The sequence below is a fragment of the Echinicola vietnamensis DSM 17526 genome (assembly GCF_000325705.1).
Lineage (GTDB): Bacteria > Bacteroidota > Bacteroidia > Cytophagales > Cyclobacteriaceae > Echinicola > Echinicola vietnamensis.
The window spans coordinates 2,684,979-2,742,649 of sequence record NC_019904.1 but is presented as its reverse complement, the minus strand read 5'-3'; the positions used below and the strand labels follow the sequence as shown (position 1 = coordinate 2,742,649).

The following is a 57,671-nucleotide window of genomic DNA, read 5'->3' as shown; positions in this document are numbered from 1 at the left end:
GGTATTGGATTTAACCCAAAGCGATTTCGATTTGATTATGCAGTGGCCCAAAACCACCAACTGGGATTCACCCATCATTTTTCTTTGAACTATACGATTGGATCGCTATGAAAGTATGGTTTACTTTTCTCCTTATCTTCATCCTCACTTGCTTCGGAACGTCTCAAGCTCAGACCGAGTTTGATGTGGAAGCATTCGCTGAAGAACTTTTCTCACTTCAGGAAGAAGACCTGAATTATGAGCAGCTATACGAAAACCTTTTACAGCGCTACTTAAACCCTATTGACCTTAACCGTTGTTCTCCGGATGACCTCCAATCGCTTTACATCCTCACTCCGTTACAAGTGAGTAACTTTTTCACATATCAGCAAATTTATGGGAAACTGCTATCCATCTATGAGCTCCAATCCATTCCTGGCTTCGATCGGGAAACCATCAAGAAGCTTGTGCCATTTGTCACCTTGGGGGAAAACACCAAAAAATACGCCCATAAACTGCCCAAACGGATATTAAGTGAAAAAACGGCTTACCTCATTTACCGACACCGTATTTACCTGGAAGAGCGCAAGGGATTCACTCCTCCAGATACCTTGAAAAACGGCTCGCTTACCAGCAGGTACCAAGGAACTCCAGGCACGCAGTACCTCAGGCTAAGAAGCCAGCACACGGGAGACTTTAGCATTGGCATTACCATGGATCGGGATGCAGGAGAAGTATTTACTTGGGATCCTTCCTCAAAAAGATACGGGTTTAACTTCCTGAGCTATCACCTCACCCTTTACGATAAAGGCCCTTGGAAGCAAATTACCGTCGGTGATTACCAAGCACAATACGGACAAGGACTGATCTTCGGGGCGGGCTTTTCGGTAGGCAAGGGAGCCGAAACCATCACCACTACCCGAAGAAGTTCGACAGGCATCAAGCCCTACACCTCTTCCATGGAAACGGGATATTTCAGAGGGATCTCCGCCACGTACCAAAAGGGGCGGCTTGAAGGATCCATCATGGCTTCTTCGGTCGCCAGAGACGCCAATATTGACTCCAGTGCTGTCCCATATCGCATCACCTCACTCCCCTCAAGTGGCTACCACAGGACCGCCTCCGAAATCAGCAAGAAAGCTGCTGCTCACGAAAAAAACATCGGCATAAACCTTAACTATTCTTCTAATGACCGAAACCTTCAAATTGGCCTAAATAGCTTGCTAACCCATTTTGAATGGCCTTACATCAGGGATCTCCGAAATTATAATGGCTTCGAATTCAGGGGCCAAACCAACCATCTGCACAGTGCTTATTTCTCCTACAATTACCAAAATCATTTCTTTTTTGGAGAAACAGCGATATCAAAAAGCAAAGGTGTGGCCTATGTGGCGGGAATCATGAGCAGTTTAAGCAAGCAATTGGATATGGTATTGCATATCAGGAATTACGACCGAAATTTTCACAGCTTCTACGGAAATGCTTTTGGGGAAGGTTCTCGACCGATCAATGAAAAGGGGATTTACCTTGGGCTAAGCTACCATCCCACCAAGCAACTCCAATGGAGTGGATACTATGACCAGTTTAAATTTCCATGGATGCGGTACCGCGTATATGCGCCTTCCTCTGGTCATGAATGGCTCCAACGCATCAGCTATACGCCCAACAAATCAATGGAATTATACTTTCAAATTCGTGAAGAAGTAAAAGACCGTAATGTCACTGCCTCACAAAATGACCTGACTACTTATCAGATCCAAACCGGCAAAAAACACAACTACCTGCTTAACCTTGACATGAAAATCAGCGAACATTTTTCCATGCGTTCGAGGATCCAGATGAGTTCTTTTGATTACCACCAAGACCTTACTAAGGGCTATACCATCGTCCAAGATTTGAATGTTGCTTTCAAAAAGTGGAAATGGAGTGGCAGGATCGCCTTATTTGACACAGACGATTACGACAATCGTCAATATGTCTATGAGAAAAACGTCCTTTGGGCATTTTCCATACCAAGCTACTATGGTCAAGGTATGCGCTATTATCTCCTAACCCAATTTAAACCCATAAGAAAACTAAGCCTCTGGCTTCGGTGGGCCAGGACGGTCTACACGGACAGAGAGACCATCAGCAGTGGTCTTCAACAAGTGGAAAACACTCACCTGACTGAACTGACATTTCAGGTCCGCTATCAATTTAACCGATAGACAGCGTGGTCAAAGCTATAGCAGAAATGACCACATCGAACTTCCCATTTATGAGACCGCCTTATCGGACCCTATTTAACACCTTACTTGGCCTTCAGGATATCCCTTATTTCGGTAAGCAGGGTTTCCTCTTTTGAAGGTGCAGGAGGAGGTGTAGGCTTGGCTTCTTCTTTCTTTTTGAGCTTATTCATGGTGCGAATAGCCATGAAAATCACAAAGGCAATGATCAAAAAATCCACAATGGTATTGATGAATGCGCCATACTTAATGGCAACTGCCGCCACTTCCACTCCATCAGCAGTGACCGAAGGTTCCTTCAGGACCACCATCAGTTCCTTAAAATTCACGCCACCAAGAGCCAATCCTATTGGAGGCATGATCACGTCATTGACCAAGGAGGTAACGATTTTCCCAAAAGCACCTCCAATGATGACCGCTACAGCGAGATCAACAACATTGCCTCTTAAGGCAAACTTTTTAAATTCCTGTACGAAACCCATATGATATACTTTATAAAACCCTTAAATATAATTTGTTTTTGAATAATCAATCATTTACATCATAAAATTTTAAATACATTTTTACTATTCCATTCCGGACAGGCCTCACTTCCGATCAATTTAGAGGATGGATAGGTTTATTTTTTCATAGACAGTACCTTTGCTCCGAATTACAATGAAAGATCATCTATGAAAGCTATAAAAGCCCCTAAGGCTCCCATTAAAATACAGGACATCACTTACCATGAGCATACACGGAGAGATCCTTACTACTGGATGAATGAAAGGGAAAATCCTGAAGTCATCCAATACCTGAATGAGGAAAATGCCTTCCTAAAAGCCAGTTTGGCCCATACGGAGCCACTTCAGGAAAAGCTCTATCAGGAGATGAAAAACCGCATCAAAGAGGACGATGAAAGTGTCCCCTATTTTAGGGACGGCTATTATTACTATACGAAATTTGTCAAGGGAGGGGAATACCCTGTCTTTTGCCGAAAAGAAGGCTCGCTACAACACCCGGAAGAAATTTTATTGGACGTCAACTTATTGGCAAAAGAACATGATTATTTTAACGTCAATGCGGTAACCCTTTCCTATAACCAACAACTGCTTGCCCATGCAGAGGATCATGTCGGCAGGAGGGTCTATAATATAAAGATTAAGGATCTCAGCACCGGCTCGGCACTCCCAGATCAAATCACCGAAGTAACCGGAAATATGGTCTGGGCCAATGATAACAAAACCCTCTTTTATTCAAAACAGGACCCCAACACCTTAAGGGCATATCAAATTTACCAACACACCCTCGGGACACCTCAGGAAGAGGACATTTTGGTTTACGAAGAGGCTGATGAGACGTTCACCTGTCATGTGGCCAAGTCTAAATCCAAAGACTATATCTTTATTGTCAGCGAAAGCACCGTCTCTTCGGAAATCCGCTACCTGGATGCGCATCATCCGACGTCTCCCTTCCACCTTATCCAAGAAAGGGAACGTGACCTGGAATACAGTGTGGAGCATTTTGAAGATCACTTTTTAATCCTGACAAATCACCAACATGCCAAAAACTATAAACTGGTCAAAGCACCCACTAAAAATCCGGACAAGAGCCAATGGGTAGACATCATCGCTCATCGAGATGACACGTTACTGGAAGGATTTGAGGTATTTGGTCAATTCCTAGTGCTTGAAGAACGCTCTAATGGCCTGACTAAAATCCAAATCATCCCTTTGGACGGTTCTGACCATCATTATATCACCTTTGATGATCCGACTTATGCCGCTTGGTTAGGCTATAATCCTCAATTTGACACCACTACGTTACGCTTTGGCTATAATTCCCTGACAACGCCCTCTTCTACTTATGACTATGATATGGTAAGACGGGAAAAAGTGCTCCTCAAGCAACAAGAAGTACAGGGAGGTTTTGATCCATCACTTTACCAATCTGAAAGGATTTGGGCCACTGCACAAGATGGGACCAAAATCCCTATCTCTTTGGTCTACAAGACGGCTACCTTCAAAAAAGACGGCAGCAATCCTCTGCTTCAATACGCCTATGGATCCTATGGATTCAGTACTGATCCCGTATTCAGTTCAAGCCGCCTAAGCCTACTAGACAGAGGTTTTGTATTTGCAATTGCCCATATTCGGGGTGGCCAGGAATTGGGAAGGCACTGGTATGATGACGGGAAAATGCTCAAAAAGAGGAATACCTTTACCGATTTCATCACCTGCTCCGAGCATCTCCTCAGAGAAAGCTACACTTCCCTTGGAAAGCTATTCGCCATGGGCGGAAGTGCAGGAGGCATGCTGATGGGGACAATCATCAACATGCGGCCCGATCTGTATGAGGGCGTCATTGCAGCGGTACCGTTTGTGGATGTGGTCACTACCATGCTTGATGAAAGCATTCCGCTCACGACTGGGGAATTTGACGAGTGGGGCAATCCGAAAAACAAGGAATATTATGATTACATGCTGTCCTACTCCCCTTATGATAATGTCGAAAAAAAGGAATATCCTCACTTGCTGGTTACTTCAGGATTACACGATAGCCAAGTCCAATACTGGGAACCTACCAAATGGGTTGCAAAACTAAGGGTCGAAAAGACAGACAAAAACATGCTTTTACTCTATACGAACATGGATGCTGGACACGGTGGGGCTTCAGGAAGATTTCATGCGCTCAAGGAAACCGCCATGGAGTACGCCTTCCTTTTAGACCTGGCAGAAAAAGGCCAAAATCAACCACCGGAGTGACTGAACAGCTCCAAGGGCATCTTATGTCATCAGTAGAATGTCCCTGTGCACAGGGCAATCATAAGGCGTATTTCTGCTAATGATCTACCGGTATTCTAGCCCAATCGTCATTGGCTGGAATTAACGATTACCTTCGCCATGAAAGGCTGATCACTGGATACGGATGACGGTAAAATTTACTCATTCCCCTTCCGCGGACTGGATTTCTTCTGCGAAGAAGCTTTCCAGTTCCCGGAGTGTGGCATCGGATGTTTTAGTATCCCGAACCACTTTCCCTTTATTCAGCACCACAATGCGCTGACAGACTTCAGTGACATGAAGCAAATCATGGCTACTGATCAACAAGGTCACTTCTGGATCATCCTTGTATTGGGCAATGATCTTCTTAAGGCGAATTTGGGTCGTAGGATCTAAGTTGGCAAAAGGTTCATCGAGGATGATTACTTTAGGCCTGCCCAAAAAAGAAGCAATGATCCCGACCTTCTTTTGATTCCCCTTGGATAGGTCCCGCAAGTATTTTTTACCTCCAAGGATCTCACCATGGAAGAAATCTTCAAAGGGTAAGAGAAACTCACTGACATCCTGCTTGTTCATGCCTCGAAGTTCCCCTATGAAATAAAAATATTCCTCGGGAGTCAAGTAGCCAATCAAAAAGCTTTCATCGATAAATGCCGCGGTATAAGGCTTCCAGTCCTCACTGATGTTTACTTGTACTTCATGGTTTAATACCTTCCCGGTGGTTGGCATGATAAGATCCAACAGCAAGCTAAAGAGCGTGGTCTTCCCTGCTCCATTATTTCCAACAAGGCCAAAAATCTCTCCAGCGGGGATTTCTAAGGCATCAATATCCAGAACTGAATCTTCTGCATATCGTTTCGATAGATTTTCTATTTTAATCATATTCTCAAATTAGCTTTTTTGCTTGTACGCTGCTAGGGTTTTGTACTTCTCGGTTTTATAGTTTTTTTCGATCAAATTGAACACCTTTTCCTTGAAAGCAAACCCAAGGATTGCTGATATCGCCACGAGCAAATACCCCAAATAAGGGCCTACAGTAAAGTGGCCGATGACATATAACACCATGGGCAATAATAGCTTTGGGATCGTCAGCAACAAAGTTTTGGCATTAAATGCTTGGGAACTGCCCAAGGCGCCCTTATTGCTGGAAAGGTCAATGGGTGTCCGTACGTAAACCCCTCCCCAAAGTACCATATAGGAATTCACCCCGATGTTATAGATCCCTGCCACCAAAATGGCCAAGTAAACTTCCCATCCAAAGTATGCATAGAAAGAAGCCAGGATGGTCGACACGACCGTTGCTATCACCATCAACCACCATTTGGCATTAAGGTAATCGCGGTAACGGATGTTTTGGCTCATCATCAAGGGATAATAGGAGCTATCCCAACTGGGAACATACTGTCCAAAGCTGAACAAAAATCCTCCTGTCACAAATAGCGCCGCGAAAATCCTCCATGCCGGCCCTTGGTATGCTTCAATGGAATTGGTAAAAAACAACAACCCATAAAACAGGAACATGACACTCATCAACACAGTGGTCTTCGAGCGTTTGTTTCTCTTGATGAGCTTAATATCATTTTTCAAGAACACAGCGATGCTTCCAAAGCGATCCAGCCAGGCTAAATTTTCAGATTTCGCTTCCTTCACTTTGCTGGATAATCCTGCATCCAAATAGAGTCGTTCCCTGAAATATTTAAATGCTACCCAATACACGGTCAGCATAAAAAGCACAGGAATGAATGCCAACAACGGCAGGTCATAAAAAGACTGGAAAACAGGACCTGTATAGATGGACAAATCAAATACCCCGTAATACTGGATCAATCCTAAAGATGCCAGCAATCCCAGTACCGAAAAAAGGACAGCATCCACGCCATTCAGGAAAATATTAATAAAGTTATTGGCCAACAACAACGCATAAATCCCCACCATCCACAGCAAAACAGGTACTGCCTCATATCCATTGATCACAAGGACAACCGCAAAAGGAATAAAGAAAAATGCATGGATAATATTAAAAAAAGAAAGGATGGTTTTCCAAATACTATACTGGACGATGGTAGACTTTTTAATGGGCAAAAACAGCATGGGCTTTATCTGGACGACAGGCATTTTCTGCAACATATACCTGACCACCAAGTCAAAAACCAAATAATAAACCATAAACCTATTGACTGTCTCAAAGGCATTCAGCTCCATCTTCTCAAGCATGTAAAAGGTAGCCACTCCCATGAAGCCAAAACTCAGCATCATATAAAGTGCCGCAAACCCCATCAAAATCTTGATTGCCAAATTGGAAGAAAAGGCTGCCGACCTAAAAAACGATTTCCACTGAAGTATGACGAGATGTTTTATCATGATGGATCCCTTTTGGGTTTTGGAAACTTATCTATACAAATAAACTTAATGCTTTCAGCGCTTAAAAAGCCTAATAAAAAACGCGAATCTGGTAGTTAAAACAATAAAACGGTCAGATTACACATTAGCCATTTAATATACGAAATAAAATTTCAAAACAAAGGGTAGCGTTATAGGAACACTATTCGGTAACCCGCTACTTCCCCTCATGTTTCCATCATGATCACCACTCCCTTTTACATCCCTAAGCCACAGGTAATTAACAAAAACATAACGCGTAACCCCTGAAGAAATCACCAATTTTTCACCATAAAATATCATAACCAAACAGTTATTGTTTTTTATCAACAAAAAATCAGGTATCATATATATACAATCGATATTTACAACTAAACAAGCTTACAAAAAAATAATCATTATTCGTTTTTAATAATTCAAAATACATTTTTATTTGTGTAAAATTATTTAATTTTATAAAAAGAACACTACTACAATTTCCTACTTCACGCTAAATGCGTTTCAGGAATATACTCCTTAGCTATGTATACCACTAACCCTATACCCGAAATGACCATCGTGGACCTATTTAAAGAGCAAGCAATCATTGCTTCCTCGAAACCTGCCATCTCTTATGGAGGGGATCAAATATCCTATCAAAGGTTAGAGGACAACAGCAACCAACTTGCTCATTTAATGATAGAAAAAGGGGTGTCTCCCCAGGACACCGTTGGTCTCTGTGTGCACAGGTCAACTGAAATGATGGTGGCGATCCTAGCCATCTTAAAATGTGGGGCGGCCTATGTCCCCATTGCACCAGAATTCCCCGAAGAACGTAAGAAGTTTATCTGTGAAGCAGCAGAAGTCAAACTGATGATCACTGACCAGGGAGATCTTCTGGAAACCCTGGCAGGAATCCCACTGCTGGACATCAGAGAAAATATATCATCAGCGTACCCCATCCTCTCTCCTTCGGTCAATTTTTCGACCGATAATACTGCCTACATCTTATTTACTTCAGGATCGACCGGTGAGCCTAAAGGGGTTTGTATGCCCCATAAAGCCCTGGTAAACCTGCTTTTGTGGCAGAAAAAGCAATTTAACAAGCATGTGGGCGTGAATACGCTCCAATTTTCAAAGTTCACCTTCGATGTATCTTTTCAGGAAATCTTCAGCACCTTGACGACTGGAGGAATCCTCCATTTATTGGATGAAGAAACCGTAAAGGATCCATTTGCACTGCTTCAGCTGATGGAAGAAAAACAGATCAACCGGCTTTTCCTTCCCTTTGTTAGCTTACAATCTTTGGCTCATACTGCCGTGGCACACCAACTGTATCCAAAAACCCTAGAGGCAGTAATTACGGCCGGGGAGCAGCTTAAAATCACTGAACAGATCACTGCTTTTTTCTCCCAACTTGACCGCGCCACGCTCTACAACCAATATGGCCCCACCGAAGCCCACGTGGTTTCTCAGTTGACCCTTAACCCTGAAAACACCTCCTCTTGGCCTGCTTTACCATCCATTGGCTACGCTATTGACAACACTGAATTATACGTTTTGGACCAAAACGAGCAACCTGTGCCACAGGGCTCGGAAGGTGAACTGTACATTACGGGGGATTGCCTTGCTTCAGGTTACCTCAAGCAACCTGCCCTTACCCAAGAAAAATTCAAATTCCTCGACAGCATCAAAGGGAAACCTTCACTACGTGCTTACAAAACCGGAGACATCGCCAAGATCAGTGCAGCAGGAGAAGTCATTTTCCTTGGTCGCCGTGATGACCAAGTGAAAATCCGTGGTCACCGGATCGAACTTGGAGAGGTGGAAGCAGTCCTTGGTAAATATCCAGCCATTTATCAAGTGGCCGTTCAAGCAAAAATGTACGAGGATGGTCAAAAATACTTGGTGGCCTATTATATCCCCGCACCAAACCAACAGCCCACTCAAAAGCAGTTGATCGAGCATTTGGCACAAAGCCTACCGGAATACATGATTCCAGCCATCTTTTTCCAAATGGAAGCTTTCCCCAAAACATCCAGTGGAAAAATTGACCGCAAGTCGCTGCCTGATCCGATCAATAAACGTGAAAAGATCGAAGCGCCGATAGTACCTGCTAAAACCACTCTGGAGAAAAAGCTGGCCAAATATTTTCAGCAAGTACTCCACTTCGATAGAATCGGCATTTCTGACAATTTCTTCGAATTTGGCGGCAACTCCCTCTTGGCCCAAAAACTATCAAACGATATACGTTTGGCCCTTGGACTTACCGTTCCGGTCACCAGCATCTACCAACATCCAACCATCCAAGCCCTGACCGCTCATCTCTCTCAGGACGGATCCACTGCTCCAGGCACAAATGTGGCTACCAGAACTCCTGCACAAAAGGCAGTGGCCATTGTAGGCATGACCGGCAGATTCCCCGGCGCTGACGATATCGACACCTTCTGGAAAAATCTGGTGGAAGGAAAGGAAACCGTCACCACCTTCGAAGAAGCAGCGCTGGACCCATGGATCGCTGAGGCCGTTAAAAAGGATGAAAATTATGTAAAAGCCAGGGGTATTCTCAAAGATGCGGATAAATTTGACCCAAATTTCTTTGGCATTACTCCGCATCAAGCAGCCTTGATGGATCCACAGCAACGCCTTTTCTTGGAGCTGGCTTGGGAGCTTTTGGAGAAAACCTCACCGCTCCATCCAACCCCTTCTTACAAAACAGGGGTTTTTGCAGGCACCAACAACAACACCTATTACCAAAAGAATCTTTTAAGCAATCCTGACCTGATCGAACAAAACGGGGCACTACAGGTCATGACCTTGAATGAAAAAGACTATATCGCCACGCGTACGGCCTACCAGTTTGACCTCAAAGGCCCTGCGATTAGCGTGTATTCCGCCTGTTCTACCTCTCTATTGGCCATAGCCCAAGCAGTACAGAGCATCCGTACCGGCCAATGCCAAATGGCCATCGCTGGGGGCAGCACCATCACCTCTCCCATCAACAGCGGCCATCTTTACCAAGAAGGAGCGATCTTCAGTAAAGACAGCCACTGCAAACCTTTTGATGCCTCCGCTTCAGGCACCCTTTTTAGTGACGGAGCAGCAGCCATCATGCTAAAAGACTTGGACATGGCCATCCAAGACGGGGATAGAATCTATGCTACCATCAAGGGCATCGGTATCAACAATGACGGCAATGCCAAAGGCAGCTTTTCCGCCCCAAGCATCCAAGGGCAGGCAGATGTCATCAAGGCAGCCTTGGAGGACGGGGAGCTCCACCCCTCTTCTATCAGTTATGTGGAAGCCCATGGCACGGCCACACCGCTAGGTGATCCCATCGAAATCGAAGGGTTAAAATTGGCTTTCGGCAAGCATGAGAAGCACCGTTTTTGCGGCATTGGCTCGGTCAAAAGCAACTTCGGTCACCTTACCGCCGCAGCAGGGGTCACGGGACTTATCAAAACCGTCCTGTCCATCTATCACCAAAAAATCCCCGCCACGGTAGGCTTTCGAGAGTTAAATCCGCAAATCGACTTAAAAGACACGCCTTTTTACATCAATGGAGCCACCACCGCATGGCAGGCTGAATTTCCGCGCAGGGCCGGGGTCAGTTCATTCGGCATCGGAGGCACTAATGTGCATGTGATCCTAGAAGAATACCCACAGGTGCAGGAAACATCAGATGCTCCCACCTCTCCCTATCACCTGCTTTGCTTCTCTGCGAAAACAGCAAACAGCCTTGAATTGTACAAGGATAAATTACTCCAGCTGGTTCGATCAAACCCAACGATGAACCTGGCTGATCTTTGCTATTCCATAAACCTGAAGCCACACCAATTTATCCATAGAGCATACCTCACCTTCAAGGATAGCGCCGATCTTCTTTCCCAGCTGGTCCGTAAAAACAACACTACCACCAGACAAAAGACCGTCAAGCAGTTACCTCAAAACACGGTATTTGTTTTTCCGGGCCAAGGTGCACAGTACCTGAACATGGGCAAAGACCTGTTCGAATCGGCTCCGGCCTTTCGGGAGGCGTTAACGCAATGTGCCAATTTGTTCGATAAATTATTGGACAGGCCACTCTTGGACATCATCTGCCCAGCAGCGGAAACAGCAGAAGCCGAAGCCCTCTTAAAAAATACCCGGTACACCCAGCCCGCCATATTTGCCATAGAGTATGCCCTTGCCAAGCTATGGATGGCATGGGGAATCTCCCCTTCAGCCATGGTCGGACACAGCATTGGGGAGTTTGTAGCGGCGCATTTGGCAGGCGTATTTTCCTTGGAGGATGTCACGCGGCTAGTAGCCAAAAGAGGACAATTGGTAGCGGCCCTACCCGGTGGGGACATGCTCTCCGTTCGAGCTCCCCATAGTAAAATAGAGCACCTCATCGAAGGTGATATTTCGCTGGCCGCGATAAACTCACCCAACTTATGCGTACTTGCCGGCCCATCAGAAGCGATAGCCCACATCAGTTCCCTGCTTGACCAAGAGAACATCTTGCACAAGAAACTGTTCACAAGTCATGCCTTTCATTCTTCCATGATGGATCCTGTACTCGACGACTTTGGCAAAGAGGTGGCAAAGACCAACATGAGTGCTCCATCGATCCCCATCGTCTCTACCGTCACGACCAAACCATTGACCGATCAGGAGGCCACTTCGGTACCGTACTGGACCGCACACCTGCGCAAGGCCGTTTGCTTTTCGCCGGCCATGGAGCACTTACTGGAAGAAGATCCGAACACTATTTTCGTGGAAATTGGCCCAGGAAATGTCCTTAGCACACTTATCAAACAACATCAGCAGGCCCGAAATGCCGTAACCGTCCACAGTACCAACCGGCAAAGTGACAAGAACCATTACCAAGAACTTCTCGGGAATCTTGGAGAAATCACCCTGTCAGGCGGAAAACCTGATTGGCACCGATTTTATGCTGGGCAAAAACGGATCCGCCTCGAAGAGGTCCCAACCTATGCTTTCGATAGGAAAAGGTGCTGGATAGATCCTCCAGTAAAAGCGCCCATTTCGCAACAGCCTGCTCAAAACACTCCCATTATTAACGGAAAAAAAACTACTACACCCATGAGAACAGAAGTTCTTCGCAAAAAAGCCGTTGACGTACTTGAGCGTCTCTCCGGTCTGGACATCGACCACCAACCTGGTGACAGTTCATTTCTAGAATTGGGACTGGATTCGCTTTTGCTCACACAATTATCGTTTGCGTTAAAAAAAGAATTTGGCGTACCCCTGTCCTTTAGGCAACTTAATTCCCAGGTCAACACAGTAAATGCCCTCGTGAATTTCTTGGATGAAGCACTTCCAGCGGATCAATTCCAACCTGCTGCCGAGCCTTCTCCCATTCCATCACCAACCACCCCCTTGGCGGAAAACGAAAACAGGCAGGCTGTCCCTTCGCACACTACCTATCCTTCGGCAAATCACCATTCCGCCATCGGGCTTATTGGCCAACAACTTGAACTGCTCTCCAAACAGCTGGCGCTTCTACAAGGCTCCGCCGTGCCCGCTGCTGCCGTTTCCCAGCAGGAACCAAACACCCACCTGAATGGCCATGCTCCCGCAGCACCGCCATCTCCTGCCAAAAAACCAGCAGTGACGCTAAGCAAAGAAGATGCTGAAAACCTGAAAAAGCCATTTGGAGCCACGGCCCGGATCGACAAAAACGGCCAAAGCCTCCCTGAAAAGCAGCAAAACTTTATCGAAGCGTTCACCAAAAAGTACACTTCCAAAACAGCCTCCAGCAAAGCATACACCCAACAAAACAGGAGCCACATGGCAGATCCGCGGGTGGTCAGTGGATTCAACCCAAGCATCAAGGAAACGGTTTACTCCCTTGTGGTAAACCGCTCAAAAGGAAGTCGAATTTGGGACATTGACGGCAATGAATACCTGGACATTTTGAATGGTTTTGGCTCCATTTTATTTGGCCACAAGCCTGACTTTATCGATGAGGCGCTCAAAGAGCAAATAGAAAAAGGTTATGAAATTGGGCCGCAGCATGAGCTATCCGGAGCTGTCTGCAAACTCATCTGTGACATCACCGGCCACGACCGCGCTGCCCTGTGCAACACGGGCTCTGAAGCCGTCATGGGCGCCTTGCGCATTGCCCGCACCATCACCCAACGATCGCTTGTCGTGGCCTTTAACGGGTCTTATCATGGGATATTTGACGAAGTCATCGTCCGGGGAACGAAGAGCTTAAAATCCTTCCCGGCTGCTGCCGGCATCATGGCCGAATCGGTCGAAAACATCCTCATCCTTGACTATGGAACAGCGGAAACCCTGCGGATCATCGAAGAAAGAAAAGATGAAATCGCTGCCGTGCTGGTGGAACCTGTCCAAAGCAGAAGGCCGGAATTCCAACCGGTAGATTTCCTGAAGAAAGTTCGGGAGATCACCGCTGCTGTCGGTTCAGCATTGATTTTTGACGAAGTGATCACCGGATTCAGGATGCATCCACAAGGTGCACAGGGGATCTTTGGCATCAAAGCTGACTTGGCCACCTATGGCAAAGTCGTTGGCGGAGGGCTGCCCATTGGGGTCATCGCAGGAAAAGCGGAATTTATGGATGCGCTGGACGGAGGACATTGGCAGTACGGCGACGCCTCCGTTCCTGAGATAGACGTCACCTATTTTGCCGGAACCTTTGTCCGTCATCCGCTAGCCCTTGCTACAGCCAAAGCTTCCTTAGAGTATATCCAACAGGACGATGGTCAACTCCAACAGAATCTGGCAGCCAAGGTCCAGCGACTTGCCGATGGCCTGAACGGTTTCTTCGAAGAACACAACATCCCGGCCTACGTGGCCAATTTCGGTTCCTTATGGAAAATCAAGTTTAAGCAAGAGCTTCCCTACACAGAATTGCTTTTTGCCACCTTTAGAGAGCAAGGGCTTCACATCTATGATGGCTTCCCCTGCTTTGCTACAGGCGCCTACCAAGACGAAGATACTGACCTTATTCTAACGGTCATCAAAAGCGGTTTCCAACAGCTTGCTTCGGCGACATTCTGGGATGCCCTCGTACCGGGACTTTCTGAAGGCTTCCAAGCCTCTCCCGACGTACTTTCCAAAGATCAACCGCCCGTTCCTGGCGCCAAACTGGGCAAAACACCGGAAGGTAAAGCCGCCTGGTTTGTCCCAGACCCAGAGCGTCCAGGGAAATACCTTGAGCTAGCTTTTAAAACCGCCTAAGTCCATTGTCATGAATACTATGAATGCTGATTTAACCTATAAAGTAGTAGATTACGATCCTTTTGGACTTGCGATCGAGAAAGCCTATGCCAGTATTACCGCTCAACGTGAAATCTGGCTGGCCTGCAAAATCGGCGGAGATGACGCCAACCGGGCCTACAATGAGTCCATTTCTTTGGTTTTGAAGGGGGAATTTGACCAGGCTGCCTTTGAGGAGGCACTGCAAGAAGTGATCAAGCGGCACGAAGCCCTTCGGGCCAACTTTGCTATCGACGGAAAACAGATCCTTATTCAGGAAGAGATGGCCTTTTCCCTACATACTGAGGACATTTCATCCATGGATGCTACGGCAGAAGCCGCCTTTATCGAACAATTTCACCGTGAGGATTCCCTCCAGGCTTTTGATTTGGAAAACGGACCATTGTTCAGGATGGCCCTTCACAAGCTTGTAACGTCAAAGCATTATTTCACCCTCACCATCCACCACCTTATCGGCGACGGATGGTCGCTCGGGGTTTTATTGGAAGACATTTGCAAACTGTACAATGCAAAGGTTTTAAAAATGGCTCCCCAATTGCCCAAGGCCAATCCACTCAGTGAATACTGCCAGCAGATTACTGCCCTGGAAAACACGTCGGAACATGCCGATACCATTTCTTTTTGGCTTGAAAAATACAAGCACCAGAAAAAAGATTTTACATTACCAGTAGACCATCCTCGCCCCGTTGTAAAAAATTACCAAAGTGACCGGCTGGATTTTAAATTACCCAAAGCCCAGATCGATCAAGTGCAAGCTTTGGGAAGGGCTGCTGGAGCCTCCCTCGTCAATACTTTCATTGCTGCGTTTGAACTATTCCTGTCCAAGAAAAGTCATCGAAAGGAAGTGGTCTTGGGCGTACCTGCCGCCGGACAATCTGCCACAGGACTGTTCAACCTGGTCGGCCATTGTGTCAACCTTCTTCCTATGAGGAGCTTGATAGATGAAAGCGTCCCTTTCAGTGCTTTTTTGCGTCAGCGAAACGAAGAAATACTGGATTGCTACGACCATCAACTGTTTACATACAGCAGTCTCCTAAACGAACTTAAGCGTAAAAGAGACCTCTCGAAGACCGCACTGGTCCCGGTGATCTTTAACCTGGACATGGGCATGGACACACAGGTCCACTTTCATGGGCTCGACCATGAACTGATCAGTAACCCCAGGAGCTTTGACAACTTTGAATTGGCCCTGAACCTGACTAACAGCAAAGACAGCTACCAATTTGAGTGGTCCTATAACACCGCGCTTTTCGAGAGGACGACCATCATCCGGATGATGGATGAATTTAACCGGCTATTGCAAACCGTCGTAGCCAATCCTGACATCCACCTGAGCGACATCTACCTATTTGACACGGCAAGACTGAGTGGATTTTACGAAAAATGGAACAACACCCAGCAAGACTACCCCGAGAACATTCCATTCACGAGGTTGGTGCACGCCATAGCCAATCAATTTCCCACTAAAACGGCCATTGAATTTCAAAACCAACATATCACGTACAAGGAGTTGGAAGACCAATCCAACCGGTTTGCAGCGTTTTTAAAGCATAAAAATTTCACAAAAGGAGATCGAATAGGGCTGTTAATGCCGCGATCTGCGGACATGGTCATTGGCCTGTTAGGGATTGTGAAATCCGGATTGACCTACATCCCTATTGATCCTGCATTGCCGCAAGATCGCATTCAGTACATGCTGACAGATGCCAGTGCAAAAGCCATTGTCACCAGTACGGCGCTGGAAGCGTTTCCTATCGCCGCAGAGCAATGTGTTTTCATGGAAGACTTCCATCAGCAATCCGAAAACCTACCTAATACTTACCAGGAGGCTAATATACAAGTAAGTGACCCGGTTTACATCCTTTATACCTCCGGCTCCACAGGTCTTCCCAAGGGAGTGCTGGTCAGCCATCAAAACCTCACCAACCTCCTCTATAGCCTCAGGGACCGACCCGGAATTTCGTATGCCGATCGGATATTGGCGGTGACCACGATTTCCTTTGATGTGGCGGGGATGGAGCTTTTTGGCCCTTTGGTGGCAGGTGCTACCTTAGTCATTGCCGATACCGCTACCCTGAAAGATGGAAGACTGCTTTTAAGGGCTTTGGATGAGAAGAAGATTTCCCGCATATTCTCCACTCCCGCGACCTACCAAATGCTGGTTCAAGTGGGGTGGGATTATCCATTGCCCCTTAAGATCGTTTCCGGGGGAGAGCCCTTCCAAAAAAGCCTCGTCGAAAAACTACTGCCGATCACGGATGAAATCTGGAATGCCTATGGCCCCACCGAAACCACTATCCTTTCCAGCCTCAAGCTCATTGAACAGCCTGAAGATTTTGATTCGATTGGCACCCCGATAAACAACACGGAAATCTACCTACTTGACGACCATGGACAATTGGTCGATTTAGAGGAGACCGGGGAAATTTATATTGGCGGAGCGGGAGTAGCGATAGGCTATTGGCAAAAGGAAGAGCTTTCCGCTGAGCGCTTTATCCCGAACCCGTTTAGTATTGACGAAAAACGCCTTTACAAAACTGGAGATCTGGGCAAGTTTAAGCCCAATGGTGAGCTAATGTGCATAGGAAGGATCGACAACCAAGTCAAAATAAGAGGGCACCGCATTGAACTGGGGGAAATAGAGCAGCAAATCAATCAATTAGAAGGGGTGATGGCCTCCCATGTAGCGGTACAACAATCGCAGCAAGGCCACAAACAACTGGTATCCTATGTTATCAGTGATGACACTGATTTAGCGGAAGCAACCTTACAAGCCTGGAAAGAACGGATCAAAGCAAAATTACCCGAATACATGCTGCCTTCCCACTGGGTAAGGCTAAAACAGTTTCCCCTCACCCCGAACGGGAAAATTGACCACAAAAGTCTTCCCAGACCGGATTCGAGCCCTTTAAAAACCACTTCTTCGGAAAGTTCAGCGTGGTCTCCAAACGAAAAACTCATTGGAGAAATATGGAAAGACAGCCTTAAATTGAGCTACATTCAGTTGGATGATGATTTCTTTGAACTTGGGGGGCACTCTATCCTTGCCGTGGAAGTCATGAGCTCATTGGATAAAAAAATCGACACCCAACTTCCCCTTACCACGATCTTCAAACATCCAACGGTAAGGTCATTTGCCGCATTATTGGAAAACGGTGAAGAAATGGAAGCGGCAAACCCGTCATGGAGCTCCTTGGTCCCTATCAAGCCAGAAGGAAGCAAACCTCCCATATATGTAATTCATGGCGTCGCTGCCAACATCACTAATTATTTCAAACTCATCGATCATGTGGATAAAGACCAACCCATCTATGGTCTACAGGCAAAGGGATTAAACGGATTGGATAGCCCAAACGTGGGGCTGGAAAATATCGCAGCACACTATGTCAATGAAATCCTAGCACACAATCCTGAAGGGCCATACCATATCGGAGGCTATTCCTTTGGCGGGTATGTGGCATTCGAAATGGCTCGACAGCTTATTGCCAAAAACAAGCCTATGGGCAAACTGATTATATTTGATACCAGTGTAGACCCCATGGATGATAACGCGCCCAAAACGGGACTGTTGGAGATGATCTCGAAGGAATTCAACAAAAGAAAAGTGGAGATGCAGCTGTTGGTTGAGGCTCCGAATACGTTCCGAACCACTAAGGGAAGAATGATCAAACGTAAAACTGAAAACCTATTGACCAAGATAGGCCTTCAAAAAGACAAATCGCCCCTTGATCGGAATGCGATCATCAAGAAAATCAAAAACATCAATAAGGATGCTATGATTAACTACACCCTAAAGCCTATTCTTACCGACATGGTACTCTTCAAAGCCCGCATCAAGCTGGCACCAGTAAGTGAAGAGAAGTATTACGGTTGGGCTCCATATGTGAATACCATCCAGGTTATCGATATAGACGGTGACCATAACAGCATGTTTGACCTGCCATTTGTTGGCCCATTTGCCAGCAAACTTCAGGACGTACTTGATGATCATGCCTGAAAATTAAATTGCTGAGCAGTATCAACCTATTAAAGATATTGCTCAGCTTGCTCAAATTAGAACTATCTATTGATAAAAGATAATTTTTTCTTGACGATATACACTATTTACACTGGATTATTGCTGTAATGTATCGTTTCAACTACATTTTATTTAAATTCATTTTTTTTAATTCAAAATACATTTTTATTGATTTAAAAAATAACTAGATTTACTTTTAAATAACACGAGCGGAAGTACGTACTACTTGCTTTCATATTGAATTTCTTAATGCTTGGAGGCAATAAAACACGACACCAAACACTACTTATCGCCTGACTGTTAACACCTTCCATATAATATGGAAAATGCTATTTGAAAAATGAATAATAAAACTACCCTTTCCGCTACTACAACACACCGTACTTTAACATCTCAAGTAATATCAAACAGCACAATCAATAATGAATTTGTTGTTTGCCCTTTAAAAACCAGGAGAATAGAACGCGTCCTATGAACAGCCAACTATATATCAGCAAGATTCATTGCAGCACCGTTTTACTTCCCAACTGGAACCCAAAATCGGATTATTTGATCGATGATCAAATAGACCTATGGAGAGTTTCTGTAAAAGCACTAATGGAGGAATTGGCTCCTCTTCAGCAATACCTTACAGAACAAGAACTCACGACAATGAACAGGTACCAACGGGAAAGTGACCGGATCAGGTATATCATTGGCAAGGGTTACCTAAAGGTGTTATTGTCAAAGTACTTGGATAAAGACCCTGTTGAGATCGAATTCATTGAGGGCATCAATAAGAAACCTATTTTAAAAGGAGACAAGAAGATCCATTTCAACATCTCGCACTCCAAGGATTGGGTGATTTTTGGCTTTTGTCCAGATGAATTGGGAGTAGATATCGAGCATGTCGACAGCGATTTTGACTTTCTATCCCTGATCAATAATTGCTTTACGAAACCGGAAACACACTTTATAGAAAATGCTTATTCACCCCGGCATGAATTCTATAAGCTATGGACCCGTAAAGAATCCTTGCTCAAAGCCACCTCAGTAGGGATGGTGGACAACCTTCACTCAATCAATTGCCTCGATGGCACCCAATATATTCCCTATGAAGTAGGTGGGGGATTTTCAGATTGGAAAATCAAGAGTTTGCTGATGGACGAAACCTATTTTATCAGTTTATCATTTCCTGTCAAATATCGGAAGCTTCGCTTTTTTGATGTTTGATACTGAAGTGCTCAACTTTCATTCATCCAGATTAACATGAAGAAGGGTGAACAATTGCCTTTGTATGCTTTTCACAGCAGCATTCACTTACTTTTACATTCTCAAATTTCTTAGATGCAGCCCTATGTGCTTCTGAGCAGTTATTAAACGGCCCCAAATAACTCAGTTCATTCATTGCCGGCATATCAGGACACCCCAAGGCATGAATGACGTGCAAAGCAGATGGTTCGTAAAAGTTAGTGATGTAAAAGAAAGTCATTTGAAAGTCGATTAGGTTAACGCTACATCAAAACTATCCATTAAATATTTACAAAAAAATACCCCAAATTGGGTATTTTTCAAACCAATTTTACACACCTAATCTTTACTTTATCCAATTATAGGTTCAAATTAACTAATAAAAGTAAAAAATTACTGATTACAATTCTTGCTTCTTTCACTCCATTACCGATTTAGCAGCTCGATTTCACTCCTATCGGAAAAAATTAACAAAACATATATGCAATGTACTTTTTACAATAAAAAGGCTGCCTCAAAAGTAATCCGTCATGACGATCCACTGAAGATCATCGTGACGGATTACTAAAATTAAGGCAGCCTTTTTTCCTAAAACTTGCTAATTATCTTGGCTAGTTGATCGCGGAGCCGGGTGCAGCTGGCCCATTTGGCATCATCAAGCGCAATGATCCATCTTTATCTTCAGCCATTAGGATCATTCCTTCCGATTCGATTCCCATCATTTTCCTAGGGGCTAAATTTATCAGCATGGTCACTTGCTTTCCAATGAGATCTTCTGGTTTATAATATTCAGAAATGCCACTGAGCACCGTACGCTTGCCAAGCCCTGTATCCACCACCAATTTCAATAGCTTTTTGGATTTTTTCATTTTCTCGGCCTCGAGTACCGTGACCACCCGGAGATCCATCTTGGTAAAATCATCAAAAGCTATGGTGTCTTTCACAGGCTCTACTGGAGTATTTGCTGCTTCATTCTGTTTTTTGGTCTCCAACAGCTTATTTACTTGCTGCTCCACCACGCTGTCTTCCACCTTTTCGAAGAGCAAGGTCGCTTTACCGATGGTCTCCCCTCCTTTCAGGATTTCACTATTACCTGCTTCGGTCCAGTTTACACCGGCTGTTCCTAACATATCAGCCAGCTTCTGCGCAGTGAATGGCAAGAAAGGAGCTGACACCACGCCCAAGTTTGCGGCGATATTCAAGGCAATGTTTAGGACAGTACCTGTTCGGTCTTTATCTTCTTTTATGCTCTTCCAAGGTTCTGTATCGGCCAAGTACTTATTGCCCATACGGGCAAAATCCATTACTAACCCAAGTGCCTCTCTAAACCTGAACTTTTCGATAGAAGCCGCTATTTTATCAGGATAAGCCGCCAAGCCTTCCAAAACTTCCTGGTCATAGGCCGACAGTCCAGCCCTCTCGGGAACTATCCCGTCAAAATACTTATGGGTAAGGACCACTGCCCGATTCACAAAGTTACCATATATGGCTACCAGCTCGGAGTTATTTCTTCCCTGATAATCTTTCCAAGTAAAGTCATTATCCTTCGCTTCCGGAGCATTAGCGGTCAACACGTATCGCAATACATCCTGCTTGCCTGGAAATTCCTTCAAATATTCATGCAGCCACACCGCCCAATTTCGAGAAGTAGAAATCTTTTCTCCTTCAAGGTTCAGGAATTCATTTGCGGGCACATTGTCAGGAAGCACATAATCCCCATGGGTCTTTAGGATAGCCGGAAAGATGATACAGTGAAACACAATATTATCTTTTCCAATAAAATGTACCAATTTGGTATCTTCATCTTTCCAATACGGCTCCCATTCTACGCCCTTCTCTGCAGCCCATTCTTTTGTGGAAGAGATATAGCCAATCGGGGCATCAAACCACACGTACAGCACTTTTCCTTCAGCTCCTTCGACAGGAACGGGTACCCCCCAATCCATATCCCTGGTCATAGACCTGGCCTGAAGGCCATCTCCTGTTTCTAACCACGAGCGGCATTGTCCCAGCACGTTATTTTTCCAGTCCTGCTGATGTTCTTCTAAGATCCACTTTCTTAGAAATCCAGCGTATTTTCCAAGGTCCAAGAACCAATGTTTGGTTTCTTTAAGTACCGGAGAATTCCCACTGAGCTTGGACTTGGGATTGATGAGCTCGGTAGGACTCAGTGACGACCCACACTTTTCACATTGGTCACCATAAGCACCTTCATGGCCACACTTAGGACAAGTCCCTTCGATGTATCGGTCAGCTAAAAACTGGCCCGCCTCTTCATCGTAATATTGCTCGGTGGTCTGCTCCAGAAATTCACCTTGGTCGTAAAGGTCCTTAAAAAACTCCGAAGCAGTTTGATGATGGACGGGAGAACTGGTACGGCTATAATGATCAAAGCTGATTCCGAATTCCTCGAAACTGGCCTTCATGATCCCGTGATAGCGGTCCACAATTTCCTGTGCGCTGACCCCTTCTTTCTTGGCCTTTATGGTAATGGCTACGCCGTGTTCATCAGAACCACCTATATACACCACGTCCTTGCCAAGCGACCGAAGGTAACGTACATAAATATCTGATGGAATATAACAACCCGCCAAATGTCCTATATGCAGGGGACCATTGGCATAAGGTAATGCGGAAGTAACGGTATATCTTTTAAAGTCTCTTTTGCTCATAGGCTGCAAAGATAGGGAAATTTGATTTTTTTACGGGAATAAATCCCCAGGTGATTTGCCTCCTTTGGCGAAATGAAGGTTGGCTACTTCCAGACCTTGCCCATCATCCCTGTGCGGCCACCTTTTTATTGGCTGGAACTTTATAGCTGTCAAATATTTGCGTCCTAATGCTCACCAAGAGTGAAATACACATTCCCATCATGGCGATCACCGCAAAGGACACCTGCAGGTCAAACAGCTCCGCTATAAAACCAATCAATGGAGGCCCCAATAAAAAGCCAAAAAAAGAAATCGTCGACACCAACGCCAAGGAAATGCTTGGCGAATACATCTTGGACCTGCCGGCTATGCTATAAGAAAGAGGAATCACCGAGGCGGTCCCGAAACCTACTAATAAAAACCCTGCCACGGCTGTCCAAAAAGAAGGGTAAACTACCGCTATCAACAAGCCCAGGCAAATCAGCGCCCCAGAAATCCGCAGCATCACAATTTTACTCCATCTATTTGCCAAGGTATCCGAAAAAAACCTTCCAGAGGCCATGGCGGCCATAAAGGTCACATAGCCTAGCGGCACTAAATCCGGGCTCGCCACCACTACCTTCTTCAAATACACTCCGCTCCAATCAAACATACATCCTTCACACATCATCCCAAAAAAACCCACCAAGCCTATCCGAAGCAGTAAGGCATCGGGCTTTTTAAGCGTTAAACCTCCACTCCCGGCTCTCTTCTCTTCTTTGAAAAGCAAATTAAAACTGGACACCAAAATCAAAAGCATGATGCCCGCTACCACCCAATAATGCTGCAGCGGTGCCCAGTCTAGCTTGATCATCAAAGCACCGATACCTGCCCCTGCAAAACCTGCTAAACTCCACAGACCATGAAAGGATGCCAAAATACTTCGGTTATACCCATCTTCCACCAACAGCGCCTGCGTGTTCAGGGAAATGTTCATGATGTTTCCCATCATCCCAAAAATCACCACGGCCACTCCCAGCTGGACCGCTGAGCTTGTAAAGCCAAGACTCAATAAGGATACTGCATAGAGCAAGCTTCCGGTCACGATAACTTTACGGCTACCATACTTATCCACTGCCCATCCGGCCAATGGCAAAGCAATCAACGACCCCAAGGGCATTCCGAGTAGTAATGTCCCCAATTGCCCTTCACTTAAATCAAATAGCTGCTGGAAGTCAGGAATTCGAGATGCCCAAGAAGCAAAGCTCAATCCTGCCAGAAAAAAAAGTCCACTCAGTGCAATCCGTCGTTTCCTCAGTAATTTCATAGGTCGTACTAATAGGTTTGAAACACAAAGTAAAGGACTTTTTCAGCATTAAAAACCTTGATTTTCAAACAAAAAGTGAAGCAATCGATTTCGACGAGTATATTTTTTCAGATTTCCATTACTTTTCGCCTGATTTAGATTTAATTTCCAGAAATCAAACCAAGGGCCATGGAATTTGTCATCGCAGGAATCACCATCATCATCGCTATCTTCATCATCAGAACGGTCTATAAAAAGGTTTTTAAATAGCTGTTTCACTTAATGAAGGGCGCGAAGCCTTCTCTTTCTCCTTCGTCAATTAGGTAATTTATCAGCAAGCTTACCATAGACCCATGTCCCTGCCACTGCACTGATAAAGGTTACGATCACCACCGAATAGCCAATTCCTATTTGGGCGAAAATAGGCCCCGGACAGGCTCCTGTAACCGCCCACCCCAAGCCAAATATAAAGCCTCCGAAAATTTGACCTTTTTTAAATTCCTTGTCTTTAATCACCACTTTCTCTCCTGAAATGGTTTTGATGTCAAACTTTTTGATCAAGAACACAGACAGCATCCCTACGGCCACTGCCGCACCGATCACACCATACATATGAAACGACTGGAGCCTGAACATTTCTTGGATCCTGAACCAGGAAATCACCTCAGCCTTTACCAAGACGATCCCAAAAAACATTCCTACAAACAGGTATTTCAGCAGGGCCAATCCCCTTTCAGTTTTTTTAGCACTCATGTTTATTCTTTTTTAATCGATTTGCTACCTTTTAACAAGGCCTAATGCTCAACTCAAAATCCGGCCAAGCGCATTAAAGTTGGTAATATCAAATGGGTCATGGTAAATCCTCCAAGCATGAAGAAGATGGTGGCCACTACGGATGGCCATTGGAGATTACTGATCCCCATAATGGCATGGCCTGAAGTACAGCCTCCTGCATAACGGGTACCAAAACCGACCATAAACCCTCCCAAAACAAAGAAAATCAAGCCCCTCATTGAGAAAAGATGCTCCCAAGAGAATATTTCAGAAGGCAATAGGTTTTCGAATTTTGTAATCCCCAAAGCCATGAGGTCATGCTGTGTGCTTTCTGCCACGACCATATCCGCCGGATCCGAAAAGACCAGGGCGGCGATCACCCCGCCTAATACAATCCCCGTCACAAATAGCAAATTCCATGACTCTGCCTTCCAATCATACGAAAAGAAGGGGATTTTTGCCGGCATACAGGCGGCGCAAACATGTCGTAAGGAGGAAGAAACACCAAATGACTTATTACCGATCAGTAGCAATACCGGAACGGTGAGGCCAAGCATTGGCCCGGCTACATACCAAGGCCAAGGCTGACTGATCCAATCTATTATATTGTTCATGTTCTTAATTCATTATAATTTAGTAGTCGGGCAGACAAAGTCGGTAAGATCAAAGGATTCTGAATCTTTAATGGCCTTGAACCCGCCTGAAATATCCACAAGGTTTTCATATCCCCTGGCACGCATGATGGACGCAAAAATCATGGAACGGTAGCCCCCTGCACAATGCACAAAATATGTTTTGTCCTTATCCACTTGGCCCATATTTTCGTTGATGTAATCCAACGGACTGTTTTCTGCATCTTTTACATGCTCACTGTCAAATTCACTTTGCTTGCGAACATCTAGGATTTTGGCGTTTGGATTATCCTGAATGGCCTTGGCCACCTCTTTGGGGGCTAAGGAAGTGATGGTATCCACCTCATTCCCTTCGGCTCTCCACGCTTCAAATCCTCCTTCTAAATACCCCAAAGCATGGTCATACCCCACCCTGGCCAATCGAGTAATCACTTCTTCTTCTCTACCTTCTTCAGCGATTACCAGAATCTTTTGCTTCACGTCGGGAATCATCGTCCCCACCCAAACGGCAAAGCTCCCATCAATACCTATGTTTATGGCATTGGGAATAAACCCTTTTGCAAAAACCTGGGGACTTCTTGTGTCGAGCAATATGGCCCCGGTCTCATTGGCCACTGCTTCAAATTCAGCCGGTGAAAGCCCCTTCACGCCTCGTTCCAACACCTCATCGATGCTATCATATCCTTGAATGTTCATCTTGACGTTTTGAGGGAAATAGGCTGGTGGAGGGGTAAGTCCATCAATCAGCTTCTTGACAAACTCCTCTTTGCTCATCTCCTGCAATGCATAATTTGTTTTCTTTTGGTTCCCCAAGGTGTCTGAAGTTTCTTTGCTCATATTTTTACCGCAGGCACTTCCTGCACCGTGTGCAGGATACACCACCAAATCATCTGGTAAAGGCATGATCTTATTGCGCAGCGAATCGTATAAATGCCCTGCTTGCTTCTCCTGCGTCAAGTCCGCGGCCACCTTCTGTGCCAAATCCGGACGCCCCACATCTCCTATAAATAAAGTATCTCCGGTAAAGATCGCCTTGGCATTGCCGGATTCATCGTGCAGCAGGTAACAGGAGCTTTCCATGGTATGACCTGGCGTATGCAGCAATTTGATTTTCACATCGCCGATAGTGAATTCTTGCTCATCTTCCCCTACAATCGCTTCAAAACCCAACTCCGCATCAGTAGGACCAAAAACAATCTTTGCACCTGTTTTCTGAGCCAAGTCTTTATGCCCTGACACAAAATCAGCATGAAAATGGGTCTCAAAGACATACTTGATCACGGCATCGTTTCGCTTTGCTTTTTCAATGTACGGCTCCACTTCACGTAGTGGATCGATGATGGCCGCCTCCCCATTGGACTCAATGTAGTAGGCTCCTTGCGCCAAACATCCCGTATAGATTTGTTCGATTTTCATTTCTAGTTCTTAGTTATATTTGCGGTTGATTTCTTTATAATGCTTATTAAGTGCTTACCAGTTCCTAATGGTAAATATTACTACTAAATTAAGGCAACAAAAGTACTTTGTCAGTGACTTCCATCACATAAGCCCCTAGTTAACCGAATGCGAGTTCTCTGATCAAAATATACCCCCCCATCAGCAACACAAACCAGCCAAAGGCCTTTTTCAGTGCAGATTCATTTACTTTTCGGGAAAGCTTTCCACCCATAAAGATCCCGACAATGCTCAATCCTGTAAAGATCAAAAGAAAGCTCCAATCGATATCCTGTGAGATGAGGTCTCCGGTAAAACCCAGCAACGACTTTATCCCAATGATCAACAGGGAAGTTCCTACCGCCATTCGCATGGGAAGTTTGGCGATTAGCACCAATGCCGGAATGATCAAAAAACCACCTCCAGCTCCTACGATACCTGTAATACTGCCCTCCACTAACCCTTGTAGGGCAATGAGAGGATAATTAAGGGTTTTAGCTTTGCTGTCAGGTGTCAGCTTGGTTCCATTCTTGATCATCGAATAAGCCGCCAGCAACATGATTGCGGCAAAGAAAACCATGATCGCCAAATTCTTGGATACGGTAAAGCCTCCCAAGGCAAACAAGACTTCCGGCAAGGCATGTACCACATATTTCCGCATTAGGAAAATGGCCAAGAAGGAAGGCAAAGCAAACACCAAAGCAATTCGGTAGGATACTTTTCCTCGTTTCAGATAGCTCCCAGCACCTACCAAGGAGGTACTTCCGACCACAAAAAGGGAATAAGCCGTCGCCAGGACTGGCTCTATCCCCAACAGGTAAACCAAAATGGGTACCGTCAAGATAGACCCTCCCCCTCCGATCATCCCTAGACTAATGCCAATCAATATCGCCCCTCCAAAGCCTATAAGTGAATTTATTTCCATGCGATTGTTACTCTTTGCTTAAACTTCTACAAAACTAACCTATCCCACCATACTGCGCAGTGACTTTTGTTACATTAAGATTAATCTGCTTCCACTTTCTGTTGAGATTATACTGCAATGTTATTATATTTAGTATGATAGGCTATTAATACCAAAAAATGAAATTACTGGTTGGTACTGACTTTTCTGAAAACGCCCAAAACGCAATGGATTTCGCACTGCAATTGGCCAAAGCCCATAACAGTTCGATTACGCTCCTGTTTGCTTACACCCCTGTGTACGATTTTGCAGCGCAGACGGCTGAGTACATTACCACGGTCGAACAGCAAGCTACAAAGGAATTAAAATCCTTAACGAAGAAATGTAAAAAAGAAGGAATTGAGATCGATTATCTTATCGAGCAAACAACCCCTTCTTCGGCCATATGTTCGGTAGCAGACAGGGAATCGTTTGACTTAATCATTTTGGGCAGCCAAGGAAAAAGTGACTTCCCTTCAAAAATATTTGGCTCTACCACTTCCGAGGTCATTCGGTTGAGCAGCACTCCAGTGCTTACTGTTCCAGCAGGTGCCGCCTTCAAGGCGATGGACAATATTTCCCTGGCCATGGAGCTTAACAGGGAAGACATCGTCTTTTTAGGACAGCTGATTGCCCTCACCCGTCATTATCGGCTCCCTTATCAGATCATTTACATCAAAAAAGACGAAGATTCCCTCCCGGAAATGCCTTTTTCAGAGTTGTCAATGTATTTAAAAGACCGTTTTCCTGAGCTGGTCATTAGCTTTGACACCTTGGCTGCAGACCGGGTGGATGAAGGCCTGAAGCAATACACCCAACAACACCCCAGAACCATGCTATCCATGTTTTCGAAACATCAAGGGTTCTTTGACTATCTTTTCAGGACCAGCCACTGTGCGGACATGGCCCTCCACACTACAGTTCCTTTATTGGTCTTAAAATCAAAAAAATTCTAACCCCTACTGAAGCTTCCTTCACACCTCAGCCAATTCTTCAAAATCATCCCGGATGAAGATCTTGTTCCGGCCCAATTCAATCCACTTTTTCTTTTCCAATTGTTTCAAAAGCCTGGAAATCACTTCCCGTGAAGTCCCTAGCTCGTTGGCTATTTCTTGATGGGTAATGGAAAGGGCTGTCGTATCATTCTTTTTCATTTTGGTCACCAGGTACCTTGCCAGTCGCTGGTCCATTTTCAAAAACGCTACCGAATCCAGGACCTTCAGCATTTCCTGAAAACGCTTTTGATACGTGGCCGTGACAAAATCCTTCCACTGCTTGTACTGCTCATACCACTGCTCATGATACTGCACAGGAACCAGGAGCACTTTGGTATCTTCTTCTACTATTGCCTTGATCTCACTGGCCTTGCCAGCCTCACAACACGTCAACGACAACGCGCACGTCTCCCCAGGATACAAGTAATATAAAAACAACTCTTTGCCCTCGTCGTCCATCCGCAACACCTTAATTGCTCCCTCCAACACAATCGGTACCGTCTTGATAAACTTCCCCGGCTCCATGATCGTCTTACCGGCTGCAATGTTCATTACCGTTCCTTGACGTTCCATTTCATCCAGCAGATGAACATCTGTAATGGTCGGCACTCTTGCATTGATCCTTTTTTCTTCCATGACCCTTTACTTAACGATTCCCCATACTTTTTCACCATCCTGCACATCCCGTAACACCGTGCTCCCTGCGCCTATCACACAATTTTCTCCCACCGTAACACCGGGAAGCAAAGTACTACCTGCTCCTATCAAGGTTCCCTTTCCGACTTGCACATCCCCGCAAAGGCCTGTTTGCGGTCCAATATGCACAAAATCTCCTATCCGACAGTCATGATCCACAGAAGCGCCGGTATTGATGATGGCATGGGCTCCGATTATGGCATCCGGTTGGATTACCGCACCGGCCATCACTGCAGTACCCTCTGCTATCTCAGCATAGTTACTGACCATGGCATTTCGGTGGATTGCCTTGCCGAAAATCACTTCCTTCGCTATCCTGGAGACCACTAGTTCCCGAAGCCTGTTATCCCCAATACTCACCAACACATAATTACTGTCGCGCTTCACTCCACCCCACCGAAACACAGGGTAGCCTAAACACGCCCCTACAGAAGGATCATCGTCAAACAACCCGTGAATCAATTCCCCTTGGCTTTCCAAATTTGAGATCACCACTTTCGCGTGACCAGATGCCCCAAACAAATACATGCTAGCTATAATTCTAATTTAATATCGTTAAAGATAGGAAGTTTTATATTACACCGGGAAGTCTACCAACGTAAAAACCACCACTGATTTTTATTAATTAACACAACAATATTTTCGAAAAAGGAAAGGAAGAGAAAGTTTTTATATTCGATAACCTAACAAACTTTAAATTTACCAAATAACCTGACCGAGCCCCCACTAAAAAACTAATGGCTTTTCTTTCATCTTTTAATCTTATATATTTAAACCTTGTCTAGAAATAAAATCTTTTAAGCTAATAATAAATGTAATCATGAAAAGAAGGGACTTTATGAAAACCGGTGGCGTTGTCTTAGGCGGATCCCTACTCCCTTACCAGCTTGCAAACGCTTTTCGTACCAACACCGACAAAGGCCCCATTAAAATAGGCATCATTGGCTGTGGAGACAGAGGGAAAGGACTGATGCACGTCATGTCTGGAATGCCAGAACAGTTTGAGATAGTGGCCATCTGTGACAACATGGACTTTAGACTTGACCAAACCCGCAAAGCATTCCCAAGCCTTCAAGCCAAATCCTATAAAAACTACCAAGACCTCGTAGACCATCCTGACATTTCAGCGGTGGCCATTGCGACGCCGCTGAACATGCACTTTGCTCCAGCCAAGGCCGCCCTCCAAGCCGGGAAACATGTCTATCTCGAAAAAACGATGACGTATGACATCCCCGAGGCAATGGAACTGATCGAATTGGTAAAAAAGAATCCCGATCTTACCCTGCAAGTGGGCCATCAATACCGGTATACTCCGCTATATTACAAGGTAAAGGACATGATCCAATCAGGCTATATGGGCAAGATTACCCAAATCGACTCCCGCTGGGACAGAAACTGGAACTGGAAACGACCAGTCCCCGAGCCATCATTAGAGCGAATCATCAACTGGAGGATGTACAAGGAATATTCCGGAGGCTTGCCTGCCGAATTGCTATCCCACCAAATAGACTTCATCAACTGGGCATTTGAAACCCATCCAGACACCATCATTGGAACCGGCGGAATTGACAATTACCACGACGGGAGGGAAACCTATGACAATGTACAGTTGCTGCTGAGATATGAGAAAGAAGGCATGATCGGGAATTTTGGTGCCACCTGCAGTAATGCCAGAGAAGGATATTCATTCTCCATCAAGGGCACCCAAGGAACGGTAGAATTATTAATGAACGAGGGTTATTTTTATCCTGAAGAGGAGCGAATGGAAGAACTCCAGATCGTCGACGGCGTTTCTGGTGCCACCAAGCTCACTTGGAAGGAAGGCAAAGGTATTCCGATACTGGAAGAAAAAACCAAAGACGGAACCTGGTATGCATTCAATGACTTTTATAAATCCATCCTAAACAAGGAATACCCCGCCTCCAATGTCATCAGCGGTGCTACCACTGCTACTTGCATTCACCTGGCCAACCATTCCTTATTCCACAAAACCATCGAAGACTGGAAACCGGCATACAATTATGAATAAAATCCCAAGGGCTCTTTAATTGCTATTCCAAAAGCACTCCCAATCAAAGCCATCCACCACAACGGATGGCTTTGGTGTTTTCTATATATTTAACCGTCATGTACAAAAGAGGATCAAGCCATATTTCTAGGGGGGATGAATGTGGACATGTTCTTATGACTGAAAATTTCAAACCGTTAAAAATGATGGTTTTCCTCTATCCGCACGAATGGGTTTTAGCGGAAAGTTGTGGGGAATAGGACAGTCAATGCGGCTAAAACAGAAAACGTTGGATGGGCAAATCTACCAGGGGCCTCACCCATGGCTAAGAATGTGTCGCCCCTTTGGGACGTTGTGGCATGTTTATTTATCCGTGATTTTGCCATTAAGTAAAACTGGCAGTCCCCAACTTTTCCGCTTGGCCCATAAAATATCATCCAATCAATCGGCAATTTTCAGACATCACTTTATACAAAAAAACTATAATCCATGTATTATAAACAGAGTGGAAAATCAGAGGATGTTGTTCATGAGTGATAAGCATTATTTTTTGAGCACCTGGCAGGAGAAATTTTAGCAAAGGAATTTTCATAAGGGGCAAGAATTATCCGTGCCGCTGACATTTTGTAAAAGGATCAATTTTCCTAAGCATCCTGAGACAAATTGAGGCTGTACCCAGGACACTTGGCGCGGACACGCCCTGTCCATACGAAGTTTAATAGGCGAGCAAAACCGCCCGATATTCATCCGCCTTCGATCGAGGCTTCACCGTTCAGATGAATGCCTCCAAACTCCAAAGATGACTCCATGACTTCCAGCGCACCCAAAACAATTTCTTAACAATGGGTTAACAAAAACTTTTTCATGATCATCTACACGCCACCAAACCGATCGAGACGCCAAAAAAAACCTTAAAACACTAAAAAACTGACACTTACACTCAAAAGGGTCAAAACACACGGTATATCAATTAACTAAATTGCAAAAACCAATAAAATCGGTTTAAAAAAAGGTCTATATTTTAACTTTTTATGCATTAAGCAGAAAAACCGGTTTAAAAAAAGACAAAAAAAAGAGGAATCCTTGCAGAGATTCCTCGAATGGGTTTATTTTAACTGACTAACAGCCGTATATATTTTGGAAAAAAGGAACTTAATCCTCGTTTTTAGAACCAAAACTTCTTTAAACTTAGTAAAAATATTTTTGATAACAATAAAAAGCCAAAAATAATTTCCCCGATCAATCGTTCGGTTTCTTAATCTAGAACTCTTTTTTCTTCTGTCGAAATACAACAAAACCTCTTTATACTACACTAAAACGATTAAATTCTTTTTTCACATAAAACGCCATATCATCTTAATCTTCTTTTAACTTTCCCCAAACCATCACACACCATATGCCACTTGCACAAAACACCACTAACCGGCCAAACATTACCCAAATACATCAATAATTTTATTAACTTAATAAAAAACACACTTATTAAACTGATTTTTCGCCAATGTCCTCTTTAGAAGAAGTTATCGCCAGAATGGATTTGATTGTAGCGGATTGCAGCAGCAAAAAAAGCCGGATTGGCTACTTTGCAATTTTGTACAGACAAGTTACCAAAAGGATAAAAGAAGGGATTGACCGTGGAGAATTTGAAGATAATGCCCGTATGGAACGGCTTGACATAAATTTTGCGCAGCGTTTTTTTGACGCCTATGATCATTATTTGTCAAATGACCCCACTAGTAAAAGTTGGCTGTGCGCTTTCGAAACAAGCGAAAAAACCGGCAAAGTCATCCTCCAACACCTCCTATTGGGCATAAACGCTCACATCAACCTTGACCTCGGCATCGCCACAGTCGTGACCATGGGAGGTGGACAGTTAGAAGACATAAAAGAAGACTTTGACAAAATAAACATCATTTTAGCCAGCATGGTCGACGGTGTCAAAACCAATCTTTCCATCATCTCACCTTTATTTGGTTTTTTGATTCAATTGGCAGATGGGAAAGATGAACTCCTGCTTAATTTCAGCATCCAAATTGCCAGGGACGGAGCATGGGAATTTGCTCAGGAATACCGCATTGCCCCAGACACCAACCAATGCCTTTCGGTCCGCGATCAAGCCATCTACCGGATAGGAGACAAAATCGCCAACCCCGGGAAATTATTTGGCTGGGTAGTATTTATCATTAACCTGACTGAATGGAAATCCATCCCGCAAGTGATGGATCGACTTGAAGGCATCGCACGAAAGTCCACTCCAAACAACCTGCGGACGGCCAATTTATAAACGCAAAAGAGGGGGCATGGCCCCTTTGTCCTCCTAACCTTCTACACCCTGCTCCATCTCTCCGAGTCTTCTTTCCAAAAGCTCCATCTCCGCTCTGGTAATCAGCTCATCACGGTGGAGCTTCTTTTGGATTTTAGCTGCGGTCTCAGAACTTATCGTTTTGTCAAACACCTCTACTCTCCGCGTACTCTCTTCCTCGTTTTTGTATTTCCTTTCTTTGGCATACACACTTACCGCACTTTCAGATTGGTCCAGCACCTCATCATACGGCCCTTTTCCAGCCATTAATTTCACCATAACCGGAGCCGCTTCCATCGCCACAAAAAGTAACATGATAAAAATATTGGCCCAATATACCGCTTGACTCTCCGAGGTCAACTGCGACAAGGCATGGATTCGCGCGGCTAAACCATCATATTGATCAATAGCCGCTTGCTGTTGCTCAAACACTTCCTGCTTTCGCGCCATTACCGCTGCCATTTCCCGCTCATGTTCATCAATTTTCACCCAATTCCTTTCCTGCAATTGCTCCAAATCACGCTGGGCCGCATCCAATTGCTGCTCTTTCTTTTCGGCGTTAACCCCCAGTCCCACAATGCCCGTAGTTCCCGGTGTTTTCACTCCGAAACGTTCGGCATCATACTCCTCTTGGAGCTGGTCGCGGAATGCTGCTTTTGCGGCAATTTCATCTCGCAATTGTTCGTTTTCAGTCTTCAAGCGGGCAATTTCAGGATAAGCCATTTCCAAATTATCCTTTGCCTCCTGCATCTCCAGCACCTTCTGCTCACTTACTTTTTGATCAATCTCCTTTTCAAAAATCTTCAACTCCAAAGGCTTGGAAATCACCAAGGCCAAAAAAACAGCAAGCAAAAGACGTGGAAAGGCCAGTTTCCATTCGGCCCAAAAACGTTCCTTTTTTCGCATACTCGAAACGATAAAACGATCCAAGTTAAATATCATAACACCCCACACTGCTCCAAAAGCCACTGCCCAGTACCAACTTTCAAAAACCGTATACAGCGCATACCCTGCGGACAATGCGGCGAGCACTCCTGTAAAGAACACCGTCCCACCGATTCCTACATATTTATTAGTCTCGGTGGGACATTTCTTTAGAATGGCAATATTGGCCCCACTGCAAAACCAAAAGAATGCTTTCATTTTCTCCATGGACACTAGATTTCATTTGATAATTCCCTTCACCTTTGCTCAAAAAACGAGCAACTCTTCAATGAAATTACCGGCCACAGGGTGTATCCCATAATTAAAGTGACGAAATCGGCCAATCCTGCCACCAATCAATGGTATTTTGGGTCAAAAAAAACTTTACTGCAACCCACATAACGTGTAAAAGGCGCTGCCCAAAAAACGAACAAGTCCTTCATGTGTACGGAAATGTGTTCAGAAATGAAAACTTACAGCACACCACTTTCAGTTTACCTACCATTTCTCCTTTTCCAATATTTTTAGTTATTTACATCACAAACCATCAAAGAAACCATCCCATTAAAATGACCATCTCACGTTCCCATCTCCGATTCCTTTGCGTTTTATGCAGCTTACTAATGACAGGACTCATTCAGACAGCTTTCGCCCAGGATAATCCCGTTAAATTTCAAGAAGAAGTCGATCAGATCGTTTCTGACACCCCAGTTCCACCTGGCGACATTTACCTTTTTACGGGAAGTTCCAGTGTAAGAATGTGGAAAGACATCGGCAGCTATTTTCCAGAAGTCACCGTGGTCAACACGGGTTTTGGCGGATCACAGACATTTGAATTACTTCATTATGCCCAAGAACTGATCATCCGGTACCACCCGCACAAAGTGTTTATCTATGAAGGGGACAATGACCTGGCAAGTGGCAAAACGCCTGTAGCCATCCTGAAGACCATGCAAAAATTAGTGGGTAAGCTGCAGGCGGAACTTCCTGAAACAGAAATCGTCCTGATCAGCCCAAAACCGAGCCCTTCCAGGTGGCAGTTGAAAGAAGAATACGAAACCTTAAACCGTCTTTTAGAGGTGTATGCAGACAAAACCGGAGGGGTATCCTACGTCAATGTCTGGGACGTCGCCCTTAACAGTGAAGGAAAACCAAAGCCTGAGCTATTCCTGCAGGACAGCCTGCACATGACCAAACTCGGCTACGACGGCTGGGCAGAGATGCTTGCCCCGCACATTCCTTAATCGCTCATCTTGCCTACTGAAAAGCCAAATAGTTTGGAAAATCAACTGTGCTGATGTTACTTTGCATGACTTCAGGAAACTGATTTATACAGAAGAGGCGAGAGACCAGGCTCTGCGACCCTCTGGCAACCATTCGAGACAGCGAAAAGGTGCCAATACCTGCCCAAAAAAATTGAGGGAACTATAAATTAGACATTATGACCAATCTACCTTTTCACCGCTTTTTTCTCATCCCTTACCGGATTTCATTGGCCTATGCCATGCAGCTTCTCTATTGTTACGCAAAATCATTGAATCAAAAACTGAAAGATATTAAATACCATGTCCAATAAGCATTTTGAAACGGAAGCCGTCAGGATTGCGTCTTCCAAATCCAACCAACGGGAACATTCTGCACCCATTTACATGACCTCCAGCTTTACATTTGACAGTGCCGAGGAAGCACGGCAGATGTTTGCTGAGGAAATCCCCGGAAACATTTATTCCCGCTATGCCAACCCCAACAGCTCCGATCTGATCGAAAAAGTATGTGCAGTGGAAGGCACAGAGGACGGCATCGCCACGGCATCCGGAATGGCGGCAATGTTTGGCAGCATGGCCTCTCTTCTTGAGCAAGGTGACCATATCCTCGCATCCAGGTCCCTGTTTGGTTCTACCCACCAGCTGCTGACAAGGGTATTTCCGAAATGGGGCATTACGTCTACGTATGGAGATATTTCAGATATCGAAAACTGGGACAAGCTCGTAAAGCCCAACACCAAGATGCTGTTTATCGAAACCCCTTCGAACCCTGGCCTGGAAGTAATCGACTTGGAGTGGATCGGGAAATTTGCCAAAGCCCATAACTTGATCCTTGTGGTGGACAATTGCTTTGCGACGCCTTACCTCCAGCAGCCTGCCAAATGGGGAGCAGACATTGTGGCCCACAGCGCCACGAAATATATTGACGGTCAAGGCCGTGTTTTGGGCGGACTGATCCTTGGTAAGCAAGAATTGATCAAGGAAGTGCAGTTCTTCACCCGTCACACAGGCCCATCGATTTCTCCTTTCAATGCCTGGATCCTTTCACGAAGCATGGAAACACTCGCCATCAGAATGGAAAGACACTGCGCCAATGCCTTGGCAGTAGCCTCTTATTTCCAGGACAACAAGGAGCTAGAGTTTGTAAAATACCCTTTCCTAAAAAGCCATCCGCAACATGACCTTGCTAAGAAGCAAATGAAACATGGTGGCGGCATTGTCACGCTCACCCTGAAAGGCGGAATCGAGCGGGCGCAGCGGTTTATTGATGAGTTGCAAATGATCACCGTCACGGCCAACTTGGGAGATACCCGAAGTATCATCACCCACCCTGCCTCCACTACGCACAGCAAACTAACGGAAGAAGAACGGCAGCGTGTAGGAATTCTGCCAGGCTTGATCAGGCTTTCTGCCGGACTGGAACACCACGACGACATCATTGCCGACATCGAAAGGGCTTTGGAAAGATCAAAATAAGGTTTTCAGCCTACCTGTCCTGGGAAACTTTCTGCATAAAAAGTCAACCCATCATGAAAACACAACCTGTTTTCATGTGAGAAACATCAGTGAAGCGAAGCAGTTAAAAACTACTTCGCTTTTTTTTAACCAAAATAAAAGCCAGTGTTCATCACTGGCCTTTAGTTTATTACTCTGCTATTTCCTTTTCTTTTAACAAGGGCGAGGCATAATAATCTACCTCCAATGCCTCCAGCCTTTCAGTATGCTGGCGCAATCGATCCTTGTAACTATCCCAATTACGCTTGTCGGGTGACGTCCACGCAATCTCAGCGATCCCTATCAATCGGGGAAACACCATGTATTCGATATCATCCATCTTTTCAATGGTCTCCGTCCACAGCGGTGCTTCCACGCCAAGAATATCATCCTTACCGATGCCCTCCACCAATTCAGTAGGCTCCCACATATAGGCACTGTCCAGTTCTATATACGCTGCCCAATGCAGGCCCAACTGTGTGGTGGAATCATACTGCATATCCAGGTAAGCCTTTGTGGCCGGAGACATGAGCACCTTGGCACCTTGCTCCACAGCCATCTTGGCATTTTCTGCCTTGGCCCAAAACTGGGCAGTCGTGCTAGGCCGCAACGCCGCATGGGCTATTTCATCCCAGCCAATCGCCTGTTTATCATACGAATTCACGATATCCTGCACCTGCTCAATAAACGGAATATAATCTTCCAACGCCGTCACATGAGACTCATCTCCACCGATGTGGATATAAGGCCCAGGGGTCATTTCTACCAGTTCACGCACGACATCATCGATAAACTGATAAGTGACTTCCTTGTCCGTACATAGTGTACTAAACCCAACTTCAATGCCTGTATACAACTCTGGGGCTTCATCATCACAATTGAGCTCAGGATATGAGGCCAAAGCCGCATTGGTATGTCCCGGCATGTCGATTTCCGGCACAATGGTAATAAACCGCTCCTTTGCATACTGCACGATTTCCTTGTATTCTTCTTGGGTATAAAAACCTCCTTCGCCACCGCCTACTTCCGTGCTACCGCCAATTTCGGTCAGTTTTGGCCAAGACTTGATCTCTATCCGCCAGCCCTGGTCATCAGCCAAATGCAAGTGCAGATAGTTAAATTTATACATGGCCATCAAATCAATGTAGCGTTTCACATCATTGACATCAAAAAAATGCCTGGCAACATCCAGCATGCTTCCCCGATAAGCGTATACAGGATTATCTTCAATTTCCCCGGCTGGCACCTTCCAGGACACTCCTTCAATCGGCCCTTTTTCCTCGATGGCTAACGGTAATAATTGCCGAAGGGTCTGTACTGCCCAAAAAGCTCCCGCTGCAGAACCTGCCTTCACTTGAATATGATCGTCTTGCACATGAAGCTTATACGCCTCTCCACTACCTTCCTGCCCCAAAGAAATGTAATTCCCTGATTCCGGAAGTTCGTCGACCACCTGGATATTGTATCCCGTAGACTGATTGAGCAATGTGGCCAAAAAATCCGCCACCCCACGCATCTCTCCAGCATCCTGGGCCACGTGTATCTTGGTGGACTTATTGATTTCAAAAGCACCTTCTGCTTCATGCACCTTCTCCGGCAAGGGAATCAAAGCAGCAGCTGAAATTTTGGGATCTGGCTCACATGAAAACATCACGGTCAAGATCATTAGCACTACTGAAATTCCGCCTATTTTATGTACTGTCATCTTATATATATTTATTAAATAACTTTTCACAAACGTCTAACTTTTCTAATATTTTACCCAAACATTTTAATGATTGAAGAAACTTTTTCCAACACAACAAACATGCACTAAACAATAATTTAACGATTTAGCAACATTGTAAAGGCTAAATATCGTGTAATTTTCAGTAAGACACACCGCCATTCATCCGAAAATATAACCATTTGGGCTGAAAAACTACATTTTAGCTGGAAGTAAAAAAAGTTTTTGATAAATTGATTGACTTAAAAATTATCAAAAAAAAATTTCAACCGACAATATTACCCATGAAAGAACAAAAGCCACTCCAATCTGGCAATTCCAGAAGAGCGTTTTTGAAAGGCGCTGCCACTGCTGCAGCTGGATTTTATCTGGTCCCCAGACATGTATTGGGAGGCCCTGGTTTCACGGCTCCCAGTGACAAAATCGTTATCGCAGGTATCGGGGCTGGCGGAAAAGGCCAAAGCGACATCAACGCCATGTACCAAAGCGGTCATGCAGAAATCGGATATCTATGCGATGTGGACGACAGAAGAGCAGCCACTTCCCGTGAGCGCTTCCCTAAAGCCAAATATTACAAAGACTTCCGGGAGCTTCTCGAAAAAGAGCATAAAAACATTGATGCTGTAACGGTATCCACCCCAGACCACAACCATGCCGTCATCACCTTGGCAGCCATGCAGCTGGGCAAGCATGTTTACGTGCAAAAGCCCCTGACCCATGATATTTATGAAGCACGTATGCTCACAGAAGCTGCCGAAAAATACAAAGTGGTCACGCAAATGGGCAACCAAGGCTCCTCCGGAGATGGCGTCCGCCGAATGGTCGAATGGTACGATGCTGGACTGATCGGAGAGGCGACCAAGGTATGGTGCTGGACAGATCGCCCCGTATGGCCACAAGGCATCAAATGGCCAGAAAAAGGTACCACTCCCCCAAAAGAGCTGGACTGGGACCTTTGGCTGGGCACTGCTCCATATAAAGAATACGTAGACAATCTCGTTCCATTTAACTGGCGTGGATGGTGGGATTACGGTACAGGTGCGCTTGGAGACATGGCCTGTCATATTATGGAGCCACCTTTCAGGGCCCTCGGACTGGGCTACCCCACGGAAGCGGAATGCAGCGTAGGATCCGTCTATGTAGGCGAGTTCCAACGAGGCTATTTCCCTGACGGCTGTCCTCCTTCCTCCCATGTCACCCTTAAATTTAAAATGCCTAGCGGAAAAGACCTGGAATTCCACTGGATGGACGGCGGCATACAACCCACCCGACCAGAAGAACTTGGCCCTAACGAGCAAATGGGAGATGGTGGAAATGGCGTGATCATCGAAGGCACCAAAGGCAAAATGATGTGTTCCACCTATGGCATTAACCCAATGCTGCTCCCCACTTCCAGGGAAGATGGTGAAAAGGTCCCCAAAACTATCCCAAGAGTAGAAAATGGAGACAATGGTCACTATGCCCAATGGGTGAAAGCCTGCGTAGCCGGACATGGCAGCAAGGAGTTCAAAGAACTGAGTTCTCCTTTCTCTATTGCCGGGCCACTTACGGAGTCAGTACTGATGGGCAATCTTGCCATTCGTAGCTATGACATCAGAAAACCGCGTGAAGACAACGGATTTGACTATCCTGGCAGGGGAATCAAGCTTGTATGGGACGGACCAAATATGAAGGTTACCAATTTCGATGAAGCCAACCAGTTTGTCAAACGGGAATACCGAGGAGACTGGACCTTGAACGTATAAACAACTACCCATAGAGGCCATCACTTGACCACAAAGTCCTTCAAGGCAACTACCTGAAAAGTGCAGCAAAATCCCTGATCCAGGTACCTGTCTGATGAAGCATTGATGTGGATGAACGTGATGGCCTCTTTTTCTTTTAAAAATGCTTTAGACCTTAAAAAAAACACCTAACTTTAGTAAAAACACACTTGCACTATTTGTCATGAACATCCATTCGACCATCAAGACCAGGGAAAATTTCATCAAATTAATCAACGACATGACCTTGGATGAATTAAATAAAATCCCCGAAGGCTTCAACAACAACATCGCTTGGAATTTTGGTCATGTCATTGTCACGCAGCAAATCATTTGTTACAAACTATCCGGTCAAGAAATGTTGGTTCATGACCAATTGGTAGAAAAATACCGCAAGGGCACCAAACCGGAGGCTCCTATTAGCGCAAAAGAGCTTGAAGAGCTGAAAATCTTGTCGTTATCGACATTGGAAAGTTTCAAAAACGACCTGATGGCAGGTAGCTTCACGAAATATAGTGAATACACGACCAGCTTTGGGGTCACCCTAAAAAGTATTCATGAGGCAGTAGAATTCAATGGTATCCATGAAGGCATGCACCTTGGCTATGCCATGGCCCTTAGAAAAGCGGTACGGGCTTGACCACCATCTCTAGGGCCAAAGATATTTTTATTGCTCTCCAGGGATTTATTTAGTGGCTTCCTTACCTAAATACCGCCTTTCCCCTAACCCTTTCTCGTCAGGTTCCTGTTCTTTCAACACGGAATTCAGATCACTCAAGGCAGTAAAAATTCACCTTATGCGGGATCGCTTCGATTTTGACACAGTCTGTCGGAGGCATCACCTCTCCATCAATCTGAAAATCTGCACCATCTGGGTTTTCAATTTCAGCTTTATCAAAACTCCTGCATTTCACATGGGCGACGCGTTCTAAGGCGTCATTGAACATGGCGAAGGAAAGTCCTATAATCTCGTCCAGTCCCTCTGGATCCACGGTCACTACCTCAAACTTTCCATCACCAACCTTACCAAACGGATTGATCATGGCTCCAGTGCCATATCTATTACCATTGGCCACGACCAGCATCTTTGCGGTCACCTCTTCCTCTGTTCCATCTGCTTTGATGATAAACGTGTAGGACTTCATTTCCCTCAATTGCTCCAAGGAACTTTTGGCATAGGCCAACATCCCCCTGTGCTCCATGGTCGTGGATTTTTTTACCAATCCAGCGTTAAAGCCAAAATCACTGAGATGAATGCACAGCTCACCATTGATATCCCAAAGGTCCACCTTTTCGATTTTGCCTTTTTGGATGGCATAACACGCATCGGAAATCCCATGGATACCAAAGCCTGTCGCCAAGCCATTGGCAGATCCCAATGGAATAATCCCTACGGGAATATCCGTACCTAAAACAGCAGAAACGACCATCTTTATCGTACCATCCCCACCTCCTATCAGGATTCCATCCCACTTTTTCTCCTTTAACTGTTCTTTGATCTTCTCGGGATCATCCGATTCTCCTGTGGTTTCCCATACGGTGACCTCTATGCCATAAAGGTTATTGCTGAGGATTTCATTCACCTCAGCTCGATCGACCCCATCTCCAGAGATAGGATTAAGAATGTATAAAAACTGCTTGCTCATAGTACTTAAGATGATATAAACTCGTGCTGTTTGGCATGCGTGATCGCTTCTTGGCTGTTCTTCACAAAAACCATCTCTGGAGATTTATCAATTTCCTTCAATTCCTCCACCAGCATGGCCCGTCCCTCTTCATTATCATCACTCACCTTTCGAATATAGACAGATTTTATCCGCTCAGGGTAGGACTTGATCACATCGGCATACAATTCCGGATCATGCTGTCCACTGTCACCAATAAGAAAAAAACGCATGCCAGGATACATTTCCAGTAGCATTTTGATCTTTTCAAGTTTATGCTGGTGGCTGCCTCCTCCCGATTTCCAGATATTCTTCAAACTTAAATGCAGGTCCTGCAGAAGAATCGGCCCGGTAGGGATATGTCTAAACGCCAAAAAATCCTTGATCAAATCGAATAAATTCCAATCACTGCTGGAAACATAAAATATCGGGTGTTTTCCATCTTCGGTCAACGCCTTGTAAAATCCGCTCACCCCAGGAAATGGCCTTCGTGTAAACGCATTCTTCGAAACCGACAGCCATAGCTTTTTCCCAATATCCGTGGCATGGGAAATCAAAACAGTATCATCAATATCCGATATTACTCCGATCGGATAATTTTTTGGAAATTGACTTACCTTCAGGAAATTGTTTTTTTTCTCCGCTACCAATCCATCTTCCTCCAACAAGCTAAAACTCACCCGGTGTACAGATTCGGTTTGCTGGCTGACGGCATGAAACTCACAGCTGATAATCCCCTCTTCATCGCTGTACAACTCCTTTTTCTGGCCAAAATAAGTTACCAGCACCTTGGCGTCCGGCACGCTGCTTCCTGCATAGCGCCGAAGGGCCGCCACGATATTCTGAAGGCTGTTCTTTTTCTCGGAAGGCTTGCTTTGCTTATAGGCCTCCACCACCCTTCCCTTCACATAGATACAATCTTCATTCCCAAAAGCATATAATGGCTCAATTTTGATTTTGCCCAGTTTCCCGACTACTTTCTTTACTTTTCCAAATGTATAGCGGAAAGGGAACGTCAATAATCGTAAAATCATATTCTTGCCTTTTGTAAAGTTGCCTTTATGACTTACTCAATAATCATCCCAAAAAAAACCTTATTCTAAAGATACCTTTATTTTTAATAAAAATTATCCGAAATTAATGACTTTCAGCATCTTCACTGTTTTTCAAAACCTTTTTACATCATCATACCCATTTCCAATTTGAAAAAACTAACGACCTTTCTCCAACCCCCCATTCGAAAAAATGTTTTTTGGCCTCCCTTTCTGCTTATTCTAGCGGCCGTCGGCACCAGTCTCATCAATGCAGATTTTTTCGAATCCTCCATGGAAGGAATCAACAATTTCATCTTGGATCACTTTTCACTATTATTTTCCTACAGTTCCTTTGCCATGGTCATCACTTGTGCATTGGTGGGTTTCTCTCCCTTGGGTAAAGTACGCATAGGCGGCAAAACAGCCAAGCCCAAATTCAACCGCATCAGCTGGTTTTCCATTGTCCTGTGCACTACCGTGGCCGTCGGTATCCTTTTTTGGGGGAGCGCAGAACCTCTTTTTCACTATCTATACCCTCCTTCCTTCACGTCCAATCCCAGCGGTTCTGAAGCCGCAGCCCAATTCTCCATGGGCGCCATTTTCCTCCACTGGGGCCTGACCCCCTATGCCATTTACGCCATTCCCTCGTTGGGGATCGCATTGGCCATTTATAATACCAAGCTAACCTTTAGCCTTAGCAGTCCATTGGCACCACTAATCGGAAAAAAACACCGTCCGGTACTTGCTGCACTGATAGACATGATCTGTCTTTTTGCCTTGGTAGCAGGCATGTCCGCTTCCCTTGGCGCTGGCATCCTAAGCATATCTGGCGGGTTATCTGACCAATGGCCGCATTTAAATAGGACCTTCTTGCTGCCTGTGGTCACCTTGGTCATCATTTGCACCTTTATCCTTTCGGCCGCTTCCGGGATAGAACGCGGCATCAAAAACCTCAGCCAGCTAAATTTCTTCTTTTTTGTCCTGTTTAGCATCTTCATCCTTTGTATCGGCCCCACTAGCGCCATGGTGGATGCAGCATATTGGGGCATCAAAAGCTACCTTAAAGAGGTGCTCCCCCTTAGCTTACAGTGGGGCGATGTTCGAAACAGTGACTGGTCCCAATCTTGGTCCGTCTTTAATTGGGCCAACTGGATGGCTTGGGCGCCCATCACGGCCTTGTTCCTAGGAAAAATCGCCTATGGCCGTACAGTGAGGGAATTCCTGCTCTTTAACTGGTTGCTGCCGGCTGCTTTCTGCCTCTGCTGGATGAGTATCTTTGGAGGGAGTACCCTTCACTATGCCGCGCAAGACACCACCCTGTTCAAAAACCTGTTGGAAACCATTGGTCCTGAATCCATCATTTATCAAGTCTTTGGGGAAATCGGATTTACAAACCTCCTGCGTCCGGCCTTTGTGACCGCCATGTTTATCAGTTATGTAACGGCCGCAGACTCCAGCACAGAAGCCATGGCCTCCCTTAGTATGAAAAAATTCTCCTTGGAGCGCTTTGACTCGGACACCAATTTAAAAGTAATTTGGGGCACATTAGTGGGGCTGCTGGCTTGGATCATGATCACTTTTACTGGCATCGACGGCATCAAAATGCTGTCCAACCTTGGCGGGCTGCCCGCACTGCTACTGCTTTCAGGAATCACCATTAGCTTAAACTTCCTAATGTGGAATCCAACAAAATACCTCCATCGATAATCAGCAAACAGCCGAGTGCTATCAGGCAGTAGGGTCGTATTTTAATTTGCCTGCAACGTATAGGTACAGCACCTTGGAATACCGCAACATCACTGGCAGCAAGAGGATATTTGCCACCCCAACGGACACAAGGTAAACCCACAGTTCGGGATCATCAAAAACAAAATTAAGGATGATCATGACATTGATCACCAAGGCCACCGACAGGGCATAACTGATGTACATCGCTCCATAATAAAAGTCCGGCTCCGGCTCCAGTGAAGCATTACAGTGCGGACAATGGCTGTTGACCACAGAAAGTTTTTTAAAGCTGACCATCGAAACAGGAAACATATTGCCTTGATGGCATCTCGGACATTTTGCTGCCAAAATCGCTGCACCTTTGCTCTTCATATTCACCATTTTTTGCTTGCCCAAAGATAATAAAAAAAGCTGTCCCATCCGCTTGCGTCCGCGAGTTCCTTTCCCGTTTCCAGCATACTTATTCAGGACAAAACAGCTCTGTAGCCCCCCTCTTTTTTTTACATAAAACGCCATGTGAAATGTTTATTAAATAAACTTTATTGAGTTTGTTTAATAAACATTTATATTTGTAACACGATCACAAATCACTCATAATCATGTACGTTAACTGCCATTCCTACTTTAGCTTTCGTTACGGAACCATGCCGGTTCAGGAAATGGTGGATCAGGCAAAAAAGCTTGGCGTTAAAGCCATGGCCCTGACTGACATCAACTGTACAGCTGCGGTTTATCCATTTCTAAAAGCCACAAAAGCGGCCAACATTCATGGTGTTATCGGAATTGATTTCCGAAATGGTATTGACCAGCAGTACATTGGATTGGCCTTAAACCATCATGGCTTTTTTGAAATGAACCGGCATCTCTCTGACCATAAGGGGAAAAAGCGTCCCTTTCCGCAAAAAGCCCCCCAATGGCAAAACACAGCTGTCATCTACCCTTTCCCCCAACCCTATTTCAAATTAGGACCACGGGAATACCTGGGCATTCCTGCAGACCAACTGAAAAAAGCGCTTCGCTCCCCATGGATAGCAGAAAAGGATCGCTGGATCCTACTACAATCGGTGACTTTTCATTCCCAGCAGTCGTTTAACATCCACCGGCTTCTTCGCTGCATAGAGCTGAACATCCTGTTGAGTAAATTGCCTACTTCCGAGCAAGGCAATTTGTCTGATCGTTTTTACAGCACCTTGGAATTGGCCGAGCGATGTGCTCCACACTACTGGCTCCTTCAGCAAACACACGCCCTACTTTCCCGCTGTCGCTTTGAGCAGGATTATCAGCCAGTTGCAAACAAAAAGTCTGTCTATGGATCTGAGCAGGAAGACCTTGCCCAATTAACCGCCCTCACTTATCAAGGTGCCAAAAACAGGTATGGCACTCCCCTTTCCGAACGCCAAGAAACACGGATTTTAAAAGAACTGGACATTATCCGGCAGAAAGACTTTGTTTCATACTTTCTGATCAATTATGAAATCGTGAAATTTGCCCGCGAGCGGGGATTCTACTACGTTGGCAGGGGCAGTGGAGCGAATAGTATCGTGGCCTACTGCCTGAACATTACCGATGTGGATCCGATAGAGCTTGACCTATACTTCGAACGGTTCATCAACCTTTACCGCTCCACTCCTCCAGATTTCGACATTGACTTTTCTTGGCGCGACCGTGATGAAGTCATCCAGCACATTTTCCATAAGCACAACACCGAAGACCACGAACATGTCTGTCTGCTCGCCACACACAACACCTTTCAGATCAACTCCTCCATTCGGGAATTGGGAAAAGTCTTTGGGCTTCCCAAGACGGATATTGAAGCCCTCATCAATCACGTCGTCAAACCGGGCAACTATATTCCGGATCGTATTGGCGCCTTGGTGCTGAAATATAGCCAACTCATCCACGGGATGCCCAGCCATCTGAGCATCCATGCGGGAGGCATTCTCATATCGCAGCAGCCCATACATTACTATACCGCCACCGACCTCCCTCCGAAAGGCTTTCCTATATCGCACTTTGACATGGTCACCGCGGAAGAAATTGGTTTTGCCAAATTTGACATCCTTAGCCAGCGTGGCCTTGGCCACATCCGTGACAGCTTAGAGATTATCGAGAAAAATCAAGGCAAAAAAGTAGACATCCATCGGATAAAGGACTTCAAGCATGATGAAAAAATCAAACAACACCTGCGAAAAGGCCATACCATTGGGGCTTTTTATGTGGAATCGCCCGCCATGCGCATGTTACTGGCAAAACTTGAAGTAGACGAATACCTGGGACTGGTCGCGGCCAGCTCAATCATTAGGCCCGGCGTGGCCCGGTCCGGCATGATGCGTGAATATATCCTTCGGCATCGAAAACCTGAAATGAGGAAATCCAGGGCACACCCTATCCTCCACGACCTGATGCCGGAAACCTACGGCATCATGGTCTACCAAGAGGATGTCATCAAGGTAGCTCACTATTTTGCAGGACTGTCTTTTGACGAGGCGGATGTCCTAAGGAGAGGCATGAGTGGAAAATTCCGCTCTCGTGCAGCGTTTCTTAAAGTCAAGGAAAGCTTTTTTAAAAAATCCATGGAAAAGGGCCATGCCCCAAAAATCACCAGTGAAATATGGTTTCAGGTCGAAAGTTTCGCGGGATATTCATTTGCCAAGGGCCACTCCGCTTCATTTGCCGTCGAAAGCTACCAAAGCTTATACCTGAAAGCCCATTTTCCATTGGAATTTATGGTGGGGGTCATCAATAACTTTGGAGGGTTTTACAAAACGGAATTCTATATCCGTGAACTTCAAGGCTATCATGCCGACGTCCAGCTGCCCCACCTCAATGAAAGTGACTACCTCACGGTGATCAAAGGCACCACCGTCTATTTAGGGTTTATCCACTTGAAATACCTCCAAAAGGACATTACCAATACCATTTTACAAAACAGGGAAACAGAGGGGCCTTTTACGGGTCTCAGGGACTTTATCAATCGCATCGCCATCAGCCTCGAGCAGCTATTGATCCTGATCAGGATAGATGCTTTTCGATTTACCGCAAAGCGTAAACAAGAACTCCTCTGGGAGGCCCACTTCTTGACCAACAAACAAAAAAACAAACCCTCTACCAACCATCTCTTCCGCCAGATCAACCTTCGGGAACTCAGCATCCCCCATCTTGAGACCAATGATCCACGACAGGACATTCTAGATCAATTGGAAATCATGGAATTTTCCATCGCCGATCCTTTCTTATTGTTAAAAGCCCCACCGCATGACACCTTGAAAGCTCAGGACATTCCTTCGTATGCAGGAAAAGAGATTCGGTTGATGGGCTATTTGGTCACCGTAAAGTATACCCGAACCGTAAAAGGAGACATCATGAATTTTGGCACCTTTCTCGACAGGGACGGCCAATGGATAGATACCGTTCATTTCCCTCCTGTGATCAGACAATACCCCTTAACGGGGCGCGGCATCTATCTTTTGGAAGGAAAAGTCTCGGAAGAGTTTAACTTCTATACCATAGAAATCTCCAGCTGCAAAAAACTGGCCTACTGGAATGCTGCTGATGACCATCCCAATCCTGTCACCAACCAATCGCCCAAGACCTCAATTGACAACTAACGACTTCTTTCCTTTCTCTTATCGGCTATTCCTTCACCTTCAAGGCTTCCTGATTAGTCACTGGATTTGCATACATGGAAAGGAAATTCTTCACTGCCAATTCGTCCCGAAGATCTATGCCTTCCTTCATACGCTCTTGGAACTGATCACGCTCCAGGGCAGAGTACTCATCAGCAAACTGTTGGCTGTTGTGGAGCAAATCATGGGCTATATAATTGGTAGGCCACAGTTTATAATTACCAATAATCTTTTCATCGATCACTTCACTTAAATATTGGAGCTGTTTATTGGGCGATTCGCCGGTTTTGATGATTTTATCTATTTCATCATCCAAAGGCTTGTCCACATGGACATGAATATGCTTCTTTTGCCCCATGATCCCGTTCAAGATGGTATTGAAATCCTCGTTTTCATGCTTCACATACACTTCAGAACGGGATTTGGCCATCAGTTCTGGCATTTTCAATACATCGGTAGGATCATACTCATAGGAAATGGATACCGGTACGATATGGATATTTTTAAAATATTCCATTTCTCCAACCTCCCCTCTGGCCATGGAAATCATCTTTAGCACTCCCTTTTGAGTCGCATCATTTCCGTCTTTGGTACGTCCTTCCCGCTGGGCTATCCACACAGACCTGTTTTCATGGAAAAGCAAGTCTTGGATATACTCCGACATTAGCTTAGAACTCTCCAGGAGTTCCCGCGAAGAAAGTCCACGCTGCACCATAAAATTACGCGTCAGCTTAGAAAGTGTCTTTAACAATGGTCGCTTCACCAAATTATCGCCTATTGCTGAAGATGTCATCATCAGTCCATTATTATACAGGACATAGTTCAGCAAAGAAGTATCCAAGATAATATCCCGATGGTTGGAGATAAACAGGTACGGCACATGCTGGTCCAGCTGGTCCAGCCCAGAATAGCTCAGTCCTTCAGAACTGCGCTTAAGCACCATTTCTATGGCCGGATAAATAAAGTTAATCTGAAAGTCCCGAATGGAATGCGTCCTGTTCAGCTGTCGTTTCCATTCGCTTTCCTCCATTGCTGGAAAAGTGAAGTTCATGATCGCCTTCATCATGGGATCGTCGACAATCCCCCTGATGGCTTGATTCACTTCAGTATCATAAAACGGCCTTATATGATCAAATTTGGACATGTAGTTCTCATTTACAAAGTCGCAAAATACAAAAAATAATGCGTCATTGACCCATATAAGCCAACTTTAGTTAGACTCATGTAAGGAAACCCAACTAAAGTCAAAAAAAAAGCCATCAAATGATGGCCTTTCCCTATTTCTTTGTTCGGAAGTTTTTATCGTAAAGCTCAATACTCTCGTTTACAATTCTCATGGCATCTTCCTTACCGAGGAAGTCCTCCACTTTCACTTCTTTATTTTCCAGTTTTTTGTAATCTTCAAAGAACCGGTGAATTTCCTTCATCAAGTAAGGAGGAAGCTCATCGATATCATTGATGTAATTCACGGATTGGTCATCAGCAGCTACCGCAATGATCTTATCGTCTGCCTCTCCTCCATCAACCATTCTCATCACACCAATCACCTTAGCCTTTACCAAGGTCATGGAAGGAATGTCGATCTGCGACATGATCAAAATATCCAAGGGGTCATGGTCCTCGCAAAAAGTCTGCGGGATAAAACCATAGTTTGCCGGATAATGAACAGCAGAAAACAACACCCTATCCAGCATCAACATACCGGTCTTCTTATCCAGTTCGTATTTTCCTTTACTACCCTTCGGAATCTCAATGATGCCTTGAACATATTCAGGTGCTTCTTCGCCTATTTGGACATCATGCCATGGATTAATCATATTAAAAACTTTTTGTTACTTTATTTGTAAAATTTTACGGACGGCAAATTACTGCCATTTACGTAGTTAACAAAACAAAAAAAGCTGAATTTATTATATTTTTTGACTGTACTGTCATATTGGCTTATGTTTTGTCGTATAGGTGTTAAAACTGACTATTTCTTATGAAAAAAACGCTTTTAATTATCGCAGTCATCTGGGCAGGAATTGCTACGGCAAATGCCCAAACCACATCAGACAAAAACCATATTGCCGTCACTGGCAAGAGTGAAATCGCCATCAAACCTGACGAAGCTGTCATCAATGTGCATCTTAGGAACAAGGCCATGAAAGCGAGTGATGCTTCCAGTATGCTCCATAAAAAGACCAACCTCATTGAAAAACAATTAAAAAAGAGTAAAGCCAAAGACTACAAACTGACCACGAACAATTATAATGTCACTGTCAACAGGGTGTACACCAAAGGAACCAGTAAAGACAGCGGCTATGTCGCGAGCCAAACCATCAAAATCATCCTTCCAAACCCGCAGGAGGACCTGGTAAAAGTCGTGGAACTCCTCAATGAAAATGATGCGATCATGTTCGACGTCAATTTTTCTATCTCTGAGAAAATGACCAAAATGTATGAAGAGCAGCTCCTCGAAAAAGCACTCCAGGACGCCCAAGAAAAAGCAAGCCTTATTGCAAAAACAATGTCCTTGGGGAAATTGTCTGTAGCCACTATCAACTACTCCTCCAATGCCCCCATCACCTTCCCAAGACCTGTACAAATGGCCTATATGAGAATGGAGAAAAACATGGCCGCTGAAGCCGCTCCATCATTCTCTCCTGAGGAACAAAAACTTACAGACGAGGTGCAGGTAGTCTTCAGTTTTAAGCAATAGGGAATACATACTCCCCGATAAAACTTGATATCAAAAAAACGAAAATTGCTTCTCTGTGCTTACAGAGAAGCAGTTTTTCTTATAAGGAAGGAATGGTGATCTTAAAGAGGGTCCCATAACCCACCGCCGAATCCAATTCAATGGTGCCTTTCAGCTGTTCTACAGACTCCTTGACCATGTAAAGGCCTATACCAGAGCCGACATTTTTCTGGGTGGCCCGTTGAAACAACTCAAAAACATCCGATTGGTATTTTTCATCAATGCCAATCCCATTATCTTTCACTTGAATAACGGCCTTTCCATCTTTTACATCCACCCCAATCTTAATGTACTTTTCCGGATTAATTTCCTGTTGGAATTTATAGGCATTGCTAAACAGGTTATTGAAAATCACCCTTAATTTAGCTTCATCTGATCGAAACCGTTCCTCTTGGTTAATGGTTGTTTCTACATCCACCGCCGTAAGGTCCCATTTATTTTCGTACGCCTCGTACTGCTGGGCTAGAAGTTCTTCAAAATTTATATTGGTGACCACATTATCAATCTTGGTAGAGCGATAAAAGTCAAGCATCTTATATATAAAATCATCCAGCTTTACCGTGGCGGAGTCGATCATTTCAAAATATTCCAAAATGGTCCGATCATCGCATTCCATTTTAGCCAGTTTTGATACGCCCGAAATGCTCATCAACGGCCCTCTCAGCTCATGTGACAAGCTATAGACAAATTGGTTCATCTCGGAGTGCATCTTTTCCAGACGGGCATTCTTTTCTTTTAATTCTTGACGGATAAAATAGATATCAGCCGCATTCTTGATGGCGTTTTTGATCTGCTCTATATTCCATGGCTTATCAATAAACCGATAGACTTCGCCTTTGTTAATCGCATCAATTACACTGGAAATATCCGAGTACCCTGTCAATAAGATCCGGATGGGCTCTGGTTTAAACTTCACCAATTGCTCAAAAAATTCCACACCGGTCATTCCCGGCATCCGTTGGTCAGCAATAACGACATGAACATCTTCTTGCTGAGCGATAACGAGTCCCTCTTCAGCATTCAGGGCAGTAAAAATCTTAAAATCCCTTCTTAAACTTGCTTTGAAGGAGTTAAGGTTGTTATGCTCATCGTCTAGATATAAAACATTTATCTTACTACTCATTACGTGCTGTTTTTTGATAAATTGGCAAAGTGATCACAAAAGACGTCCCCCTTCCTTCTTCAGAGAACACCTCCAGTGTACCTTGGTGGTTTTCAATAATTTTATAAACTATGGACAGCCCTAACCCTGTCCCTTTCCCAACTTGCTTGGTCGTAAAAAACGGTTCAAAAATCCGCTCCTTAACGTGATCGGGCATTCCCGGTCCATTATCCTTAATTTCGATCCGTACCCAATCCTTATCCACCACGGAAGTTAGAATTTCCACCAGCGGATGTTCATTGTTTTCTTGCTCTTGCAGGGCTTGAATGGCATTACTGATAATGTTCATAAACACCTGATTTATCTTCCCTGCCAAACACTCGACCATCGGAATTTCACTGTAGTGTTTTTCCACATTTACACGGCCCATTGCGCTGTTCAGCAAAATCATGGTGCTGTTCAACCCATCATGCAAATCCACCTTTTTCACATCCTGCTCATCGACCCTAGAGAACAATCTCAATCCCTTTACGATTTCAACTGTCCGCTTGGCACCTTCTTCCATTCCCCTCAGGAGCATGTCGATTTCTTCCACCAAATAAGAGAATTCTAAATCCTCTTCCAGGTCATTGAGGGCCTTACGAGTGGCTTCTGAGAACTCTTCTTTTCCTTTTTGCCTGTACTCATCCACGATCTCCAAAACATCATGAAGATCACGCTTCAATGGCGAAATATTAGAGCTTACAAAATTTATTGGATTATTGATTTCATGGGCAATCCCTGCCGTAAGCTGCCCTAAGGACGCCATTTTCTCCTGATTTACCAATTGCGTTTGTGTATTTTGAAGATTTTTCAATGTCAGTTCAAGCTCTTCGGTCCTTAATTTAACTTTTTCCTCCAAAATAACATTCTGTTCCCGCACTAACCTTTCATTTTCTTTTAAAGCTTCCAGCTTTCCTTGCTGTTGTTGCTCCTTTTCTTTTTTAAGAATATTGATTCTATTGGCCAAAGCAAGTGAAAGCAAAATCGCCTCCAAGGCCGTCCCCACCAGCATCGGGAAACTAGCCAAATCCTGAAACACCTCGATTCCCATGTTTTTCAGTACAAAAATCACTACGCCAATCAAAAAGAAGGACCAAGCTATCAGAAAATATAATGCCGGCCGATAGCCACTCTTAGCAGCCATGATTGCCGATAGAAAAAAGAAAACCGCCACTAACATCCCCGCAAGGTCCGTCAACCGGTAACTCAGTTCGACAAATGAAAAAACCCTAGTAAAAAGCACCAGTCCATAGATCACACCAATACCCAACAATACCTTATCGAGTTTGGGAATAATAATTTTTGTTTTAAGAAAAGTCCGGATAAAGGTCACTGCAAATATCCCTGATACCGCTGAAAACAGGACGGCACTTACCTCAAAAAACCGATAGTTATCACCAAACAGGAACAGTTTCGAATATCCCGCAAGAGATAATTGGGCCAACGAAATAAAAAGGATATACAAACAATACACCAGATAAACCCTGTCACGCACTGAAAAGTAGAGCACGAGGTTGTATAAAAATAATGCCAGCATAATCCCGATGTATATATTTGCCAGCAACATCCTCCTGGAATCCATTTCCTCAAAAACACTTTCTGCATAAATGGACGTCTCAAAAGAAATCGGTTCCTCAGAATACAATTTAAAAACAAGGTCTCCCGTCCCGAGATTATCCACTAAAAAAGAGGGAGCCAAATGACTATTTAATCCATCCCCAATAATTACTGTTCCTTTCTTTCCTTGGGAAACATAAGTCCCTGAGAAATCCTTGACAAACAATTCCAAGTACCTAAGGGTAGGATTTTTTACTTCAAGGAAAAACGGCTCTTTAGTTCCCAACTCCTGAACATCTGCAAAAGCACGGACATAAACCGTATCAGAGCGCATTCCTAGATTCAACAATTCATTTGTAGAAAAATCCTTTAGGACAGTAGCAGCATTTAAATCGTCATTCTTTATTTCAATCAACTCGTAATTATTGATCTTTACATTTTTATTTTGTGCACCACCTTTCTGATTTGAGCAACTGAAAAGCGCAAGAACAATCAGTGGCAGAAGAAGGATGCGCCTTCCAAAACAGATTTTTGTGAACTGTGATTTCATATCAACTTCAGGTCTCCAAATCATACAATATTGTAAATTCTCCTTTGGGGCTGGTTTCATTTGCTGCGTGAACCGGATTATTCTTCAAATAAAAGATTTTCTCTTTTTCCTCATCATTTGCATTGGGTAAATCTTTCAGGTTTTTGATATCCAAAATCGTAGCGATCAACCCCTCCTTTGGATACAGGAATGTTCCACTATCTCCCAGGCCTTCTATAATTCCAAAACCCAGTTTTTGGCAATTTTCCAAAGTAAACGGAGAGCAAAATCCCATAAGGCATTTTAGATTAAGCAATGATGCCACTGCAACACCTGCGCGTATTAGAAAAATACTTCCGATGCCATAACCGGCAACCTCTTTGGAATTCCATACCCCGCATAACTCAGCCACTTCCAAATCTTCGAATTGGGACATATATTCCACTATCCGCGTGTCCTTTTCAATAATAGCAGGCTCCAATGGTAGGTTATAGTTTCCACTCTTTATTTGCACCCTACCTCCACCAAACACTTTCGAACCATCTTCAGATTCCACCACCAACAGGTACACGTTTGGATTTTCTGCCCATGAACGGTCTGCCGAAGTGACCTTGGTCACACCATAGGATTCCAAGACGGAAAAATGCCCGTCAATATATTTGTTAGTAGTAGTAGTATCACATATAGATCTGACTGCCCGTATCCTTACCCTCATTGCTTACGACTAATTTATGGCGTCCAAATCTACATAAAATCTATTGGAGGGGACATTCTGATCAAGCAGTATCATTCTAGCATAATGAGCTCCCATAGCTCCTCCCATAATTACAGAAGAAGCCAGCTGAGGCCACGTAGTAATCGTTTTACCAATTTCGCTCATACTATATTTCAATCTTTCGGATAATTGCTCAAAATGCAAAATCGCCAACAATATTTCCCTATAATTATCCGCTAATTTATCAAGCAATTCCGTTTCATTCCCAAATTTACTCAGATAACCATGAAAAATAGGTCGTTTGGGATCAAGATCAAAACGTTCTATATCCATCATCCCCCTATCACTAGTATCCATAATCACCGGTATTTGTTTTGCTTTTGCCATCAATCTACTCTTGATTTTAACGGGCAGACTATCACATTCTTCCACCAGCAAATCTATTCCTCCATCCCTAGTAAAAAAATCTTCAATATTTTCATCTGAAATACCTTCATCATAAATGGTCACTTTAAGAAATGGATCTATTTCTGCTATTTCCCTAGCCACTACCCATACTTTCTTCAACCCCAAGCTGTATAGCCCTGTTCGGATCCTGTTCATATTGCTAAGCTCAAGGGTATCGAAATCAGCAATACGCAATTCCCCAAATGATCTCTCCATGGCCAAACTCAATGCAACACTTTGTCCCACAGAAAGCCCAATGACTCCAATCTTTTTCGTATAAAGACGTTGTTGCTCCTCATCCTTGATCTTATACCGGTTTCTTGACGTCCGCAGGTTTATGAAATCCTCTTTAGCTAAAATACGAATTAATTGCCTTCTCCAAGGATAATAAACCCAGTTTCCGTATTGATCCCGCGGGTGCTCGTTGAAAAAGGAAACGGTTTGATGACGCAATTCCTTCTCCTCAAATTTCTGCGAAGGATGTGCGATTTTGATGAGCTCCGCTACTTGAATGTCTAGCTGATCAATTTTCTCAACGCCCCCATTTCCCAATAAACGACGTAAAGCCTCCCCTTGAGGCCCTTGGGCATCAGCGGGAATAATTAACGCTTGATAGTTGCCATCAAACTCTTCAATGTCCTGTAAAATCATTTATTTTATTGGTGGTTCATTAGGTAATTAAAGCAAGTAAAGTTATATTATTGATCGCAGAAATAAATAAAAAATTGCATTTTTTGCAGAACCTCTCCGCAATTGATCTAAACAGAATTGTTAAAAAAGAGTTTGAATAAGTAAATTACGTCTATATTTGTATTATAATTCAATAAAATATTGAAAGACTCAATCACCATAAACCACTCATATTTCTACCAGAGTATTGCCCTAAACCGAATACCCAATGAGTGAAGAAGCTAAAGATAAGATCCGAATCCTGTATGTGGATGATGAAGTGAACAATCTCCAGGCCTTTAAAGCTACCTTCCGGAGAGAGTTTAAGATTCATTTGGCTGAATCTGCTGCCAAAGGCAGGGAAGTATTGGCCGATAATGACATTGACATCATCATCACTGACCAACGCATGCCAGAAGAAACTGGTGTGGAATTTCTTGAATCCATCATTGACAAACATGCTGAACCGATCCGTATTCTTTTAACTGGCTATACAGATATTCAAGCTGTCATTGATGCGATCAACAAGGGCCAAGTATATCACTATCTGACCAAGCCTTGGGAAGAGGAATACATAAAAACAGTCATTAAAAATGCCTACGAAGTTTATTCATTGAGAAAAGAAAACAAGAAATTGACAGAAGATCTTCTTAAAGCCAATGAGCAACTTGAATTTTTATTAAGGCAGAAACTTTTATCCTAAAAAAGAGATCCCTATTGATAATAATCACCCATAAATCTTTGTAGGACTTTCTTTAAATTAAATTGATCCATAGCAAAATCTCAGCCATCTATTCGATGCCATTGCCTAATTGTTAAAAAGGTCACATAACCTAGTACCTGGCTGCCAGTAGTAATTGGAGTTCCTTATGGGTCATTTGAAATTTTCTGGCCAGATGGGCATTGGTAAGACTTCCCCGGTAGGTGTAAACCCCTTTCATAAACCATTTGTAATTAAATATCATCTCCTCTGCACCTCCAAGGTCAGCCATTTGCAGTAAAATAGGAGTAAATATATTACTTAGTGACATCGAAGCCGTACCCGAAACCCTCGAAGCGATGTTGGGCACACAGTAGTGAATAATATCGTACATGCTGTA

40 protein-coding genes and 1 riboswitch (2 of these 41 cut by a window edge) are annotated in these 57,671 nt (G+C 44.5%); of the genes, 17 read left to right on the top strand and 23 right to left on the bottom strand.

Annotation, left to right across the window (positions count from 1 at the left end):
* Together ECHVI_RS11250 and ECHVI_RS11245 are read left to right on the top strand one after the other, a co-directional pair.
* On the top strand, positions 1-111 hold the 3' portion of the coding sequence (locus ECHVI_RS11250) for a PorV/PorQ family protein (protein WP_015266114.1). Its footprint begins 717 nt before the window's first position; only the last 111 of its 828 coding nucleotides appear in the window; its start codon lies beyond the left edge, outside the window; it ends in the stop codon at positions 109-111.
* Positions 108-2,186 carry a helix-hairpin-helix domain-containing protein gene (locus tag ECHVI_RS11245; RefSeq protein ID WP_015266113.1) on the top strand — a complete coding sequence of 693 codons (2,079 nt, stop codon included), beginning with the start codon at positions 108-110 and terminating at the stop codon, positions 2,184-2,186. The genes ECHVI_RS11250 and ECHVI_RS11245 overlap by 4 nt, the downstream gene beginning before the upstream one ends.
* Before the next feature lie 83 nt (positions 2,187-2,269).
* Here ECHVI_RS11245 and mscL read toward each other — a convergent pair whose 3' ends face one another.
* Positions 2,270-2,686, bottom strand: a complete 417-nt coding sequence (gene mscL / locus ECHVI_RS11240) for a large-conductance mechanosensitive channel protein MscL (RefSeq protein WP_015266112.1) — start codon at positions 2,684-2,686, stop codon at positions 2,270-2,272.
* Between the two features lie 189 nt (positions 2,687-2,875).
* On the opposite strand from mscL, the gene ECHVI_RS11235 reads away from it, so the two are divergent.
* Positions 2,876-4,948, top strand: a complete 2,073-nt coding sequence (locus ECHVI_RS11235; protein WP_015266111.1) for a S9 family peptidase — start codon at positions 2,876-2,878, stop codon at positions 4,946-4,948.
* 180 nt (positions 4,949-5,128) lie between these two features.
* Here the strand turns inward: ECHVI_RS11235 and ECHVI_RS11230 are convergent, their stop codons facing one another.
* The gene (locus ECHVI_RS11230) at positions 5,129-5,848 is read right to left on the bottom strand and encodes an ABC transporter ATP-binding protein (RefSeq protein ID WP_015266110.1); all 720 of its coding nucleotides are present in this window, start codon (positions 5,846-5,848) and stop codon (positions 5,129-5,131) included.
* A 9-nt stretch (positions 5,849-5,857) separates the two neighbouring features.
* A complete protein-coding gene (locus tag ECHVI_RS11225) occupies positions 5,858-7,327 on the bottom strand; it encodes a DUF5687 family protein (RefSeq protein ID WP_015266109.1) in 1,470 nt (489 codons plus the stop codon).
* A 540-nt stretch (positions 7,328-7,867) separates the two neighbouring features.
* On the opposite strand from ECHVI_RS11225, the gene ECHVI_RS11215 reads away from it, so the two are divergent.
* From ECHVI_RS11215 to ECHVI_RS11205, 3 genes are all read left to right on the top strand, one after another.
* Entirely contained in the window at positions 7,868-14,539 is a 6,672-nt protein-coding gene (locus ECHVI_RS11215; protein ID WP_041738572.1) for a type I polyketide synthase, read from the top strand.
* 10 nt (positions 14,540-14,549) lie between these two features.
* The gene (locus tag ECHVI_RS11210) at positions 14,550-18,575 is read left to right on the top strand and encodes a non-ribosomal peptide synthetase (RefSeq protein WP_015266106.1); all 4,026 of its coding nucleotides are present in this window, start codon (positions 14,550-14,552) and stop codon (positions 18,573-18,575) included.
* Positions 18,576-19,067: 492 nt separating this feature from the next.
* Positions 19,068-19,808: a 4'-phosphopantetheinyl transferase family protein gene (locus ECHVI_RS11205; RefSeq protein WP_052331425.1), complete on the top strand. Its 741-nt coding sequence runs from the start codon at positions 19,068-19,070 to the stop codon at positions 19,806-19,808.
* Positions 19,809-20,437: 629 nt separating this feature from the next.
* Here the strand turns inward: ECHVI_RS11205 and metG are convergent.
* From metG to ECHVI_RS11175, 6 genes are all read right to left on the bottom strand, one after another.
* Positions 20,438-22,498, bottom strand: a complete 2,061-nt coding sequence (metG, locus tag ECHVI_RS11200; RefSeq protein ID WP_015266103.1) for a methionine--tRNA ligase — start codon at positions 22,496-22,498, stop codon at positions 20,438-20,440.
* 103 nt (positions 22,499-22,601) lie between these two features.
* The gene (locus ECHVI_RS11195; RefSeq protein WP_015266102.1) at positions 22,602-23,783 is read right to left on the bottom strand and encodes an MFS transporter; all 1,182 of its coding nucleotides are present in this window, start codon (positions 23,781-23,783) and stop codon (positions 22,602-22,604) included.
* A gap of 294 nt (positions 23,784-24,077) precedes the next feature.
* The gene (locus ECHVI_RS11190) at positions 24,078-24,515 is read right to left on the bottom strand and encodes a DUF6691 family protein (RefSeq protein WP_015266101.1); all 438 of its coding nucleotides are present in this window, start codon (positions 24,513-24,515) and stop codon (positions 24,078-24,080) included.
* Between the two features lie 53 nt (positions 24,516-24,568).
* Positions 24,569-25,150, bottom strand: coding sequence for a YeeE/YedE family protein (locus ECHVI_RS11185; protein WP_015266100.1), 582 nt, complete (start codon positions 25,148-25,150; stop codon positions 24,569-24,571).
* Between the two features lie 12 nt (positions 25,151-25,162).
* Positions 25,163-26,584: an MBL fold metallo-hydrolase gene (locus ECHVI_RS11180; protein ID WP_015266099.1), complete on the bottom strand. Its 1,422-nt coding sequence runs from the start codon at positions 26,582-26,584 to the stop codon at positions 25,163-25,165.
* 139 nt (positions 26,585-26,723) lie between these two features.
* Positions 26,724-27,527, bottom strand: a complete 804-nt coding sequence (locus ECHVI_RS11175) for a sulfite exporter TauE/SafE family protein (RefSeq protein WP_015266098.1) — start codon at positions 27,525-27,527, stop codon at positions 26,724-26,726.
* 158 nt (positions 27,528-27,685) lie between these two features.
* Here ECHVI_RS11175 and ECHVI_RS11170 point away from each other — a divergent pair, with 158 nt between their 5' ends.
* On the top strand, positions 27,686-28,501 hold the full coding sequence (locus ECHVI_RS11170) for a universal stress protein (protein WP_015266097.1): 816 nt from the start codon (positions 27,686-27,688) through the stop codon (positions 28,499-28,501).
* An 18-nt stretch (positions 28,502-28,519) separates the two neighbouring features.
* On the opposite strand, the gene ECHVI_RS11165 is transcribed toward ECHVI_RS11170, so the two are convergent.
* Together ECHVI_RS11165 and ECHVI_RS11160 are read right to left on the bottom strand one after the other, a co-directional pair.
* Positions 28,520-29,176, bottom strand: a complete 657-nt coding sequence (locus ECHVI_RS11165; RefSeq protein ID WP_015266096.1) for a Crp/Fnr family transcriptional regulator — start codon at positions 29,174-29,176, stop codon at positions 28,520-28,522.
* A gap of 6 nt (positions 29,177-29,182) precedes the next feature.
* On the bottom strand, positions 29,183-29,764 hold the full coding sequence (locus tag ECHVI_RS11160) for an acetyltransferase (protein WP_015266095.1): 582 nt from the start codon (positions 29,762-29,764) through the stop codon (positions 29,183-29,185).
* Positions 29,765-30,056: 292 nt separating this feature from the next.
* Between ECHVI_RS11160 and ECHVI_RS11155 the strand changes: the two genes are divergently transcribed.
* Positions 30,057-31,265 carry a Gfo/Idh/MocA family protein gene (locus tag ECHVI_RS11155; RefSeq protein WP_015266094.1) on the top strand — a complete coding sequence of 403 codons (1,209 nt, stop codon included), beginning with the start codon at positions 30,057-30,059 and terminating at the stop codon, positions 31,263-31,265.
* Positions 31,266-32,745: 1,480 nt separating this feature from the next.
* Positions 32,746-33,528, top strand: a complete 783-nt coding sequence (locus ECHVI_RS11145) for a DUF5995 family protein (protein WP_015266093.1) — start codon at positions 32,746-32,748, stop codon at positions 33,526-33,528.
* A 33-nt stretch (positions 33,529-33,561) separates the two neighbouring features.
* On the opposite strand, the gene ECHVI_RS11140 is transcribed toward ECHVI_RS11145, so the two are convergent.
* Entirely contained in the window at positions 33,562-34,698 is a 1,137-nt protein-coding gene (locus ECHVI_RS11140; protein WP_015266092.1) for a DUF4407 domain-containing protein, read from the bottom strand.
* 395 nt (positions 34,699-35,093) lie between these two features.
* Between ECHVI_RS11140 and ECHVI_RS11135 the strand changes: the two genes are divergently transcribed.
* Positions 35,094-35,714 (top strand): GDSL-type esterase/lipase family protein, encoded by a 621-nt coding sequence (locus tag ECHVI_RS11135; protein WP_157501351.1) that lies wholly within the window; start codon positions 35,094-35,096, stop codon positions 35,712-35,714.
* 81 nt (positions 35,715-35,795) lie between these two features.
* Positions 35,796-35,904: riboswitch (SAM riboswitch) on the top strand.
* Positions 35,905-36,035: 131 nt separating this feature from the next.
* Complete coding sequence (locus tag ECHVI_RS11130) at positions 36,036-37,211, top strand: O-succinylhomoserine sulfhydrylase (protein ID WP_015266089.1); 1,176 nt, start codon at positions 36,036-36,038, stop codon at positions 37,209-37,211.
* A gap of 169 nt (positions 37,212-37,380) precedes the next feature.
* On the opposite strand, the gene ECHVI_RS11125 is transcribed toward ECHVI_RS11130, so the two are convergent.
* Positions 37,381-38,934, bottom strand: coding sequence for a beta-N-acetylhexosaminidase (locus tag ECHVI_RS11125; protein WP_015266088.1), 1,554 nt, complete (start codon positions 38,932-38,934; stop codon positions 37,381-37,383).
* 305 nt (positions 38,935-39,239) lie between these two features.
* Here ECHVI_RS11125 and ECHVI_RS11120 point away from each other — a divergent pair, with 305 nt between their 5' ends.
* The gene (locus tag ECHVI_RS11120) at positions 39,240-40,700 is read left to right on the top strand and encodes a Gfo/Idh/MocA family protein (protein WP_015266087.1); all 1,461 of its coding nucleotides are present in this window, start codon (positions 39,240-39,242) and stop codon (positions 40,698-40,700) included.
* A 202-nt stretch (positions 40,701-40,902) separates the two neighbouring features.
* Complete coding sequence (locus ECHVI_RS11115) at positions 40,903-41,358, top strand: DinB family protein (protein WP_015266086.1); 456 nt, start codon at positions 40,903-40,905, stop codon at positions 41,356-41,358.
* A gap of 130 nt (positions 41,359-41,488) precedes the next feature.
* Here ECHVI_RS11115 and ECHVI_RS11110 read toward each other — a convergent pair whose 3' ends face one another.
* Together ECHVI_RS11110 and ECHVI_RS11105 are read right to left on the bottom strand one after the other, a co-directional pair.
* Positions 41,489-42,364: a diacylglycerol/lipid kinase family protein gene (locus tag ECHVI_RS11110; protein ID WP_015266085.1), complete on the bottom strand. Its 876-nt coding sequence runs from the start codon at positions 42,362-42,364 to the stop codon at positions 41,489-41,491.
* Positions 42,365-42,369: 5 nt separating this feature from the next.
* The gene (locus ECHVI_RS11105) at positions 42,370-43,416 is read right to left on the bottom strand and encodes an App1 family protein phosphatidate phosphatase (protein WP_015266084.1); all 1,047 of its coding nucleotides are present in this window, start codon (positions 43,414-43,416) and stop codon (positions 42,370-42,372) included.
* A 168-nt stretch (positions 43,417-43,584) separates the two neighbouring features.
* Between ECHVI_RS11105 and ECHVI_RS11100 the strand changes: the two genes are divergently transcribed.
* The gene (locus ECHVI_RS11100) at positions 43,585-45,123 is read left to right on the top strand and encodes a BCCT family transporter (RefSeq protein WP_015266083.1); all 1,539 of its coding nucleotides are present in this window, start codon (positions 43,585-43,587) and stop codon (positions 45,121-45,123) included.
* A 21-nt stretch (positions 45,124-45,144) separates the two neighbouring features.
* On the opposite strand, the gene ECHVI_RS11095 is transcribed toward ECHVI_RS11100, so the two are convergent.
* Positions 45,145-45,516: a DUF983 domain-containing protein gene (locus ECHVI_RS11095; protein WP_245553484.1), complete on the bottom strand. Its 372-nt coding sequence runs from the start codon at positions 45,514-45,516 to the stop codon at positions 45,145-45,147.
* 227 nt (positions 45,517-45,743) lie between these two features.
* Between ECHVI_RS11095 and ECHVI_RS11090 the strand changes: the two genes are divergently transcribed.
* Positions 45,744-48,752, top strand: a complete 3,009-nt coding sequence (locus tag ECHVI_RS11090) for a DNA polymerase III subunit alpha (RefSeq protein ID WP_015266081.1) — start codon at positions 45,744-45,746, stop codon at positions 48,750-48,752.
* Between the two features lie 25 nt (positions 48,753-48,777).
* Here ECHVI_RS11090 and ECHVI_RS11085 read toward each other — a convergent pair whose 3' ends face one another.
* Positions 48,778-49,914: a 1-acyl-sn-glycerol-3-phosphate acyltransferase gene (locus ECHVI_RS11085; protein WP_015266080.1), complete on the bottom strand. Its 1,137-nt coding sequence runs from the start codon at positions 49,912-49,914 to the stop codon at positions 48,778-48,780.
* A gap of 133 nt (positions 49,915-50,047) precedes the next feature.
* Positions 50,048-50,587 (bottom strand): inorganic diphosphatase, encoded by a 540-nt coding sequence (locus ECHVI_RS11080; RefSeq protein ID WP_015266079.1) that lies wholly within the window; start codon positions 50,585-50,587, stop codon positions 50,048-50,050.
* Between the two features lie 164 nt (positions 50,588-50,751).
* Between ECHVI_RS11080 and ECHVI_RS11075 the strand changes: the two genes are divergently transcribed.
* The gene (locus ECHVI_RS11075) at positions 50,752-51,471 is read left to right on the top strand and encodes an SIMPL domain-containing protein (protein WP_015266078.1); all 720 of its coding nucleotides are present in this window, start codon (positions 50,752-50,754) and stop codon (positions 51,469-51,471) included.
* 79 nt (positions 51,472-51,550) lie between these two features.
* On the opposite strand, the gene ECHVI_RS11070 is transcribed toward ECHVI_RS11075, so the two are convergent.
* The 4 genes from ECHVI_RS11070 to ECHVI_RS11055 are packed head-to-tail and all read right to left on the bottom strand — an operon-like array spanning position 51,551 to position 56,553.
* Positions 51,551-52,633, bottom strand: a complete 1,083-nt coding sequence (locus ECHVI_RS11070; RefSeq protein WP_015266077.1) for a hybrid sensor histidine kinase/response regulator — start codon at positions 52,631-52,633, stop codon at positions 51,551-51,553.
* Positions 52,626-54,761: a 7TM diverse intracellular signaling domain-containing protein gene (locus tag ECHVI_RS11065; protein WP_041738568.1), complete on the bottom strand. Its 2,136-nt coding sequence runs from the start codon at positions 54,759-54,761 to the stop codon at positions 52,626-52,628. Before ECHVI_RS11065 ends, ECHVI_RS11070 begins: the two co-directional genes overlap by 8 nt.
* Positions 54,762-54,768: 7 nt before the next feature.
* Positions 54,769-55,455: a hypothetical protein gene (locus tag ECHVI_RS11060; protein WP_015266075.1), complete on the bottom strand. Its 687-nt coding sequence runs from the start codon at positions 55,453-55,455 to the stop codon at positions 54,769-54,771.
* A 9-nt stretch (positions 55,456-55,464) separates the two neighbouring features.
* On the bottom strand, positions 55,465-56,553 hold the full coding sequence (locus tag ECHVI_RS11055; RefSeq protein WP_015266074.1) for a ThiF family adenylyltransferase: 1,089 nt from the start codon (positions 56,551-56,553) through the stop codon (positions 55,465-55,467).
* A 247-nt stretch (positions 56,554-56,800) separates the two neighbouring features.
* Here ECHVI_RS11055 and ECHVI_RS11050 point away from each other — a divergent pair, with 247 nt between their 5' ends.
* Positions 56,801-57,274, top strand: coding sequence for a response regulator (locus ECHVI_RS11050; RefSeq protein WP_015266073.1), 474 nt, complete (start codon positions 56,801-56,803; stop codon positions 57,272-57,274).
* 130 nt (positions 57,275-57,404) lie between these two features.
* On the opposite strand, the gene ECHVI_RS11045 is transcribed toward ECHVI_RS11050, so the two are convergent.
* Positions 57,405-57,671: the end of an alanine dehydrogenase gene (locus tag ECHVI_RS11045; protein WP_015266072.1), read on the bottom strand. It continues 951 nt past the right edge of the window; 267 of the gene's 1,218 nt are visible here — the last part of the coding sequence; its start codon lies off the right edge, out of view; its stop codon occupies positions 57,405-57,407.

Bases quoted from the DNA above. Each gene is read 5' to 3' on its own strand.
- ECHVI_RS11245 (WP_015266113.1), top strand. From the start codon at position 108: ATGAAAGTATGGTTTACTTTTCTCCTTATCTTCATCCTCACTTGCTTC.
- mscL (WP_015266112.1), bottom strand. From the start codon at position 2,686: ATGGGTTTCGTACAGGAATTTAAAAAGTTTGCCTTAAGAGGCAATGTT.
- ECHVI_RS11235 (WP_015266111.1), top strand. From the start codon at position 2,876: ATGAAAGCTATAAAAGCCCCTAAGGCTCCCATTAAAATACAGGACATC.
- ECHVI_RS11230 (WP_015266110.1), bottom strand. From the start codon at position 5,848: ATGATTAAAATAGAAAATCTATCGAAACGATATGCAGAAGATTCAGTT.
- ECHVI_RS11225 (WP_015266109.1), bottom strand. From the start codon at position 7,327: ATGATAAAACATCTCGTCATACTTCAGTGGAAATCGTTTTTTAGGTCG.
- ECHVI_RS11215 (WP_041738572.1), top strand. From the start codon at position 7,868: ATGTATACCACTAACCCTATACCCGAAATGACCATCGTGGACCTATTT.
- ECHVI_RS11210 (WP_015266106.1), top strand. From the start codon at position 14,550: ATGAATACTATGAATGCTGATTTAACCTATAAAGTAGTAGATTACGAT.
- ECHVI_RS11205 (WP_052331425.1), top strand. From the start codon at position 19,068: ATGAACAGCCAACTATATATCAGCAAGATTCATTGCAGCACCGTTTTA.
- metG (WP_015266103.1), bottom strand. From the start codon at position 22,498: ATGAGCAAAAGAGACTTTAAAAGATATACCGTTACTTCCGCATTACCT.
- ECHVI_RS11195 (WP_015266102.1), bottom strand. From the start codon at position 23,783: ATGAAATTACTGAGGAAACGACGGATTGCACTGAGTGGACTTTTTTTT.
- ECHVI_RS11190 (WP_015266101.1), bottom strand. From the start codon at position 24,515: ATGAGTGCTAAAAAAACTGAAAGGGGATTGGCCCTGCTGAAATACCTG.
- ECHVI_RS11185 (WP_015266100.1), bottom strand. From the start codon at position 25,150: ATGAACAATATAATAGATTGGATCAGTCAGCCTTGGCCTTGGTATGTA.
- ECHVI_RS11180 (WP_015266099.1), bottom strand. From the start codon at position 26,584: ATGAAAATCGAACAAATCTATACGGGATGTTTGGCGCAAGGAGCCTAC.
- ECHVI_RS11175 (WP_015266098.1), bottom strand. From the start codon at position 27,527: ATGGAAATAAATTCACTTATAGGCTTTGGAGGGGCGATATTGATTGGC.
- ECHVI_RS11170 (WP_015266097.1), top strand. From the start codon at position 27,686: ATGAAATTACTGGTTGGTACTGACTTTTCTGAAAACGCCCAAAACGCA.
- ECHVI_RS11165 (WP_015266096.1), bottom strand. From the start codon at position 29,176: ATGGAAGAAAAAAGGATCAATGCAAGAGTGCCGACCATTACAGATGTT.
- ECHVI_RS11160 (WP_015266095.1), bottom strand. From the start codon at position 29,764: ATGTATTTGTTTGGGGCATCTGGTCACGCGAAAGTGGTGATCTCAAAT.
- ECHVI_RS11155 (WP_015266094.1), top strand. From the start codon at position 30,057: ATGAAAAGAAGGGACTTTATGAAAACCGGTGGCGTTGTCTTAGGCGGA.
- ECHVI_RS11145 (WP_015266093.1), top strand. From the start codon at position 32,746: ATGTCCTCTTTAGAAGAAGTTATCGCCAGAATGGATTTGATTGTAGCG.
- ECHVI_RS11140 (WP_015266092.1), bottom strand. From the start codon at position 34,698: ATGGAGAAAATGAAAGCATTCTTTTGGTTTTGCAGTGGGGCCAATATT.
- ECHVI_RS11135 (WP_157501351.1), top strand. From the start codon at position 35,094: ATGACAGGACTCATTCAGACAGCTTTCGCCCAGGATAATCCCGTTAAA.
- ECHVI_RS11130 (WP_015266089.1), top strand. From the start codon at position 36,036: ATGTCCAATAAGCATTTTGAAACGGAAGCCGTCAGGATTGCGTCTTCC.
- ECHVI_RS11125 (WP_015266088.1), bottom strand. From the start codon at position 38,934: ATGACAGTACATAAAATAGGCGGAATTTCAGTAGTGCTAATGATCTTG.
- ECHVI_RS11120 (WP_015266087.1), top strand. From the start codon at position 39,240: ATGAAAGAACAAAAGCCACTCCAATCTGGCAATTCCAGAAGAGCGTTT.
- ECHVI_RS11115 (WP_015266086.1), top strand. From the start codon at position 40,903: ATGAACATCCATTCGACCATCAAGACCAGGGAAAATTTCATCAAATTA.
- ECHVI_RS11110 (WP_015266085.1), bottom strand. From the start codon at position 42,364: ATGAGCAAGCAGTTTTTATACATTCTTAATCCTATCTCTGGAGATGGG.
- ECHVI_RS11105 (WP_015266084.1), bottom strand. From the start codon at position 43,416: ATGATTTTACGATTATTGACGTTCCCTTTCCGCTATACATTTGGAAAA.
- ECHVI_RS11095 (WP_245553484.1), bottom strand. From the start codon at position 45,516: ATGAAGAGCAAAGGTGCAGCGATTTTGGCAGCAAAATGTCCGAGATGC.
- ECHVI_RS11090 (WP_015266081.1), top strand. From the start codon at position 45,744: ATGTACGTTAACTGCCATTCCTACTTTAGCTTTCGTTACGGAACCATG.
- ECHVI_RS11085 (WP_015266080.1), bottom strand. From the start codon at position 49,914: ATGTCCAAATTTGATCATATAAGGCCGTTTTATGATACTGAAGTGAAT.
- ECHVI_RS11080 (WP_015266079.1), bottom strand. From the start codon at position 50,587: ATGATTAATCCATGGCATGATGTCCAAATAGGCGAAGAAGCACCTGAA.
- ECHVI_RS11075 (WP_015266078.1), top strand. From the start codon at position 50,752: ATGAAAAAAACGCTTTTAATTATCGCAGTCATCTGGGCAGGAATTGCT.
- ECHVI_RS11070 (WP_015266077.1), bottom strand. From the start codon at position 52,633: ATGAGTAGTAAGATAAATGTTTTATATCTAGACGATGAGCATAACAAC.
- ECHVI_RS11065 (WP_041738568.1), bottom strand. From the start codon at position 54,761: ATGAAATCACAGTTCACAAAAATCTGTTTTGGAAGGCGCATCCTTCTT.
- ECHVI_RS11060 (WP_015266075.1), bottom strand. From the start codon at position 55,455: ATGAGGGTAAGGATACGGGCAGTCAGATCTATATGTGATACTACTACT.
- ECHVI_RS11055 (WP_015266074.1), bottom strand. From the start codon at position 56,553: ATGATTTTACAGGACATTGAAGAGTTTGATGGCAACTATCAAGCGTTA.
- ECHVI_RS11050 (WP_015266073.1), top strand. From the start codon at position 56,801: ATGAGTGAAGAAGCTAAAGATAAGATCCGAATCCTGTATGTGGATGAT.